This is a genomic window from Planotetraspora phitsanulokensis (genome assembly GCF_016863295.1).
Classification (GTDB): Bacteria; Actinomycetota; Actinomycetes; order Streptosporangiales; family Streptosporangiaceae; genus Planotetraspora; species Planotetraspora phitsanulokensis.
The window spans coordinates 1-55144 of record NZ_BOOP01000013.1 but is presented as its reverse complement, the minus strand read 5'-3'; the positions used below and the strand labels follow the sequence as shown (position 1 = coordinate 55144).

Below are 55144 nucleotides of genomic sequence, written 5' to 3'. Positions count from 1 at the left end.
AGTATCCGAATTCGACATCACGCCCGTAGTCACCCATGCCCGCGAGAACCTCCCGGGGCGGGCGGTTGTTCCCGGAGTCCGACAACTCACCTCCGTGACACATTTTCCGGTCATCCGCCGAAACGGCGCCACAATACCGTTGCCTTTCTCAGTGTCTTTATGCTGCCAATTCCTCCTGTCCGGACACAACGATATTTGTATGACACATCGGACATCTGCCGGCGTGCCCACAAAATACGACAGGAGGGATATTCGACATGCCTCCCTGCGAGATTCCCGTGGCTTCTTCAATGAAATGTCAGCCAAAAGGCAAAAGCCGCCGATCACCGTTTGCGTCACGGATGGCCGGGAAACAAGACAACTCAGTGTTGATCTGCAGCGTTTTTCAGAGATTGCATTCAATGCCGATTCTGAAAAATATCGAATGCAGGGCAGTATTCCTTTCTAGGAGAGAAACCCACATGCCCAAGGCTCATGGCCTCATCGCGGTGCTCGCCACCACCGCCACCCTGACGAGCGGCGCCTTCGTGTTCGGCGCCGTCACCGCCTCTTCGGCCGGCGCCTCCGCCGGCAAGCTCAGCAGCGTCCCTAGCCAGCTTCTCCGCCACGTCGCCGACGACGACGACGACGACGACGATGACGACAACAACCTGGACTCCGTGCACCGCAACCGGAACCGGAACTTCAACCGCAACCGCGACCGGCAGCGGCAGCACGGGCGCCTCAACCAGCGCGAGCGCCAGCACCTGCTGCATGACATCAACGTCGCGCTGACGCCGTCCCAGACGTCGGACACGACCGCGACCACGGACCAGACCTCGGACGCGGGCCCGACCACGTCTTCCGTATCACGCCCGTAGTCACCCATGCCCGACAACTCACCTCCGTAACGCATTTTCCGGTCATCCGCCGAAACGGCGCCACAATACCGCTGCCTTTCTCAGTGTCTTTATGCTGCCAATTCCTCCTGTCCGGACACAACGATATTTGCATGACACATCGGACATCTATCAGCGTGCCCACAAAATACGACAGGAGGGATATTCGACATGCCTCTCTGCGAGATTCCCGTGGCTTCTTCAATGAAATGTCAGCCAAAAGGCAAAAGCCGCTGATCACCGTTTGCGTCACGGATGGCCAGGAAACAAGACAACGCAGTGTCGATCTGCAGTGTTTTCAGAGATTGCATTCAATGCCGATTCTGAAAAATATCGAATGCAGGGCAGTATTCCTTTCTAGGAGAGAAACCCACATGCCCAAGGCTCATGGCCTCATCGCGGTGCTCGCCACCACCGCCACCCTGACGAGCGGCGCCCTCGTGCTCGGCGCCGTCACCGCCTCTTCGGCCGGCGCCTCCGCCGGCAAGCTCAGCAGCGTCCCGAGCCAGCTTCTCCGCCACGTCGCCGACGACGATGACGATGACACCAGCTGGGACTCCGAGCACCGCAACCGCAACCGCAACTTCAACCGCAACCGCGACCGCCAGCGGCAGCGCGGGAGCCTCAACCAGCGCGAGCGCCAGCACCTGCTGCACGACATCAACGTCACACTGACGCCGTCCCAGTCGTCGGACACGACCGCGACCACGGACCAGACCTCGGACGCGGGCCCGGCCACGTCTTCCGTTACGGGGCCGACCGACCCGCCGGTGTTGAACCAGACGAACAACAACACCGCCACGGGGGGCGACAGCTCAAACGCCAGCACAAACAACGCCACCCAAAACGCCGCCCAGCAACAGCAGCAACAGCAACAGCAGCAGCAGAACGACGACCCTGGGAACGGCGGCGGCACCGTCACCCAGACGCAGAGCGTGCCGGCCACGACCACCAGCACGGTGACGACGCTGCCGGCGACGAACAACACCACCACCACGGTGACGACGCTGCCGACCACGACCAACACCACCACCACGGTGCTGTACACGCCTCGCCCGACCACGTCGGTGTTCGTCAGGCCGCGGCCGTTCACGACCTACACGCCGCTGGCGACGGCCGGCGTCAACGCCAACGTCAACGCCCACGCGGCTGTCCACGCCAACGTCAACGCGAACGTGAACTTGGCCCTCGCGCTGCGGCTCCGCCTGGGTCTCGGCCTCGGGCTCGTCCTCTAGGCACGAGGACGGGGGCCGGGCGCACTGCAGCCCGGCGCACTGCAGAAGGTCGAGGAGGGGTCGTCCGCGCGACGAGGTGGCACCACATGCACCTCGTCAGCGGGCGGCCCCTCCCCCTTTTCACGACCGCCCAGGCCGTCGGTGAACGCGAGCATCTCCGGTGTGCGCGTCACTGCCGCCGACCGTGTTCCACAGCGTGGCCCACTGCTCGGCGGTCAGGTCCTTCGGGAGCAGGTGCGGTGACACTTCTTCCCGCTTCATCCAGTCGCGTACGGCCGTGCGGTCGCCACGTGTGACCCTGCCGAGGATCTCGGCGAGCCCTCGGCCACGTCCGGTGAAGACCTGCCGCACGAAATCCTGATACCGCCCGCGCTCTCCGACGAGCGGGACGGCTCGGCGCGTCATCGTCAGCAGCCCGCCGTCGACGGACGGCATCGGGCGGAAGGAACGGGCCGGCACCCGTCGGCACAGCCCGAACTCGTACCACGGCCACCAGGCCGCCGTCAGCATGCTGGCGCCGCCGACTCCCGCCCGTCTGCGGGCGACCTCCCACTGCACCAGCAGCACCGCCTCCCGCCAGTGACCCGCGGGCAGGATCCTCCTCAGGATGGCGGTCGTCAGGTGGAACGGGACGTTTCCGACGATCACGTGCGGGTGCCGGGGGAACCGGTATCGCAGCACGTCCGCGTTGACGACGGTGACGTTCCGGGCGGCCCGGCTCGCGAGCCTCGACGCACGCCGGGGGTCGACTTCGACGGCGGTGATCGGCCTGCCCGAGCCGCTCAGCGGCAGCGTCAGTGCGCCGTCGCCGGGGCCGATCTCGACGATCGGGCCGGTCGTCAGGGCGACCAGTTCTTCGATGGTGGCGATCACCGAGCGGTCGACCAGGAAATTCTGGCCGAGCTCGTGCCGTCCGCCTTGGTAGGGGTGATGCATGGATGCGCTCCGCGTGGACCCGGATGGAGCCGGGCAGCACGAGGAGCCGCACCGGCGAGGACACCGAAGGCGGCGGAGCTGAGAAGGTGAACGCGAAGCAGCCCGCCGCTAGGAGCGACGGATCCTGATGAAGAACGGGCAGTACATGTCCGGCACGCTAGCAATGCCGTCCAGGGACGGCGCAACTCAATTCGCGTCCCGGCGCGTCGTCCGGAGAGCGTGGCCGACTCCGGGGCCAGTCGTGCTCGAAACGGGTCGGGACATCATTCGGCTCTCGGGTGTGTCCGGCGGATCCGTGTTCGTGGTGCACCCGGACAGGGATCCGCCGGACGGCTAGTCGACGCAGCCCTGGATGGTGTTCAACGGACTGCAGTTATCGGGGACGTTGTTATCGACAATCGATTTCCGGATGCTGACATCGGCGTTGCCGGTGGCGATTCCGCCGCCGCCGGATCCCTTGTTCCCCGTGACCACGAGGCCCTCGAGGTCGGTGGTTCCCAGGTTGGACGTGCCTCCACCCAGGCTGCCGGATGTGTTGTTCACCACGATGCTCTGGATGAGGTGCGACACGCCGTTCGGCTGGGTGTTCAGTCCGCCGCCGTTGATCGGTGCAGTGTTCTTGTTCAGAATGCTGTTGGACATCGTCAGCGTTCCGAAGTTGATGATGGCACCGCCTCCGACGCTCCCTGCCGAGTTCTCGTTGAGCACGCTGTGGGAGATCGTCGCGTTGGCGCCCGCATAATTCGCGAACGCGCCACCGTTTGATGCCTGGTTGCCGGCAAGGACGGTATGGTCCAGGACCACGGTGCCCGCGTTGAGGATTCCACCACCGAAGTTCGTCGTGCTTCCACCCACGATGGAGATCCTTCGGACACGGAGTGTCGCCCCGGATGCCACCTCCAGGACACGGAAGGCGTTGGGCGTGGTCGGGTCGCGCCTGATCGTCGTGTTCAGCCCACCCACCAGAGTGATGTCGCCCGTGATGATCGGGAGGGCGTCGCCTGGGGCGGCCGCTGCGACGTAGTTGTAGACACAGATCGGCGAGAGAAGGAGCGTGCCGACTCCCGCCCCGTTGGCTGTTCGGATCGCCGTGACGAGCGCGTCCGGGTCGCACGGGACGGCGGTCACGGCCCTCGCCAGACGGGGCATCGCCTGTGCCGGCGACGGCGCCGCACCCAGGGTGATCCCCGCCAGCACAAACGCCCCTATGCCGCCGATAATTCTAGGAAAAGAGCCCATCGGGCCGCCTCTATATAGAAATGGACATTTGTCCTGCCGGTAACGAATGGCCTGTCGACATCGCCGACAATTAAGGAAACATGCCTGGGCCGAGTGAACGATCAGGGAGCGTCTCTGTTCGGAACAGTTTGACCAAGATTTGCGGGCGCCTTTCATGGCGCCCGCCGCCTTCCGCATGCCCGACGTCGAGGGTCCCGTTACGGCCAGGACGGCATCTCCCTCAGCGAAACCAGGCGGGCCGGCTCTGGGGATTCGGCAAGGCAAATAGGGATTTTTCTTAAATTGCCGTGCCGCAAATGAAGCGGTGGGCTAACGCTTCGGCAACGCCCGGCAACCGGTCAGCGGAAAAAGGCGTCCTCACCTCGCTGGACACTCTCGACTCCTGGAGCACAACGATGACCCAGTACGACGGCCGGCCCACCCATCCCATTGATCAGACTTCTCAGAATTCGCGGTACCAGCAGCCCTACAGCGGGCCGTACGGTCATGCTGGAACGTTCCAGGCACCGCTTGCCCCGCCGAAGAAGAAGCGCCGCGGCCTCACGTGGATTCTCGCCGTCGCCGGGATCCTCGCCGTGTTCGCGGCGTGCGGCGCTCTCGCGTCCAACGGCTCCGGCTCCCCCACCCCCGCGGGCGGCGCCGCGTCGAAGGAAGCCCATCGGGCCGACGCCGCGACCGCGGGGATCGGCGCACAGGTGCGGGACGGAGACTTCGCGTTCAAGGTCACCAAGCTCGGCACCGCGTCTCGGGTCGGCGACCGCTACCTGGGGAAGAAGGCGCAAGGTCAGTTCTTCCTCGTCTACGTCACCGTGAAGAACATCGGGGAGCAGTCGCAGGCGTTCACGGGTGAGGCGCAGAGGCTGTTCGACGCGACGGGCAAGGAGTTCTCCGCCGACTCCGAGGCGGCCGTCTACATGGGCGACGCGTCGAAGTCGCTGTACGAGGAGATCAACCCGGGGAACTCGGTGAAGGGCATCGTCGTGTTCGACGTCCCGAAGGGCACGGACGCCGCGTCGATCGAGTTGCACGACTCGCCGCTCTCAGGCGGCACCATGGTCACCCTGAGCTGACGCGCTCCGGACCGGCCGGGCGGGGGCGAGCGCCCGCATCCCCCGGGAGACGCGATCTCCTGGGGCGACGCGGGCGCTCATCGTCAGGGCGAAGTCCGGTCGAACTCCCGTGACTAGGATCTCTTCGTGAGCGACGACCAGCCCTCTCGAGCCGGGATCGCGGCGGACGGCCCCGCCACTCTCCCGCTCCCCCTGGCCGGCCAGGCTCCACAGGAGCGCGCGGACGCGGCGCGCAATCGGAACCGCCTGCTCGACGCCGCCGCCCGTCTCGTGGCGCGACACGGGGCGGAGCACGTCACCATGGACGCCGTGGCCGCGGCGGCGTCGGTCGGCAAGGGAACCGTCTACCGGCGATTCGGCGATCGCGCGGGCCTGATGCTCGCCCTGCTGGATCACGCGGAGCGGACCTTCCAGGAGGCGTTCCTCGCCGGCCCTCCCCCGCTCGGGCTCGGCGCCCCGCCGAGGGAACGGCTTCACGCCTTCGGGACCGCGGCCATCCGCCACGAGATCCGCTACCGCGACCTGTATCTGGCGGCGGAGCAGAAACCGGCTCGCCGCTATGCCCATCACCCGCCCAGAGACGTCCATGCCCTGCACCTGACGACCCTGCTGCGGGCCGCCGGGGTCACGGGCGACATCGAGTTGCTGGTCGAGGCACTGCTCGGTTACCTCGACGTGGCGCTCGTCAACCACTTGCACACGCAGCGCGGGATGCCGATGGAACGCATCGAGGCGGGCTGGACGGATCTGGTCGACCGTCTCCTGCGCTGACTCCCGGTCCGGACCATGGCATGAAGAGATCTATCGACCTGTCCGATTCACGGTGATACCGTCCGGGCCAAGTGGATCTTTCGGGGATCAACGGGCGGTGTTGACGTGGGGCTGTTCGACTCTGAAGCACGACGTGAACGGCGGTTGCAGAGACTTCAGGACGCCTCCAACGATCATGCCCAGGAAGCCCTGCTCTACTGGCGGGCGGGCCGCGTGGACCAGGCCCTCCAGAGCAACCAGAAGGCGCTCGACATCATCCGCGGCCTCCAACAGGAGGAACCGGAGAACGACCAGCATCTCGCCCAGCTCGCGGGCAAGCTGTACAACCACGCGGGAATGCTCATCCAGGGTCGCCGTTTCAGCGAGGCGGTGATCACAGCCCGCTCCTGCGTGAGCAGCTACCTGGAACTCACTGGCGGCGAGGTGAGCAGAGACGCGATGGTGATGGACGGGCTGCTCAGCCTGGCCCATTCCCTCCGCCCCGTGACGAGCCCCCGCGGCCGGCTCGCCAAACTGGCCGGGATGACCGCCGACGCCAAGGGCAGACTCGCGACCGCTCTGGCCCTGTCGGGCGCGCCGGGCTCCGCCGCCGAGGCGCGCAGGCTCGCCTCCGAGGCCGTCTCCGCGTACGAGACGCTGGTCGAGTTGGACGCCGGCTACGGCGCGGACCTCGCGCGGATCCGCGAGCAGGAGGCCGAGATCCGCCAACTACTCGGCGGGAGGAGCTAGCGCGGCCCGGCCGCCCGACTCACCTGCTGTCGACCAAAGACCGGCTCAGTGTGATGAGCGCGTCCTCGGACCGGCTGCCGGTCTCGGCCTGACCGACCACGAGGATCTGGCCCGGGGCGCTGTTGACGTTGAACCCCTCGAAGCGGATCGCCAGGTCGCCGGCGTCGCGATGGTGCATGTGCACGTACTGCTGCGTCCTGGCGTACACGTCGTGGCGAGCCCACATCCGGCGGAAGGCCTCGCTCGACCGCGTGAGCTCGTCGACCAGCTCGCGCAGGAACGGGTCCTCGTCGTTCCCTCCCGCGAGGGCGCGCACGTGTGCCACGTAGGCGCGCGCCTCCTGTTCCCAGTCCTTCCGGAAGAACTCCTGCGACTCGGGGTTGAGGAAGATCAGCCGCAGGAGGTTGTCGCTGTGCTCCATCCATCCGCACACGGCCACGGACAGCGGGTTTCGCACGAGCACGTCCCACCGGCGGTTCACGATGAACGCGGGCCCGTGGTCCCACGCCTTCACGAGCCGGAGCAGGTCCGGGACGGGATGGTCGACCGGCCGCCGCAGCGGCACCCGTTCGCGGGCGAGCCGGTGGAGATGCTCGGTCGCCTCGGAGCCGAGGAGGAGCGCCCGGGCGAGGGCTTCGATCACCTGGTCCGACGGGTGGCGTTCCCGCCCCTGCTCGAGCCGCATGTAGTAGTCGGTGCTGACGCCGGCCAGCATCGCCACCTCGTCCCGGCGCAACCCCGGCGTCCGGCTGTTGTCGTCGACGCGCTGCAGGCCCACCTGGTCGACGGTCGTGACCTCTCGCCGGGCGCGAAGGAACTCACCAAGAGGGCTCCTCATACCGGACACAATATGAAGAAGCAGGTCAAGCACCCGCAAACTACTGAAGTGTCGCGAGGACCTACGGCAGGCGTTGGAATGTCCCGTCTCTGCCGGTTCTTTCGGCAACGGCGAAGTATGATCATCTTCGCGTTCGAGAGTGCCACCTCCCCCGCGACAGGGTCGCCGCCCCCTTCGGAGCATCGAATGACCGAGCACCCTCCGTCCCGCCGGCCGTACGCCCGCACCTCCGCATACTCTCCGCCGTACCGCTCCCCCGGGCCGGCCGTCGCCGGCCTACTCCTCGGCCTGGCCTGCCTCCTCACCGGCGGGTGCGCCGTGACCGGCGACCATGAGGTCACATTCGAGGTGGTCGGCGTGAACGGGACGAAGACGGCCCAGAACGTCTCGTTCGGCGTCGGATTCGGCACCTCGTACAACTCTCCCGTCTCCCTCCCTTTCATGAAGACCGAGCCGGCGGCGGACGACGTCCACGCGCTGTCGCTGTACGCGGACGCCGCAGGCGCCGATGGCGCCATCACCTGCCGGATCAAGGTCGACGGGAAGACGGTGGCCGAGTCCGGCGACTCGGTCCACTCCTGCCACGTGGAGACCAAGGGCCTCGGCACGTAGCCGCGACGCCGTACCCGGCCGTCCCGCGATCACGCTCGTGTCCGCGTGATCGATCACCGAACGTCCCGCCACCAGGAGTCCGTACGGCGATGTAAAAGATTCTGGACATGAGGTCAAAGATTAGCTACTTTCGAGATGTCAAAGATTCTGTACATCACGGAGAAGGTCATGACCCTCGAAGAGAAACGGGCGTGGATCCGGCTGGTGGTGGCCGTCGCCGCGTACGGCGGGTACGTCGTCGTGGTGCTGTCCCGGGCCGGCGAGCGGCCGCTGGCCGAGGCGCCCTATGCCGCGGCGCTGCTGTGGAGCGTGGGGGCGGCCATCGTCGCCGCGATCGTGGCCGAGGTCGTGGCCGGCGCGGTGAACCCGAAGGCGTCACTTGCCAAGGACGTGCGAGACCGCGAGATCGGGCGGCTGGGCGATCACGTCGGCCAGTCGTTCGTGACGATCGGCGCCGTCGCGGCGATGCTCATGGCGATGGCCGGATGGGACCGGTTCTGGATCGCCAACGTCGTCTACCTGTGCTTCGCGCTGTCGGCGGTCCTGAGCAACGTCACCAAGGTCATCGTGTACCGCGGGAGCCTCCCCCAATGGTGAAACCGACCCGTGTGACCAACCGCATCCGTGCTCTGCGGTTCGCGCACGACGAGATGACCCAGGCCGAGCTGGCCGAGCGCATCGGCGTGACCCGGCAGACCGTCATCGCCATCGAACAGGGCCGGTACTCGCCGTCCCTCGAGATCGCCTTCCAGATCGCCCACGTGTTCAAGGTTCCGCTCGATGAGGTGTTCCAATATCCCGGCTCACAGGAGGAGACGACATGAAAGCGATCGCTCAGGATGTGTACGGCTCGGCCGACGTGCTCCGGTTACGCGAGGTCGACCGGCCGCCGATCCGAAAGGATCAGGTGCTGGTCCAGGTGCACGCCGCCGGGGTGGACCCGGGCGTGTGGGTCTGCATGACCGGCCGGCCGTACGGCGCGCGGGTCGCGTTCGGGCTGACACGGCCCAAGGTCGCGGTGCGAGGCCGCGCGCTGGCCGGGGTGGTGGCGGCGGTCGGCCCCGGCGTGACGCGATTCCAGCCCGGCGACGAGGTGTACGGCACCACCCCGAGCGGCACCTACGCCGAATACGCGGCCGCCTCCTGCGAACGGCTCGCGTCCAAGCCGTCCGGACTGTCGTTCGAGCAGGCCGCCGCGGTGCCCATCTCCGGGGTGACCGCGCTGGAATCCGTCCGCGACGGCGGCCGGGTCCAGCCGGGGCAGAAGGTGATGGTCATCGGCGCGGCCGGCGGCATCGGGTCGTACGCGGTGCAGATCGCCAAGGCGTTCGGCGCGAGGGTGACCGGCGTGTGCGGCACCGGCAAGGTGGAGCTGGTGCGGTCGCTCGGCGCCGAGGAGGTCATCGACTACACCCGTGAGGAGGTCGACCGCGACGGGCCGAGCCACGACGTGATCATCGACACCGCGGGGTGCCGGCCGCTGTCGCTGCTGCGGCGCGCCCTGACCCCGCGCGGGACGCTGGTGCTGGCCGGCGGCGGTCACGACGCCGGCGGACTGCTCGGCGGCTACACCCGCCAGATGCGCGCACCCTTCGTGTCGATGTTCACCAGCCAGCACCTGCGCGGCCTGGCCTCCAAGGAGCGCGCGCAGGAGCTGGAGGAGCTGGGACGGCTGATCGAAGCCGGCGCCGTCACCCCGGTCATCGACCGCACCTACCCCCTCGCCGAAGCCCCCGACGCCATCAGATACCTCGCCGAAGGCCACCCCGCCGGCAAGATCGTCATCACCGTGAACGGCTGATGGTCCGCGAGATACATCGCGACTCCAGCGGGCCCCGTATGGCCTGGACGACCCCGGCTTCCTGGGTGCCGGCACCCAGCTGATCGGGGGCCGGCACCCTGACGATCCAGGTACTGGCACCGATGACGCGATCCCGGATATCGATCACGCTCAGATGCGTCAAGATCCGTCATCGCTGCAGGAGGCCACATCCACATGATCCTCAAGTTGCCCGGTGGACGTACGGTCGGCGTCTTAGCGGTGGGCGCGCTCACCGGATCGCTGCTCACCGTCGGCGGGATGGCGACCGCTTCCGCCGCCCCCGCCCCGGTGATCTACGCCTGCGTCGACAAGGCCACCCGCGCAGCACGCATCGTGTCCGCCAGTACCAAATGCCGCGCCACCGAGACGCGTACGTCATGGAACCAGAAGGGCCTTCAGGGTCCGCGTGGAGCCACCGGGCCGAAGGGCGCCACCGGCGCGAAGGGGACCACCGGACCGAGGGGCGCGACCGGACCGGCAGGCCCGAAGGGAGCCACCGGGCCGGCAGGTCCGCAGGGCGCGACGGGCGCACGGGGTCCCGCCGGCCCGCCCGGAACCGCCGGAGCGCCCGACATCCAGATCATTCAGTCACCGATCACCAACGCAGGTGGACAAGTGAGGTGCGTGCCAGGGAGGATCGCGACCGGCGGAGGGTTCAGGCTCCCTGACGGCGCCGCGGTGCGCTCGAGTGTTCCCCTGACAGAGGGCGACGTCTCGGTGGGTTGGTCGGTGACCGTGACGCCCGGAGCCGGCCAGATCTCCGGAGTCATCTATGTCCTGTGCCTGAACGCCTGACCATCGGGCCGTCGATCGTCTCGCGACATCGAGACCCGCCGGGGATGCGCACCCTGCGGTGCGCCTCCCCTTCGGCGTGGCCGGTCCAGCGCACCGAAGAAAGGCCGAGCCGCGAGCACCCGCCGGACAGGATGTGCGCTGGGCGGCGGCCGCGGTCGTGCATCAGCGGTTCGCGGGCATCCTGAGTACGCATGCGAGTCCCGCCGCGGCTACGGACAGGACCGTGGCGAGGGCGAAGGCGTGCTGGTAGTTGGCGAGGGCGATGGTCGTCGTGGCGCCGCCGGCTCCTGCGGCCAGGATGGCGCCGGCCACCGGGGAACCCGCGGCGGATCCCACCGACCGGATCACCGTGTTCAGTCCACCGGCCGCGGCGACCTCGTCGACGGGCACGACGCGGGCGATGATCTGGTAGATCACCGAGATGCCCGCGCCGATCCCCAGGCTCAGCACGCAGAACGACGCCAGTATCGACCACATCGCAGCCGGCCAGAGCGTGAGACCGAGTGCGCCGAGACCCATGCTCGCCATGGCGACGACCATGCTCGGTCGATGACCCACCCATCCGAGGAGAGCCGGTGCCGCACGGCCGCCGACGAACACACAGACCGCGGACGGGAGAAGAACGAGACCGGTGCGCAGGACGTCGTAGCCGTACCCGTAACCGGTGCCGGGATCGGCTTCGAGGATGCTCGGCATACAGAGATAAATGATGTAGGAGACGAAGCCGTTCACCAGGACGAGCGTGTTGGCGATGGCCAATGAGGGCCTGGTGAGTGATCTCACGTCGACCAGCGGCGTCGTCACACGGCGTTCGACGATGACGAGAAGGACGAGGGCGACGATCGCTCCACCGAACAGGAGCAGGGTCGGCCCGGCGGTCCAGCCCCAGGAGGGGCCCTGGGTGACGCCCAGCAGAAGGGCGGCGAGCGCCACGGTCAGCAGCGCGGCGCCCGCGTAGTCGGTCTGGCTCGCCTGCCCGGTCCGGGGAGTCTGCGGCACCCAGAGGGCCACGAACGTGAGGCTGACGACGATCAGCACTCCTGCGACGATGAATATCCCGTGCCAGCTGGAGACCTTGAGGATGGCACCGCCGATGACGAGCGCGGCGCCCGCACCCAGCCCGAGCACTCCGGAGATCCAGCCGATCGCCGTGCTCATCTCCTTGCCGGTCAAATGGCGGCGAACGATCGCCAACGCGAGGGGAAAGGTCGCGGTGCTGATCCCCTGCACGGCACGGCACGCGATCAGGACCCCGATGGTGGAGGAGAACGCCGCCGCGAACGTGGCGACCGCGAAGACGGCGAGAACCACCGTCAGCACTCGTCTGTGGCCGAGCCGGTCTCCGAAGGATCCTGCTATCGGAGCGAGAACCGAGCCCGTGAGCAGGTAGGACGTGAGCACCCACCCGCTTGTGCCGAGCCCCGCGTGGAGATCCGAGGCGAGGACCGGCAGAGCCGGCACGAGCATCGTCTGCATCAGCGCGTACACGAGCACGACGAAGACCAGGGCTGACACCATGCGGCCGTTCTTCGCCCCGGCGGGGGCGCCGCGGGCGGGTGCGAGGACGGCCGTCTCGGGCGTCGCCGCGGTCGGGTGGGACATCGGTTTCTCCTCCTATCGGAACGGAAGCTCCGTTCCGATTGATTCTGATAGCGTCGCCGCATGGGTGTCAATCCGTCTCCTGCCGCGCGTCAGGCCGAACCCGACCGTCCGGCACCCGGCCGCATCCGCGAAGCCCGGGCCAATGACCTCTGCGTCCTCATCGCCGCAAGAGAGATCTTCGCCGAGCGCGGTTTTTCGGCTCCGATGTCGGCCATCGCCGAACGTGCGGGAGTGGGTGTCGGCAGCCTCTACCGTCGCTATCCGAGCAAAGAGGCTTTGGCGCAGGCGCTGCGGATCGCGGCGATGGACCAGATCTGCGAGATCGCGGAGGAGTGCATCGAGCAGGTCCCGGCGGAGCTCGTGTTCGCGACTTTTCTCAACCGCTATCTGGCCGACTCCTTCGGACCCCTCGTCTCCATCCTCGGCGGCCGCGTCGCCGATCCGCCGGAAGTCCTCGCCGCCGCGGACCGCATGCGCGACACTCTGCAGCGCGTGGTCGACGTGGCCCGAAGCTGCGGGCAACTCCCGGAGGACTACGGGCCCACCGACATACTGCTGATCATCATTCATCTGCGGGGGACGCTTCCGGGCGATCCGGCCACAGTGGCCAGATACACCCCGAGGCTGCTGGAGCCATTGCTTACGGGTCTTCGCGTGATGGCCTCGTCCGGACGATCGCGCGATGCCGCGCCGGCCCCCCAATGGGACGAATGGCTCGCTTTCTGGAGCGGCGGACAGCCATGAATCGCATACCGCCAGCGGCGCGATCACGGCGGTCGCTTCATCACGCGCCACGCCAATGGCACGCGAGCCCCGCGGCATGATCGCCGACGGGGCTCTCTTCACTGTGGGCGGGTTCCACCAGCGCCTCTCGTCCGCGAGGAGCCGAGATCGCTACCTGCGGGTCGGACCTTCCCCGTCAATCAGTAAGGCGGCGGGCGATCTGCTGTTCAGCTGGCCGTGGTGTCACGGTAGGTCCACATCTCCGCGAGCTTGCCATCGTGCATGCGCATGAGCCAGATCAGCCGAGGGGCGGTTGCACTGGCATCCGCTCCGCGAGTGGGGTTCCCGACGACGGCTATCAAATCACCGTCGCCGAGGACGGCATGGATATCGAACCTGAGGTCTGGCTGTGCCATGCGGACCCGCTCGATCGCCTGTTGGACGCCGTGGGGTCCGGTCACCTCCGGATGAGCGTGGTCGATCCAATCCGGGCTCAGGATTTCTGCGGCTTCAGCTGAGTCGCCCGTGTTCCACATTTCGAAGTATTGGAGCGCGATTTGACGGGGCGATTTGACGGCCTCGCTGTGCAACTGCGTTCACTTCCCTTGGGGGTAGGCGGCGACGCGGAACTGGAGACGTATGCAGGAGTACGGGGATCAGAGAACGAGCGACGTCAGAAATCCATCTCGGCAGGCGGGTCACGCCGTTCGGAGAACGAGGGCTCACGACCTCGCCGAGCTGGCCCGCTGAGAAACGATACGATCAAGCTATGGGCAGTAACCCTGTCGGAACATTTCTCCCCCTGATCTTCTTGTGTGCGCTGGTCTGCATCATTCTCGTGGCCGTGAAGGTCGCGAGAGCGCGCAGCGCGGTAGGCGGTTCGAACGGCCCTGCTGATCTTGCGACCAAGGTCCGCGGACTGAAAAACCAGGGACGGTACGAGCAGGCCGTTTTCCTCGTTCGGGGTGAAACCGGCTTCAGCGAAGATGCGGCGCGCTCGTTCGTAGACAGAGTGTGACCGAACAACTGCGACCAGCCTACAAGCCTGGTGCTTCGGCCATTTCCGACGCATGTGCGACACCGCGCCTGGGCTGTGCGCGTAGCCGCTGCGGAGCTACCGGACTCGAACCGGCTCAGACCATCTATGGTCACAATCTCGTAGATTGAAGCGGCTTTCCCAGCATCGCCTTTGCCCGCAGCGACCTGGCCCAGTTTACGGCCCCTCACACGACGAATGAGGGACGATCTGGAAGATGGCTGTCTCAGCTCTGCGAAATCGTGCGTTCTCCCTCGCCGACCGGCTCTTCGAAGCCGGTCATATATCTGTTGAGAAGCTCTTCGGAGACGGTGACGGCATTGGCCCCCTGCATCGTGTTGCGTACGTCGAGTCGCCGGCGCAGCGTCTCTGGACTCGCCTTGAGATAGACCAGTTCCCACCGGCGACCATGGCTCTCAATCAGCGCCTTGTACCGGTCACGCGTGGCACGCCGCCAGAAGCTGTAGTCCAGGACTACGGGCCGGCCGGCCTCCAGCAGATCCTCGAGTTCGTGCCACAACATTTCCTCGGCCGCGGCCTTGTGGTGTTCGTACTCCGCCGGATCGAGTTCTGCGGCGTCGCGCCCGAGCTTCGCCCAGACCACTTCATCGATCGACAGCCGGACGTAACCACGCCGCTCCAGCGACTGCGCATAGGTCGTCTTGCCCGAACCGGCGACCCCGCACATCATCACCACGCTCGGCGCTTCTTTCTCCGACCACCCGGCGGTGGCCTCCACACCTTCAGCAGTGGCAGCAGAATCACTGTGTTCCGGAATCCCCACGGCGCGAAACATACCCGATCCCCAGCCGCGCCTTGATCTTGCGTCGTCGCTCCGACGGCTTTGTACCATCGGCCCATGCATGCCACCAATCTGGTCAGCCCAGAAGGCACCGGTAGGTGGGACTCGTTGGTGCTCGACGTGGATACCCCTGCCCGGCCCTCCATGAGAGTGGAAGTGGCCGCTGGACGGCGAATGTTGTTGCGCCAGGGAGAGCGTCCTCTGCTGTTCGCCCGAGTCGCCGACTACTACCGAGGCGTGAACTTCCTACGAGCCCCCGGGTTCAGATCGCCAGTTGCTCCATGCCGGTCCGATCGCGCACGCGCTCTTGCTACTTATGAACCAGACGAGACGCATGCCCGTTGGGCGCGCGTGTTCGCCGCCGATCTGACCACGGCCCCCGAGGGACCGCTTCATACCGGCCGTTGGATCATCACTCGTCATGATGCGGGCGAACGGTTCAGTCATGTGCATCGGTCCGAGCGCTGGCAGTTACTCATCGACGACCACGGCTACATCAACTGGTTCACTACACCCTGTCCCTGGGACGTGGTGCCGCTACGTAGGCCGTCCCCTGTCGACAGCTCCCGAGTCAAGGCGTACCGGAAGCAGGCCCGGGATGGCACCCTCCCACCGATCCTGCTTTGGTGGATCAGCGGTTTGAGCTGCTACGTCTTGCTCGACGGACACGACCGCTTCGTCGCCGCCTTGACCGAAGACCAGGAACCTCCCGCCCTGGTTCTCGCACTGCGGGAGGATGAGCAGGCGAAGGACGCGAGCCGAAAGTGGGCGCTTCAGTACTACGCCGAGGCCATGGACCATGTGGAAAGCCAGATCGCGGCGGGAACGGCGCATCCGTACAACGCTTTCACTCGGGTCAACCGGCAACTGGGCGAGGCGCTCAAGAGCATCGAGGGGACCTGGGCACCAACGCGTGCCTGGCTGATCCGCGGCGGCATCGACGCCTGGCGGCGGCAAGCTAACAACACGGATCCGCACTGGCTCAGCCAGCACAACGTTTGAACCGGCCGGTCCGTCCGCGCATCACGGCTTTTGCTCCAGAACTCGGACGCGTGGGAAGCGAACCGACCGAGGTGTACACGGATCGTTCAGGGGCCGGCCAGTTTGGTTTCCCACAGCCGGAATGGCGGGTCCACTACGTAGGACGGGTTGCAGTAGTGGCGGATCCATTGGGCTGCCCGTAGCTGAGCGTCACCCTCGTTAATGACGAGGCCGGTCTCATCGACCTCAAGCACGTTAGTGAAGATCGTGAACACCATCTCCAACGTGGAACCGAACTGCATCAGGGCGGGCCTGTAGTCGATGCCGTCCAACAGCTCCATGTCCAAGGTGCCGTTGGCCAGGTAGAACGCGAAGAAACGCAAGCTGGCACGCACATCTTCAGGAAGTTGAGCCATGTTCAAATTGTCTGACGCGCTGGAGAACCGGCGAACTGCCGTACTCCGGCTTCCCGAGTAGTGACTGCTCCCCGCTTCATCGGCCAACGGAACACAGTGGTCACCGAGACCGTCTATCGCAAGCGAATACGCCCAGTGCTCATGCAAGGTGCCTCGACCATGGATGACCTCTTCTCGCGTAATGGCCTGGGATCACATGGGAGGCATCATGTCGCGGTGAACATCTTCCGGCGCCGGCAGCGTGGCGTACGTTTCCATGGCGATTGCCCTGCATGTGGCCATGACTGGCGCGAGCACCCTGAGGGCGCCTTCAATGAGGGCGATGCTTCGACCTGCGGAGAGTGCCTGTACGAGATCGAGCACGGCGAACCGGGTGCACCGTCGCAAGCATGCCGGTTGCCGGCTCCTCCCCCGGCCACCAGCGATCTGTAAGCAATCCTTCATCCCAGACGCTGGTAACCGGGCCACCGCAGTTCAGACCTGTACGGCTCGATGGCTGGGACCGGAGGAACGGATGCCGAGGTCGAACCTGGCACCGTGCACGACCTAACCGCCGCCGACCGAGCTGATTCGGCGACGGTACTCACGCGTCCGCCGGCCGGCTCTCTCAGCCGACCTACAACCACCATGGTCACGGCCGGTCGGCCCAGACGTTGAAATTGTCGCGGAAGACGTTCTCGGGATCCCAGGTGCTTTTGACCTCGCGGAGCCGGGTGAGGGTCTCGGGCGGGAAGGCGTCGTGGAGACGCTGGTCGACCGGGCCGGTCTCGAAGCTGAGGTAGAGGCCGGAGAAGTACGGGCGAAGCTCGTCCCAGGCACGGTCGAGGCCGGGACCGGGCATGCCGAAGCAGGCCACGGCGTAGTTCGCGTCGCGGTGAGCGAACGCGGTCGCGTCTCCCGGGACATCGGAGACCGCGCCGCCGACCGCGCGAAACTGCAGCAGGAACCCCTGCCCGCCGGCCAGGAAGTCACCGACCGCAGTGGCGAACTCGGGTGTGATGGTGGAGAGCATCCCTGACCGGACGTTCGGCTCGCCAGATGAGGTGGACGCCTGCTCACGCGGGGCCGCGGACAGGATCTCGGAGTAGGTGGTGATGACCACCTCATGCCCGAGCAGCGGCCCGGCCTCGAGGAAGGGGGCGAGGCGCTCGAGGATCACATCAGGATCTTCCGAGTCGACGACGATGCGCGCCCGAGCGAGTTGTTGACCTCCATGCGCCTGGCCGAAGTTCAGGAATCCGGTGGTGTCCCGCGGCGCGCCTTCTGATGCCTGTCCCCACGCCACGAGGAACTTCGCGGTCTCGGAGGCGTCGAAGACCAACTGGGCATCCCCGACCCGGCCGAGGCGGTCGGCGCGGAAGTCGAAGGAGGTTACGATGCCGAAGTTGGCCCCCGCTCCACGCACCGCCCAGAACAGGTCCGGGTTCTCCGTCTCGTCGGCGCGGACCAGAGTGCCGTCAGCGGTGACGATGTCCACGCCGGTGAGATGGTCGATGGTCAGCCCGTGGGCACGGGAGAGGTATCCGACGCCCCCGGCGGTGGCCAGACCGCCGACACCCGTGCCGCCGTAGTCACCGGAGCTGATCGCCAGCCCGTACGGTGCCAGGGCCTGGGCGACCTCGATCCAACGAGCCCCGGGCTGGACCCGCACCGTCCCGGCCTTCGGGTCGAGGACCTCGACGCCGCGCATGGCCGAGAGGTCGATGACGATCCCGCCGTCATTGGTCGAACGTCCGCTGATGCCGTGCCCGGCACTGCGCGTGGCCAGTGGCACGGACTGCGTGCGGGCGAAGCCGATCGCCTCAGCCACCTCGGTCGCATTCGTGACCGAGAGCACCAGACCGGGCGAACCGCCACGCAGATAGGTCGAGCGCACCCGCGCGTACTCACGATCCCCAGGCTCGATCGCCCTGGCGGCGAGTGTGGCGGGAACTGCGTCATAGTCGATCCCGGAGTGCCGCTTGGCCAGGACGGCGCCGCCGCGCGAACGTGGCTGCGAGGTGGCCGGGCGCGCCGCGGCGACGGCCTCGCGGACACCGGGCGCGACGTCCTCGGCGAAGCGCTGCAGCTCGCCCGGCTCATCGCTCATCAGCACGAAGGTCGAGAAGCCGTGCTCGATCGCCAGCTCGGTCAGCTGCTCGACCCACAGCTTCGGCGGGCCGTCGAGCTGACCACGCGCGTCAGGAGAGAACCGGCCCCGGATGTTCAGCACTCGGGTGATGTCGCCCGGGTCGCGGCCGGCCTGCCTGGCCGCCGCGTCCACGCTTTCGACGGCGGCTTCGAGCGATCCCGGCTCGGTGAACCCGTACAGGGTGGGCATCCACCCGTCAGCGAGCCGACCGGTCAGGCTCAGCATCCTGGGCTTGTACGCACCGACCCAGATCGGGATGTCGTGGAATGGTGCCGGGCCTCGGCGCACCCCGTCGACCTGATGGAACCGCCCATGCACCCGCAGTGGGCCACGCTCACGGGCGGCCCAGATCCCCCGGATGATCTCGATCGCCTCGCCCAGCGCCTGCATACCTTCACCGGGGGTGCGCTTGGGCGCGCCCATCGCGGCTGCGGCATCGGCGAACCCGCCTGCCCCTACGCCCAGAGTGAGGCGCCCCTCGGAGAGCAGATCCAGACTCGCTGCCGCGCGGGCCAGTACCGCGGGCGGGCGCAGGGTCAGATTGAGCACGTTTCCCGACAGCGCGATGCGCTCGGTCTTGGCGGCCACCCAGCTCATCAGGGTCCAGGTGTCGTGGAAGTCGGACTGGTAAGGATGATCCTGGAAAGTCACCAGGTCATAGCCGAGCTGTTCAGAGACCACGGCCAGCTGAACCGGGTGCGACGCGGGGTCGTTGACAGGGGTGACGAACGTGCCGAAGCGGATCGGCTGGCCATAGTCAGGCATGGATGGATCGTCCTGTTATGTCGCCATCTGGTGCAATGAGCGAGTAACTCGGTTACCTTAGGTAAGTGGATTCACGATGGGAGAACATCGACGACGAGGAGTGCCGTCGCTTCCAGCAGGCCGTCGAGATGGTCGGGCAACGCTGGAGCGCAGCGATCCTGCTCGCCCTGGCGCGTGGCGCGAGCCGCTTCACCGAGATCCTGGCCATGGTCCACGGCCTGTCCGGCCGGCTGCTGACCGCCCGGCTCAAACAGCTCGAACAGGCCGCTCTTGTCGAGCGCACCGTCATCCCCACCACACCCGTTCAAGTGCTCTACGGCCTCACTGACCGTGGCCGTGAACTCCTCGCCTCTCGAAGGCCTCAATCGTTGGCGCATCGACTGGGAGCGGTCGCAGTACGGTGAAAAGCTCCTGGCCGAGCGAGGGCCGCGGTCCAAGCCGGGAAACGGCGAGCCGATCAACGGTTCGACCGGCTGAGCGGTTCAGAGCCGAGGAGGCGGCGGTCTAGTACCCGGCCGGGCGGACCAGGCCCGTCTCGTACGCGTAGACGGCGGCCTGGGTGCGGTCGCGCAGCCCCAGCTTGACCAGTATCCGGCTCACATGGGTCTTCACCGTCTGCTCCGCCACCACCAGGCGTACAGCGATCTCCGCGTTCGACAGGCCCTGCGCGATGAGGCACAGGACCTCGGTCTCGCGTTCGGTCAGGTCGCCGACCCGCTCCTTGAGCGGGGCCCGCGGAACGGCGGTCATCCGGGAGAACTCCACGATGAGGCGCTTGGTGACGGTCGGGGCGAGCAGCGCGTCGCCGGCCGCCACCACCCGCACGGCGTGGGCGAGCTCGGCGGCCGACGCGTCCTTCAGCAGGAATCCGGACGCCCCCGCGCGCAGCGCCTCGTACACGTACTCGTCGAGGTCGAATGTCGTCAGCACCAGGACCTTGACGGCGGCCCCGGCCGCTCCGGTGATGCGGCGGGTCGCTTCGATGCCGCCGAGTTCGGGCATCCGGATGTCCATCAGCACGACATCCGGTTCGAGTTCGGCGGTCTTGGCGACGGCGTCGAGACCGTTGACGGCCTGGCCGACGACCTCGATGCCGGGCTCGGCGTTCAGCAGCACCGTGAAGCCCTGACGCACCATCATCTGGTCGTCGGCGATCAGCACCCGAATGGGCGTCACGTCGTGTCCTCCCCGGGCGGTGCCCCGGCATCGGCGGGCAGGGTCGCGCGCACCTCGTAGCCGCCGTCGGGTGTGGCACCGGCGACCAGCTCGCCTCCCAGCATCACCGTACGCTCGCGCATGCCCAGCAGCCCGTGGCCCGGCTCGGAGGAGGGCGGTGCGGGCCGGTCGGGCGCGGCGTTGACGACGCGGATGGTCACCGCGTCGGGCCGATACCCGAGCTGCACTCGCACCGCCGCGCCGGGGGCGTGCCGCATCGCGTTGGACAGCGCCTCCTGAATGATGCGGAACGCTGACAGCTCGACGCCCGGCAACAACCGGCGTGGCTCGCCGGTGGTCTCGATGGCGAGCATGAGACCCGCGCCTCGCACCGTCTCGGCGAGTTCGCCCAGCCGTTCCAGGGTGGGTTGCGGCGCATGCCGGGCCTCGTCCTCCAGCGCATCCTCCGACCGCAGCACGCCCAGGACCCGTCGCAGTTCCGTCAGGGCTTCGACGGCGCTCTGTCGGATGCCCGCGAGGTTCTCCTTCAGTTCTTCCGGAGGGTCCTTGACCAGGTGGGGCGCGACCTGCGCCTGGATGGAGATCAACGACATGTGGTGGGCGACCACGTCGTGCAGTTCCCGGGCGATCCGGCTGCGCTCCTCGAGCACCGTGCGTCTGGCCCGCTCCTCGGCCGTGCGCTCCTCCTGGGTGAACAGCCGGGTGCGGGCCACGCGTTCGCCACGGAGCACCGCGCCGACTCCCACCAGGACACCGATTGCTGTCACCGATACGAAGAAGGGCGGCGCCAGCACGATCTGACCGGGACCGATGCCCGGGTTGACGAGCATCAGGCAGGCCAGGCCGGTCAGGACGCTGATCGCCAGCGTCTCCCCCACGACCCGGGGACGGACCCGCAACGCCACCAGGAACAGCACCCCCGCCTGCAGCGCCATCAGCTGAACGGACCAGGGGATCGACATCACCCTGTGCGCGGCACCCCCCGGTATGTCCCATGACGCGGCGGGAGGTTCCACGATCTTCGCGGCGACGACCATGACGACCGTCGACGTCCACCAGGCCGGTATCGGGCGGAACATCGCGGCGACGAGGGCCGCCGCCTGCGCCATGGTGAGCAGCGGGACCCGCGGATCCGGCCCCGAGCCGTCGACGGCGCCGGCGGCCGCGAAGATCGCGAACAGCGCCACCAGGACGTGCGGGAGCCGGGCCAGCCAGCGGGGTCCCACCATGGGCGGAAGCGGATCGCGGACCCACGTCAACAGGTCCGAGCGCAGGACACGCGGCAGCGCCGACAGCACCCTCATCAGCTCTCGCCCCACGCGCCGTTTGCCACCTTCGACTCTTTGATCGGCGACGTCCACCCTACGACGGGTATGGGACGTTCCTCCCCGGTGCCGCCGCGCTTCCTCGACGTTCCCCGCTCGTGCGTACGGAACGCGGCCCAGCACACGAACAGCGCGGTCGCGAACACCGGCAGCCAGGCCAGCCGGGCGAGCACCCAACCGGAGCCGTCGGGAACGGTGTGCAGGCCGGGCAGCGGCCGACCCCCCAACAGGCCGATCGCGGAAACCGCCATCATCGCGGTCTGGTGCCAGAGGAAGATCGTCATGGCCGACAGGTTCACCAGGGCGACCACGGCCCATGCGGCCCGGCGGCGCAGCACCCGCCGCAACGGGCCGAGCAGCAGCAGGGCCATCCCGCACTGGGCGAGGCCGAAGGTGACGGCCGCCAGAGTGGGCGGGTCGAGATTCGAGACGGCGGAGCCGGGCACCCCGACCATGGCGGCCGGGTAACCCGCCAACAGGACAAGTCCGGCAGTGGCGGCGCCGCCGCCGACCACAAGCGCCCAGCCGGTCCTGCGGCCCCGCAGCGCGCCCCTGGCCCACGCCGTCCCCACGCAGTACGGCACCAGCCAACCGGCCGCCACGTTGACCCAGCCGAGCCAGGCGGGGCCGCCCAGGCCGTACCGGACGAGGTCGACGAGCGCGACGACGGCGAGCGGCACGAGCGGGTGCAGCCGGGCGACCGCCGGGGTGGCCGCGGCCAGCGCCGCGAAGACCAGCAGGAACCACAGGGGGGACAGGACGAGCTTGACCAGCGCGCGCACAGTCCCCACGTCGGTCCCGAAGGCGAGCATCGCGCCCGCGGCCACGGTCCACACCGCGAGCACGGCGGCGACCGGCCGGAACAACCGGGACATCCGGGTGCCGAGCCACCGGCCGTACGTCACGTCGCGAGCGCGGGCGGCGGCAAGGCTCTTCGCACCCGCGTACCCGCCCACCAGGAAGAAGACCGCCAGCGTCTGGAGCAGCCAGGAGATCGGAGCGAGGTGCGGCATGGCGCGGAGCGGGCTGGCGACGTGCACCGTTCCGCTGTCGACGATCAGCGCGGTCACGAGCCAGTGCCCGAGCACCACGCCGAGGACGGCCAGAGCGCGCAACGCGTCGACGGCGCGATCACGGCCGGGCGGGGTCGCCGCCTCGATCCGCAGGACGAGGTCACGCACGAGGGGCCTCCTCGGACGGCGCCTGCCCCGAGACGATCCTGGCGATGTTCGTCAGGGCCACCCCCGGCCGGAGGTAGTCGCTGTGTCCGCCATCACCTGCCACGAAGACCCTGGCGCCGAACGAGGGCGACACCGGGTCGGCGCCCAGCCCGATCGTGGTGAAGGGCAACCTGAGTCGCGTGTGCGGCACGTCGCCGACCCAGTCGCCGCTGCTTCGGCCGGCCCAGACGGTGGCCCGGGTGCGCAGCGCGCCGACGTCGTCGACACCGATGCCGGCACTGCCGACCAGGACGATGTCGGCCACGTCCAGCCCGGACGCCGCCCGCCCGCAGACCACGGAGCCGTACGAGTGACACAGGAGCGAGATCCGGGCGGCGGGCTTGGCCACGGCCAGCTCCCGCACGAAGGCGCTCAGGTCCGGGGCGGCAGGCTCGGCACGGCCGGTGGTCAGCACCTCGGCGCTCACCGTGCTCGGCGTCTCGTACCCGAGCCAGCCGATCACGGTGGATCGCCCACCGAGCTCCTGCTGCAGCCTCATGGCGCCACCGCGCAGGAGTCCGTACTTGTCGAGGTTCGTGTCGGAGCCCGGGACCAGCACGGCGATCCGCTCGGCGTGAGCGAGATCGCCGAAGACCTCGACAGCACGGCCGCCGTCACGGCCGTCGAAAGACAGGAAACGGCGTGCCGGGTCGGCCATGACGCGCAGCATCGCGGCCCGCCACCGGTCGCCGTGGGCGGCGGCAGTCCGCTCGGCCGCCTGGATCGCGTCGCGGGTGACGGCGTACCGCTCGGCCAGCGCGGCGGGGGTGAACGTTCGCAACGGGGCGAGGGCGGGCGGGACGGGTGCCTGTACGGCCGCGGGGCGGGCCGCGCCCGCCACCGGTCCGGCGACCGAGGCGGTGACGAGTGTGGAGAGCAGGGCACGGCGCAGACGGCTCATACGCAGAGGGGAGGCCACAGGAGAGGCCCTTCCGTACGGTTTCGGGGCTGACAGCAGCGAAGCTACGCATCACACCCCGTGGTCGGCCTCCCGCTGGAGAGTGCATCTCCCGTGTAGCTCCGAAGTACTACGCGAGGGAGCACCGAGCCGTCCGCGGGTGCCGCCGTGCCCTCAGCCCGGGCCTCCGTCACCCACTGGGCAAGGGCGTCTTCAGCGAGGCGGGGTGACCCCGTTGAACCAGTTCTGCGTGGCGACAGCGGTGTCGTGTTCGCGGTCCCCGGTCACGGTGATGCGTTCGAGCGCTGCGATGTGGTCTTCGGTCAGAGCGATGTCGGCGGCGAGGCTGTTCTCCTCGAAGAACGCCGGCCGACGGGTGCCGGGGATCGGGACGACGTCGGGTGCCTTGGCGAGCAACCAGGCGAGTGCGACCTGGCCGGGGGTGGCGCCGAGGTCGGCGGCGATGCCGCGGACGACGTCGACGGTCGACAGGTTGCGGTCGAAGTTCTCCTCGGAGTACCAGGGCATGCCGCTGCGGTGGTCCTCGTCCTTCAGGTCGTCCCGGGAGGTGATGGTGCCGGTGAGGGCACCACGGCCGAGCGGGCTGTAAGGCACGATCCCGATGCCGAGTTCGCGGGTGAGCGGGAGGATCTCGTCCTCGATGCTTCGCTCCCACAGCGACCACTCGGTCTGGAGCGCGGTGATCGGATGCACGGCCGCGGCCCGGCGGATGGTGTCGGGCGCGGCCTCGGACAGGCCGATGTGGCGCACCTTTCCCTCGGCGACGAACTCGGCCATGGCGCCGACAGTGTCCTCGATCGGGACCGTCGGGTCGACACGGTGCTGGTAGTACAGGTCGACATGGTCAGTGCCCAGGCGCCGCAGGGACCGCTCCAGACGCTCGCGCGCGTAGGCGGGGCTGCCGTCGATGCGTGCTTCGCCTCCGCCGAACGGAGCCGAGACGATGCCGAACTTCGTCGCGACGACGAACTCGTCGCGACGGCCGGCGATCGCGCGGCCGATGATCTCCTCGCTGGCCCCGTAGCCGTCGGCGGTGTCGATCATGGTGACGCCGAGCTTGGCGGCACGATCGATGATCTCCCGGGCCATCGTGTCCGGGTTGTACTCGCCGTTCTGCCCGTAGGGGTTGGCGAAGCTCATCGCGCCGTAACCGATCGCGCCGACCTCGAGACGGTCGGGCCCGAGGAATCGGGTGGTGATGCTCATGACTGGGTCCTTCCAGGCAGACATGTCCTCGCTCGGGACTCGTCTGCACGCAGGTATGTCCTCACTTGGGGACAAGGATAGTCCTCAAGTGAGGACAACCGTCAAGGGGGCCTAGGATGAGGGCCATGTCCACTGGTGCGCCTGCTCCCGCGCCCCGGCGTGCACGCGACGCCGAGGCCACACAACGCGCCATCCTCGGCGCGGCGATCGACGCGTTCGCCGGCAGCGGCTATGACGGCGCGAGCACCCGCGACATCGCCCGCGAGGCCGGAGTCGACCCTCGGTTGATCACCCGCTACTTCGGGTCGAAGGAGGCGCTGTTCACGCGAGCGGTGGAGGAGACCTACCGCCACCCCCTCATGATGGTCCCGGGGCGCAACCGTGACGTGGCCGAGGCGCTGCTCGGCGACGCGCCGCTGGAGCAGGCCAAGGGCCTTCTGCTCACCATCCGCTCGGCAGGGAACGAGCGGGCCGTCGAAATCATGCGCGACCACCTCGAACAGCACTACCAGCGTGACCTTTCCAACGCGCTCTCCGGCCCCGATCCGGGGACGCGAGCCGCGCTGTTGATCGCCATCTGCACCGGCGTGCAGATGCAACGCAACGTCCTGCGCAACCAGGCACTGCTGACCGCGGATTCGGCCTCGATCATCGATCTGCTCGCCGCCGCACTCGACCTCATCGGTGCGAGCGACGTGCCCGCTTCCGCGGACAGCCCCCCGAGCGCGTGAGACTGACTTACAGCACACGCATCGGCCGGTGCACGCCGCCCCGCAGGGGCTGAGGCACCGAAGAACTGACAGCGCAATGAGGTGAGGCGGCGCTAGATGACCAGAAGTGGGACGGCGCTGGGCGCCCTGGGCTCGCTGCTGGACAGGTCGCTCGTACAGATCGCGGAGGCGTCAGCAGACGTACAGCTGTACGACCGGCAAGCGATCTACCAGGTCGCGGATGTGTGGGACAACAACACCTTCCCGTTGTTCCATGCTGCGACCGCCTTCACCTCCATCGGACGCGAGCGGCGTGCCCGCGCCGCCCTCGCCTGGATGGCTGATCTCGGGCGAGAGCGGCGGAGGTGGATGGTCGAGCAAGCCGAGGCGGCGGGGCAGCCACTGGAACAGATCTTGCCGCCACCGGTTGCGGAGCCTCTTCACAGAAGGGACTTCCGAGGACGGGTGAGACCGCCGTTCATGCCGCTGACGGCCGAGGCCGCCCTCGAACTCGGCACCGATTACGACCTGGCCGCCGCCCAGGTCCGCACCCTACTGCTGGAACGTGTCGGCACCCGGCTGACCGGGTCTCTCGTCTTGACCGCCCCGCGCCGCTACGACGGTGGCCCACAGACGAGGGAAACGCCCGAGTTGCGCCTATGGTTGAAGGACGTCACCGACGTTGGTTTCGACTCCGACGATCGCATGGGACTCGCCCTGCACTGCGGGACGGAGGGGGTAGTCATCGGCGTCGGGACGGGCGGCAGGCTCCGCGCCACCAGCGGCACCGCGTACCCCGATGACCCGGCCTGGCATCGTTCGACCGCAGGCCGGGACGCCGATCAGCGGACCCCGGCCCATGAGGAAGAGACCCACCGCACACCTGAGCGTCGGCGACCACAACCAGAGGGCGCGGTCCTGGTCGCCGCCACGATCTTGCGCAGTGTGATGCTGGAGATCCGCATGGTCCGCCACGCCCACCTCGTCGATCGGATCCCCGTCCGGTTGCTCGCCGGCGCACTCGCCGGCGCGGGTACCGACATCCTGGCTGCAGGCGCCCGCCGAGGAAGCCGCCGCGAGGCGGCATTCCATAACCTGGTCGAGACCTGGATCAAGGACGGTGGCCCCGCCCTAACACCCTGGTTCACCGATGAGCTGCGTCGCATCGTCAGCTCGGAGCGACTCCCGGACACCACCAAGGCATGGATCGAAGGGATCACCGCACCAGGGACGCCGCGCCCGCACCTCGTCACCGCACCGGATCTCGGCCTGCCTCTGAAGGGTGAGCTCCGGTTTGCCAAGTACACGGCCGCACACACCCGTCACAAGACACCTCAAGAATCCTTCGCCGACGTAGTTCTAGCCCACCCGCCCACTGTGCGGGACTCCCCGAATCGGCCTTGGCGGTTGCGCGCTCTCAAGGTCGACGATGTGAGCCGGTTCCGACTGCGGGCCGATGCCTTCGACGGCACACACGGATTACGGACAGTCGGGGAGACACTCAGAGTGGAGTCCCTGGTCCTCGGCCACGACGCCCTCGATGTCCGCGGAAGGAAAGCCCCACCATGATGCGTCGGCCGCGCGGGCATGACAGGCGAACCCACAGCGAAACGCTCACCGCGTGTTGAACGAGTTTCCAGGTTTCATCTGGCCGCGATCCACGCAATTCCCAAGCTGACAGCGCGGGTTCCGACTCCCCTTTTGCTCGCCCCCAGGTACAAAGGTCAGCTCAGAGAATGCGCCTCCGTAGCGAATTTCGGGCCACTCTCCGCAATTACGCTGATCCACAAGGACGCTCGACATCAAACCGTTAAGTTGAGCCAGGCTCCAAGGCCCGACGAATTGAACGGTTCACCACTAAATCATGGTCAGCTATGGTGACCGCGTGAGCCCATCACCGGATCACGGAAACTCGCGGCGCGAAATTGCCACCGGTCGATTTTCGCGCCTGATCGAGCATGCCCGATCGGGCGCGCTTGTCAGAGGCGTGCGTGGGCGCCCCGCCGTGCTCGTTGAAGTGGTTGTTCTGCTTCTCGGGTTTCTGCTCTTCACGCGCCTTCATGCGGCCGCCGGCAAGGACGTCGCGTCTGCCACCGCCAACGCTCTTACCCTGCAGTCCGTGGAACGCGCCCTCCACGTGGACATCGAGCAGATGGCGAACGAGTGGCTTACCGAACATCCGACCCTGATCCAGCCGGCGGTGTACTACTACCGCTTGTACTACGTCGTGCTCGTCGGTGTGCTGCTGTGGGTCTTCATCTGGCACGCCGATGTCTACATCAAGGTCCGCCGGACCCTTCTCGCGATGATCGCCCTCGTTCTGCCGGTCTTCTGGGCGCTACCCATGTCGCCCCCGCGGTTCGCCCTGCCGGGTGTCGTCGACATCGTCGCTGAATACGACATCCTGAAGAGCCATACCTCACAAGGGATCGGGAACGGCCAGAATCTCTACTCGGCCATGCCCAGTCTGCACGTGGGATGGTCGGCGTGGTGCGCGTATGCCGTGTGGTCCGCGCTCCGGGTCTCTCACCCGCGATTGGCGCTGTTGCCGTGGGTGTTCCCGCTCGTCATGGCCGCAAATGTGCTCGTCACAGGGAATCACTACGTGCTCGACATTGTCGGAAGCGGCGTGTTGCTCGTCGCCGCCATCGCAGCCGCATCAATGTGGGGCCGCCTCGCCGAACGCGGGCGCAGGGCGAGGCCCGGCATTCGGACTCAAGACCGCACGCTCAGTGGTCCTCGGCGCTAACTTGTCGGGGATCAGAACCAAAATGCGGGGTCGTTGAATTAGAGGCGAGGCGCCGTTGGCATTACCAGCCCCGTTCGAGCGTGAGCAGCGGCTCAGAAAACACAGGCGCTGGTGCGCCGGGATCTGCGGCAGCAGCCTGCTCCAGGCGGCGGAAGCCGGCCTCCAGTTCATCGGGACTGAGGTGAGCGAAGAACGAATGGGTGCGCAGGCGCAGCCGTTCGAGCATGTCACCGCGGGTGCCGGAGGACGGCTCGGTAACCGTGCCGAAGCCGGCAACGCGCCAGCCGGCCGACGTGAACATCTCGATGACCTCGTGCAGCGGCTGAAACAGCGAGGAGTCCACCTCAAGGCCGCGGGGAAAGTGCTCCAGCCACCACGGCCTGGGATGGTGGTCGCTGAAATTCGCCCGCAGTAGCAGTCGCCCGGCGGGCCTGAGCACCCTGGCCAACTCCCGGACCGCCCGCGGCTTGTCCTGGACATGGTGCCAAGACAAGAACATGAGTGCGTAGTCGGCGCTGCCGGACGGCACCGGCATGTCCTCGGCGGAGCCTGCCAGATACCGCACGCCGGGATGCAGGGACTGCGCCTGCGCTATCTCGCACATGCGGACCGACGGCTCGACGCCGGTGACCGGCCCGAACGCTCGCGCCAGCGCGGGGGTGAACCTGCCGGTCCCTGAGCCGACGTCCAGCCCCGCCAGCGGACGCCGCTCGGGCAGCACCGCTCCGAAGGCACTGATCCATGCCTGCAACTGCTGCTCGGTAAGCGCACGACCACGCGCGTAGTCCTGGTACTGCTCCGTGTCGTAGTCGATCCGTCTCATCGCAGCTCCCGCGTCAGCCGGGCCACGGCGAGCCGTCGCCCCGATATATCAAGCTGATACATCGGGACGATACGTAGTGTCGCGTCATGCCGCAAGGGCGGACATGGCGGCCAGGCATGCCTGTACCGCGGTGACCAGCCCGGTCTACGCCGCTGACCGCCTGACGCTCGTTCTCATGGAGCGGATGGGACACGACTCCGTACGCGCCGCGTTGACCTATCAGCACGGCACTACTGCCGAGCCTGAAATACCCCTGGCCTCCACCGAAGGATGAGACATGGTGTTCGAGCATGTCCGCGGACTCACTCCGGAGCGCCTGGAACTTCTGACCGCTGTCGTTGAAGAATGCCGGTCGCTCCTGGAACGTGACGGAGGTATGGGGGTCCATTCAGCGACTCGTGAGGGGCACTGCCCCTCACCCCGTTCCTCCCTCCCCCTTCATGGTCAGCGAGGGGTCCCCGTCGATTCGGCTCCATAACGATTGAGTAGGCCACGGCCCACAGCATCGGCCCCGCCAGAGGCTCTATAGACACACCTGGTGCGAGACCGAAACACTCGAATTCCTCGACGGTTCTGGAGCGTGCTGTGTTCGGTATCGGCGTCTTCGAGATCTTTACGATTACCATCGGCCTGGCTGTGCAGTTCGCGGTGGTCTACCTCGCAGTGAGGCTGGCGCTTCACCACGATCGGAAGCGGCGCGAGCAGTAGTGCGCTCTTAGAGGTCCTGACGCAATGAGCCGTCCTGGCCCTCGGCCGTTCATGTCGGCTCCGCGGGCCGCCCTTGACCGTCGGGCGGCAGCCTAGCCCTTCGAGTCCGGCTTCCAGTCCTGGACGAGGAGCCCGAGCAGCACCTCGTCCAGGAACTCGCCCATCACCCAGGCCGAGGAGCGCAGCACGCCCTCGCGAACGAAGCCGTTACGCTCGGCGGAGCGCAACATCGCGGCGTTGTCCGACAGCGTCTCGATCTGCAGCCGCTGCAGGCCGCGCACGACGAAACCGTAGTGGCACAGCACCGCGACCACGTCGGTGCCGTAGCCCTTGCCGCGGGCGGACGGCAGCAGCCCCAGCCCGATGTGCGCGGACCGGTTGTGGTTATCGATGCCCCACAGCACCGCGGTGCCGACCAGCGTGCCGCCGTCCAGCTCCACCACGGAGAACGGAACGTGCCCTTGCTCCTTGTCGTCCACCAGGAGCGGCGAGTCCTTTGAGCCGGGCGTGATCGGCCGCCACGGCCGGCCTTGGGCACGCGAGTGGGTGACCACGTCGTCGTAGAGCTCGGCCTGCAGGATCGGAATGTCGGTTTCGTGCCGGGCCCTGAGCCCGACCTTGCTGCCCCTTAGCATGCACGCTTCCTATCCGACCGGCCTGGCAGGCGGCAAACCGATAAGAACTCCGCTGGCGACGCCTCCCACGCTCATTGCGTCAGGCCCCTCGTAGCGGTCGAGCAGCGGCGGCGCGGCCACCTGCGGCGCGCTCATCGGGTGCGGGCGGATGTGGTGCGGCGTCGGCCTCGCCGGCCCCGCGCGAGAACGGCCCCCAGGCCGCACGCCAAGTTATTGCGTAGCCGCGATGGCATGCGTGGTGGTTCGATGCGGGGACCAACGGCTAGGCACGGTGCCGTCGGCTGGGCTCAGCCGTCGGCGGCATCCCCACCTCTGCCGGCATTCCGGGAGTTGGCGTGGGAAGACGTGGCCGTGGATCAGACGCGTTGAGTGCAGCGGGTCGGCTCCGCGCGGTCACTTGCGGTTGGACTAATCACATAGTGCCGCTACCTGCGGAAAAGCCTGAACCACCGCGATGACCTGCGATGGTCGCCTCGGTGGTTCTCAACGTTTCGTAGCTGATCACAGTGTCATGTGCCCTGTGATTGCGGTCCGCTCCTTCAGGCGCGGAGGTCAAGCACCTCCAGGCACGACCCTCACCACGGTTAGTTGGTCAGGCTGGGGGCCACCCCGAACGCCTTGAGCAGCAACTCGGCACCTTCCCTGTCGAACGTCGGATACTTGAGCAGCAGCCCCTTGTCCTCACCGCTGATGGACAGTGTCACCGACGTCATGACGGAACGCTTGACGTCCTCGATCGACAAGAGCGGCCGGGGAATGTCGCCGAGAACCTTTGCGGTGGGGCGGGAGGTTAGCCAGTGCGGCTCGAGCAGCAACAGCCGCTCGCTGGTCAACAGGACGTAGTAAGCCTTGTTCATGGCATACACGCCGACCGTGCCGCCAGAGAGCAGCATCGAGGCGGCGGCCAGGGCGGCGTTGCGGGCAATCGAGACCTTGCCCACCCGGGCCCTACCGGTCGCGGCCGGCGTCTCGCCAGGGTTGAGCAATGGGGTGGCGATAGTGATCAGCGCATCGTGCAGCTTCTGCTTCATGTGTTCTCCCGTGGCGGCCGGGTCCGCCAGATCGGCGGCGGCAGTGAAATTTCGCATCGGCATGCTACGGGCAACGATCACAGCCAATCACTAACGATTGGGATGACTGGTGTGAAGTATTTAAATTGAGACATTAGGTGCAACAGCCGCTCACCAACGCCGACCAGCTCGCGCAACTCCTGCCTGTCCATCCCGTCCGCGGTCGACCCGCCCGAAAGTGAAGCGGGCCGGGGCCACGGGTCAAGGGTGGAGCGCCCCGCTGGACGAACGACCCTTGACCCGTGGCCCTGGCCTGCTCGTCTTATCCCGGGTCGATGGTGGGCAGGATGATCAGGCTTCCACCTCAGCCGCCTACGGACCTCAACCCCGGCGCAGCGATCATCCCGCAGCCAGAGTGCCCCCGCCGGAGGCTTCTAGGAGGCAAGCCGATCGGTGGTGGAACGGTTGTCGGCAAGGATTCGGACGATGTCAGGACCCCATGTGTACTCGACGACGGGTAGTTCGAATCCTGCCGGGAAGCGTTCCATGAACTCTTTGGTGGACTGGCCGCCGAGGCGCCGGTAGAAGGTGATCGCGGCGAAATTGTCGCACAACACCTCCAGATAGACCGTCTTGTCAGGGTGTTGCTCGGAGGCCCAGCCAAAAGCGTGGTAGACGAGTTGGCGGCCGATGCCGGACTGCTTGCGCTCCGGCTGGACGTGCAGGTTGTCGAGCAAGATGCGCCCGTCGGTTCCGACGGCGAGATAGGCAAACCCCAGGAGGTCGTTGCCATCGACGGCAACGAGCAGGCAGCGGGTGTGATCCTGTTCCGCGGTGACAGTGGCGAGCCGCGTGCTCCACATGGCCTTGCGCTCGTCGAGCAGGGGCCCAGCCAGGTAGCTGGCGGGCATGATCTCGGCATAGGCGGTCAGCCAGCTACGAGTGTGGAGCTCTGCGATGCGTTGCTCTGCGATCCGAGATCGGAGGGTTTCGCTGAATGCAGCGAGGAGGGCCGTGGAGATAGCGACGCAATGAGGACACTCAGCAGTATGAATACAGCCGAGACGGTGACCATGGCCTTTCGGTGGACCGACACCCACTCCCGTAACCACTGCCTCCGATCCGGGTCACCGCCGAACGACAACTCCTCGGCACCCATCGGCCCCACGTCCGCATTCATGCCGCTCACCTTGTCGATCTTCCATGCCGCCGGTCAACCACCGCACCATCACTGTGTGGTGGTCATCTCTTGCTGGGGAGACTCAGCCATGCCGTATCGGCGAGCGCTTGAGCGATCTTCTCGATGCGCGCGTCGCTGAGTTCCGATGGGGCGGGGATGGTTTGCCGGATGACGTTTGCGACTTCGCTCTCTGCTTCAGCCCGCGCGGCTCCGGTTTCTGGGCGCGCTTGCGGGTTGCCGTCTCGATCCCGATTGAACTGGCGTGCTGAATCAGGGCTAAAAGGACTTCGCCGCTGCGGCCACGCGGACAGTCCGGCTCCATGGGCCCATTGTCGCGGCGGCTATGGGCATCGTGGAGCCGTGGGCCAGCCTGCGCTCGTCTCCGCGCGGAGGCCGAGGCGCTCGGGGTCTGAGGTCCCGGTGCGGCCGGTCACGCCACGGAGTGCGTGATGACACCGGTGTAGGTGCCCGTGGTCACCCCCGCGAACGGGATGGACATGGTCAGGGTCGGCCGCCAGTTGCAGTTGTTGACCCCGGCGATCGCGACATGGGAGAACGCTACGCGGGTGGCGCTCAGGCTCACCCGCTGGGCCGCGGTCGGCTGGCCTGGGACGAAGGTGCCGCCACCCTGGGTCGCGGTGGCCGGCCCCGACCAGTACGACATGTTCGCCCTGTCGATGGTCACGACAGGCGTTGTCGTGCGGGTGTAGTTGGTCGACGAGACGGAGGCAGTCCACCGGCCGGCGCCTGGCTCACGGGTGTCCGTTACGGTCATCGTCTGCATCTGCACCGTCATAGTGCCACCGGGCGGCGCGCTGCCAAGGGACATCGCCACGGGCGCGGTGATCGTCAATGCCCCAGCCCTGGGGAGCATGAACGTGGCGGCGCCGGGCGTCGCCTCCGCCGGTGGGCCGGGAAGGGTGACCAACAAGGTGACCAACAGGGCGGGGGTGGCAAGGAACGCTGTTCTTCTGTGCATCTGTGTCTTTCGCTCAAGCCATGGCGGGGTTTGCCTGGCGACGCCTGCGCCGGAGGAGGTAAACGCCCGTCGCGATCACAAGGATCAGCGCAAGCAGCAGGGAGATGAGGAGCAAACGATTCCCGCCGAACAGGACAGATTGGCCCACTCCGGCGTCAGGGAAGACGACCGTGGCCGACACCGTCCGCTTCACCAGGCCGCTCTGGATGACCAGGTCGGCCTTCCAGGGCCCGTTCGGCAGGCGTGGATCCAGCACCACGACCACCTGTCCGACGTCACCGGGCTTCAGCGCGACACCCAGCGTGGCAGGGTACGGCCCGGCACGCAGCCCGCCGGGCCCCTCCGAGAGGGATAGGGCTCCTGACAGTTCCAGTGCCCGGCCACCGGTGTTGCGGACCTCGGCGACCAGGCGTGGCTGACCGGTGGCGTCGCGCTCCGGTGTGAACTTCTCGATGCTCATGTCCGACGGCGGCTCTCCGCCAGGACCGACGTCGAGGTACATCCTGACGCCGACCCGGCTGGCGAGCCCCACGTTGTGTACCTTGTCCGGCATTGTGGCCGTCTGTGCCCACATCACCGCGAACCGCTCTCCGCGCGACGCATCCGGTGGCACATCGAGGGTGAACCACGCGATCCGCTTGTGGCCCGGCGCCAGGTCGATCTCCCTGGGTTCGATACTCGTCCAGGTCGACAACTCGTTCGGCGTACGCTCCGGCGCGAACGTGAATGTGCGGCCTTCGATGGAGGCCGCCGCGGCGTAGAGCGAGACATGCAGCGGCTCGGCGGTGGTGTTGGAGACCTCGAGCCGCCGTCTGATTGTGGTGCCGGGGTTGAGATGGTCGACGACGCCGGTGCGGGCACGGGGGTCCTTGCGACGGACGACGGGGGCGTCCACCAGTCGGACGCCGAGTCCCTTGCCGGGAGCGCCGGGGTCGAAGCGGCTCACCGCGCTGTGAGCTGTCACTGCGGAAGCGAGGGCGGCCGGGGCCGCCCCGCCGTACGGGCCCACAAGGAGCGCGGACAGCAGGACGGCCACGGCGCGGACCCGGCACCGATTAGGCGACGGAATGTGTCACCGTCCCGGTGTAAGTACCCAGTCCCACCGACAGCGGGACGGCGATCAACAGTGTCGGATCCCACGTCGCGTCGCTGTTCCCGGTGCCGCCGGTGTAGGTCATGGCGACGCGCTGCGCGCCCAAACTTCCCGGCGTGCCCGATGTCAGCGTGCCGTTGCCGACGAGCAGCGTGCCGGCACCGGGTGTGTATACAGCGGCGGAGGCCGCGATCGTGTCACTCGGCCCGACGAAGCTCGTGGACGAGACCCTGGCGATCCAGTCCGAGGTCGGCGTGCCGCCACGGGCGTCGGTCACTCTGACGGTCCCGAGGGGACCGCTGACCGAGTTACCTGCCGTGGTGCTGCCCAGGCTGACCGGCCCGGCCGGCGCGGTGATCGTCAAAGCGCCGGAGGTGACCGTGAAGGTCACCGTGGTGTCGGCGGCTTCTGCGCTCTGACCGGTGAGCGTGGCCAGAGCGAGGGTGCTTCCTGCTATCAGTGCGAGCTGCTTGAGTCGCATATTCATCCCCGTAACTGTGGACGAGTGGTTGTTCCGCTCGTCGCTGATCATGAGATCGATCCGACAACTTAAGACGGACGAGTTATCTGGGCCGCGGGGACGCACGTCTTGTTGACGAGCTTCATACGATCTTTTGCTCGAACCGATGTGGGAGCGAACACACCGCCGAGCCGCTTCGTCTCTTCGACCTGGCCATGCACACCCGGCGAGACCTACGCACTCTGGGATGCGTCGCCTTGCGCCGCCTTCTGCAGGGCTTTGCCGTGTTGACGCCTTCGGTGCCGCCGTTGTGGAACGGGAGGGTGAGTGTGTTGTTCACAGCGTCGCGATCCCGTTCCAGGCCGCGGATGTAGGCGTGGAGGTGGGGCAGGCCGTCCTCGCGGACTTGGGAGATCCACTCCTCAAGGTGGGGGACGTTGTCAGTGCGCGGGGGGTGCGATCACGTGGGACCTGAGCGTTGGCACCCGGCCCGTCCACGTCGGGACTGCCGCCGGGGCGAGGGAGCTGAGACTGCGGCGGGACCAGCGCCGCCGCGTCATCGTGAATCTCGCCTATGCGTCGGTGAGCCTCACGATGACGTTGCCGCGGTGTACGCCGGCGAGGAGCTCGTCCTGCGCGGTGATGACGCGCTGGAGGGTGCCTTCGAGGAGGGTGTGCGCGAACCTGATCCGGCCTTCGTCGTACCACTGGGCATAGTGGGTGTTCCAGGCCTGGACCTGGTCGGGGGTGTGCCTGGTGGTGAAGGGGCGGATCTGCACCTCGTGGACCAGCGCGGTCATGATGTCGAAGCGGGGGTGCCCGCCGTCGCCGCCGCTGACCTGCCCGGCGAGGGTGCCGCACAGCGCGAAGCGGGCGCCGAACGCCGTGTGCCGGAGTGCTGCTTCGAACTGGGAGCCGCCGATGGTGTCGAAGAAGGCGGTGATCCCGTCGGGGGCGAGCTCCGTGAGCCGGTCGTCGAGGTCGTCGTTGCGATAGTCGATGGCGGCATCGAGGCCGAGCTCTTCGACGAGGTAGCGGGTCTTCTCGGGCCCGCCGGCAATGCCGATGACGTACGCGGCGCCACGTGCCTTGGCGATCTGCGCGGCCATCGACCCGACGCCGCCGGCGGCTCCGCTGACGAGGACGACGTCACCGTCGCCGACGGCGGCGATGTCGACAATGCCGTGGTAGGCGGGCACGCCCTGGTTGAGCAGGTACTCGGGACCGGGGAAGACGCTGTCGGGCACGGGGAACGCCTCGCCCGGCCCCAGGATGCTCTCCTCGCGCCAGCCCGACATGTGCAGCACGACGGTTCCCACCGGCAGGCCGTCGGCGCGTGACTCGACGACCGTGCCGATCGCGGTGCCGTAGACCGGCTCGCCGACCCGGAAGGCGGGCACCGGAATTTGAGTGGTCTCGAACATCAGGTCGCCGCTCGCCGCGATCACCTGCTGGTACAGGTTCCGCACCCGGACCTGGCCGGCGGCCAGCTCCTGCGGAGGGAGCGTGACCACCTCGAGCAGTGAGCTGGGCGGCTGAGCCAGATCCCTGCGATGCTCACGCAGGACGACGGCGTATGGTCCCTGGACAGTCATGATGGAAGTCTCTCGGTCGGTCATGGCCGGGCCTGAGCCCATGGCAGAGCGGCAGGGCGAGTTCAGAGCTGGGTTTCGCCGCCGTCCACGGCCAGCTCGATACCGGTGGTGTACGTGGCGTCGAAGGCGAGGAATGCAGCCGCCTCGGCGAACTCCTCGACGGTGCCGTAACGCTCCATGGGGTTACTCGCGATCCGCTCCGCCCTGAACGGGTCGGCGGCCTCTTTGGACATCATCGTTTCCAGAATCCCCGAGTCGATGGGACCCGGGCTGATCGCATTGACACGAATTCCTCGCGGAAGCAGCTCGCCGGAGAAGGTGCGGGCCATCGAGCGCAGCGCCGCTTTGCCGGCCGCATAGACGCTGGTGTCCACCATGCCGATGACGTTCGCGATCGAGGTGGTGAGGACGACGCCGGCGTTCGTGCTCAGCAGCGGGGCGAGCTTCTGCACAGTGAAGAAGGCGCCCTTGACGTTGATCGCGAACAGTTCGTCGTACACCTCCTCGGTCGTCGACTCAAGGGGCGTGAGGGGTGCGATGCCGGCGTTGAGAACGGCCGGTAATCACCACGCGGGCTTCGCCTTGCACCAGCAGCTCCGCTACCGCGAGCCCCATGCCGCTGCTGCCACCCGTGATCACCACATTCTTGTCGCTGTACTTACCCATGCCGAGGTTGCTCCGTTCCATCTTCAAAAACGTGGTGATATGTCTGGATGTTGCCGTTAGTGATGTGAATCAGCTGCGGGTTTCGATCTTCATGTCGCCTGTGGTGACCATGCGGATGTGGTCGCTGGCGAGCAGGCCGTGCGGAATGCCGAGGTCGATGGCGCTGACCTCGCCGAGGCGGGCCAGTTGGGAAGGAGTGAGGTCGACCTGCAGGGCGCCCAGGTTGTCTTCCAGCTGCGCGATAGTGCGGGCGCCGATGATGGGTGCCGTCACGCCCGGGGCGTTCAGGGTCCAGGCCAGTGCGACCTGGGCGGGTGTGTGGCCCAGCTCCGAGGCCACCTCCTTCACCACATCAGCGATGGCAAGGGTACGTTCGGTGACCATTCCCAGGGCGGCGTTGAGGCTCTTGCGGCTGCTGGCGGTTTCGCCGGCAACGGGGCCCGTCGGGTTCAGGTCCTCCCGGCTGTACTTGCCGGTGAGTACCCCGCCGCCCAGCGGGGAGAAGGGGACTACGCCCAGTCCCATCTCGCGTGCCATGGGGATCAGATCACGCTCCCCGGTACGCTCGATCAGGCTGTACTCGATCTCCAGTGCGACCAGCGGCGACCAGCCGCGCAGGTCGGCGATCGTCTGCATGCGCGACACCTGCCAGGCCGGGGCGCTGGAGATCGCCACGTACAGGACCTTGCCCTGCCTCACCAGGTCGTCCAGGCCGCGCAGGATCTCCTCCACCGGCGTCCTGAAGTCCCATACGTTCAGATAGAGCAGATCGATGTAGTCCGTGTTCAGCTGCCGCAGACTGGATTCCACCGACGCCAGCATGCTCTTGCGGTGCGTACCCCCGGAATTGGGGTCACCGGGCTGGCGCAGCGTCGAGTACTTCGTCGCCAGCACCAGTCCGTCGCGGTTGGTGCGGGTGAACTCGCCCAGCAGCCGCTCGGAACTGCCGTTGGTGTAGGTGCTGGCGGTGTCGAAGAAGTTGCCGCCGAGCTCGATGTAACGGTCGAACAGCTTGCGCGCCTCCTCGCGCTCGGCCCCCCAGCCCCACTCGGTGCCGAAGGTCGCCGCGCCCAGCGCCAGCGGTGAGACCCGCAGCCCGGAGCGGCCCAGCAGCCGGTAGGTGTCGAGGGTCAGCGACATCGTGTTCTCCTGTGCTCGTGATCCAACGTCGGCCACCAGCCTGCGACCGCCAGCAGCCAGGGGTAAGGGAAGACGCTTCCTGGGAACACCACTCCTACCCAGCCTGTTGGACAGCGCATGACGACCCGCACTGTGGACGCCGCCCAGGAACTGGCTGCGTTCCTGCGCACCCGACGCGAACGCCTCGACCCGCGTGACGTCGGCCTGCCCGTGCGCCGGCAGGCCCGGCGCACCCCCGGACTGCGCCGCGAAGAGGTCGCCGAACTGGCCGGGATCAGCATCGACTACCTTGTGCGGCTGGAACAGGCCCGCCCGCTGCGGCCCTCAGCCGACGTGGTCGAAGCGCTGGCCCGCGCCCTGCGCCTGGCCCCCGACGAACGCACCTACCTCTACGACCTCACCCGGCAACGCCCCCGCACCACCGCCAAGCCCGCCAACACAGCGGCACCGCCGCTGGCCCGGCTGGTCACCGACCTGTCCCCGCTGCCGGCCATGGTGCTGAACCACCGCTACGACATCCTGGCCTGGAATCCCGAAATGGGGAGGCTGCTCATCGATTTCGACACCCTGCCGCCCCAGCAGCGCAACTCGATGTGGCTGTGTCTGATCCATCCGGAAACACGCGAGTACTACGTCGACCGCGAACGCGTCGTGCGGGAGGGAATCGCCTACCTGCGCGCCGCGTGGGCCGCATATCCGGAGGACCAGGTTCTGAACGAACTCATCTCCCGGTGCATCACTCACAACGAGCAGTTCGCACGCTTGTGGGCCCAGCGCGACGTCAAAATCAACGGCCGCGGACACAAGGTGATACGGCATCCCGACGCCGGAGAAATCGCAGTCCACTTCGAAGTACTCATGCCACTTCAAGACCCCGACCAGCGGCTGTTAATCTGCCGCGCCGCGGACGACGACAGCCGAGCAGCAATGGACCGGCTGCACACACGGTGATAATGCTGACACGCCTCCGGCGTGGGCCTGACGCCCGATTCGGAGGCGCTGGTTTCCCGGGACCGAGGAGCCCGGCGTACGCCCACTGCTGGACCGCCTTGGGTGCGTTTCAAAGTGCGTATTACGACGCCTGGCCCAGTTCGATTCGGCGGGCCGGGGGGCGGAGGCGGTATTCGCTCGGAGAAATGCCGTAAACGCGTTTGAAAGCGACACTGAAGGCGCTTTCGGTGCCGTAGCCCACGCTCGCCGCGATGACCGCGACCGTGTGGTCGGTCTCGCGCAGCGCGCGGGCCGCCGCGTGCATCCGTACGCGAAGGAGGTAGTCCACCGGGGGCAGACCGACGGTAGTCCGAAACTTGAGCGAGAACGTGGAGCGGGACAGGCCGGCGATCCCAGCCAGGTCGGCGACCGACCACGGCTGCGTGATGTCAGTGTGCAGGGCCCGCAGCGCGGCACCGAGCTGCGGGTGCAACGACGCCGCCAGCAATCCCCCGGACCCCTCGGCAGTCCCGGTGTGCTCGCGCAGCGCTTGCAGGAGCAGCATGTGGGCGAGCCGGTTCATCATCGCCGGTTGACCCAGCCACTCGCCCTGTGACTCGTGCGCCAGCAGGCAGAGAGTGGTGCGCAGAACCGGGGCCCGCTCGAGGGCGGCGGACACGTGGATGAGTGGCGGCAGCACATCGAACAGCAGCGGCGCGGGGTCCGGGTCGAAGATGAAACCGGCTCCGGTGATGGTGGTGTCCCAGCCCTCGCCGACCTGCGCCACCTTTCGCGGCGCGCCGTCCGGGGTCCGGTAGACCGGATACGCGGGAACGGGATCGGTGTCAAGGTCGCTTGCCAGCCGGTAGCGTCGCCGGCCGACCACCACGTAGCAGTCCCCCTGCTCGACGCGCAGGGGCTCGTCCCGGCCCTCTACGACGACCCAGCACCCGCCGGTGACGACCTTTTCGATCCGCAGGTCAAGTCGGCCGTCGAACGCGAGCGCCCACTGTCCGCCGGCCTGCAGCGGTGTGGTGCACAACCAACCCACTTTCAGTAGCGAAAGAACATGTTCAAGCGGCTCCACAGCTCCCCCGGACGCTGACGAAAGGACGACGGACGTTGACGGATGGACCCGCGCCGACGCCATTCATAGCCTAACGACCTGCAGCGACTGTCCGGTCGCGGCGGCAAATGACCTAGCAGGGGGAAGCGTGATGACTGATGTCGGGCAACGCGGTGCGCTGGTGCTCGTGCACGGCGGCTGGCATGGGTCGTGGTGCTGGGAGCACCTGATTCCGGAGTTGGACGGGGGCTGGACGGTCTCGACGGTCGACCTGCCGAGCGTGGACGGGGATCCCAACGTCAGCATGTACGACGACGCGCAGGCGATCCGTGACCACCTGGACGGCATCGACGGCCCGATCACCGTGCTCGCCCACTCGTACGCCGGCATACCTGTGAGCGAAATCGCCGGCACCGTCCCCAACGTCACGCGGCTCATCTACCTCGCGGCACACATGCTGGAGGTGGGCGAGTCGGCGGCCTCGGCGCTGCCGGGCGAGCCGTCGGACCCGCCCGAGCCGCCGGACCTCTGGCCGGTCTTCGGAAACGCACGGGAGGTCTTCTACTTTGATGTGCAGGCAGACTGGGCCGACGCGGCGGTGACCCGGCTGCGGCCGCAGAGCCGCCGGGTGCTCTACGACAAGCAGACGCGCGCAGCGTGGCAGATGATTCCCTCTGCCCTGGTTCTGTGTGACGAGGACCACGTCATCCCCGAGTTCTTCCAGAAGCGGGGGGAGACCTTCGCCAAGCTGGTCCGACGCTTGCCGGGCGGGCACTCTCCCTTCTTGTCCCGGCCGTATGAGCTCGCCAAACTCATTAACGAGATCGCGGAGGATCTCCCCGGCTGCACTGGCTGAGCGCATCCAGACAGGCCACAACAGTCGACGCTGCTCACTGGCGACGATGGTGCCCAGGCCGGCCCGTGGAAGTTCGCGGCAACCCTGCAGGGCGTCACGCGGGTACCGATCACACGTCGTAGTTCTGATCAGCTCTTGATCGTGACCTGGGGCGACTCCGGAACCACCGGGATGACCTGCCGTTGGTCGTCTCGGTGGTTTCAGCCTTTCGTAGCTGATCACGGTGTCGTGTGCCCTGGTTGTGCCCTCTGGTTTGCGAGCGGCCAGCTAAGGCCTGTTGCGAAAATCGTCATCGATAGTCTGGGATGTAACCCCTCCTCCTATCTCTGTTCGAGGCCTCAAGGCCTGTGACGAGGTGGTCCGTCCCGAGACGGACCGGATGGGGGGGAAACATGTCGACGTCATGCCTTTTCCGTCGTCCGGATCGACGGTGGTCTGTGGCGCTGACGGCCGGGGCGGGGGTGATCATGCTCGCTGCATGCGGGAGCCCCGGATCGGCGGGTCCGGCGTCAGCGGGGGGAGCGCTCGCCCGGGGCGATGCCGGGTATGCACATGCCGAAGGCCACCGCTCAGCCGGGGAAGGCGGTCGCCGCGAAAACGGTGGCGATCAAGAATTTCGCGTTCGCGCCCGCGGCCGTCAAGGTGCCGGTGGGGACCACTGTGACCTGGACGAACACCGACGAGGAGCCCCACACGGTCTCGGCGACGAGCGGGCCGTTCCGCTCCGGCACCCTGATGACCGGGGCAACGTACCGGTACACCTTCACTAAGCCCGGGAAGTACCGGTACCTGTGCACCATCCACCCGTTCATGCTCGGCACCGTGGTGGTGACCCAATGACCGCCACGGGCGACGGCGTACCCGAGCCGAGAGGGATGACGCGTCGCCAGCTGATGCGCCACAGCGCCTGGTTCGGTGCGGCGGTCGTCCTCGTGGTCTCGGACGGGGAGCTTCTCAGCCACATCGTGGGCTCGGCCGACCCGATTCCCGCGAACGCCGCACTACGGTTCGTACAGGTCAGCGACAGCCATATCGGTTTTCGCGGCCCCGCGAACACCGACGTGAGCGGGTCGTTCTCCGACGCGATCGAGCAGGTGAACGGTCTGGCCCACCGGCCGGACTTCGTGATGCACACCGGGGACCTGACGCACCTGGCCACTCCGGCGCAGTTCGACCAGGTGAAGCAGATGATGACCGGACTGAAGACGGGCCAGGTGTTCACCGTGCCCGGTGAGCACGACTCCATCGATGACGCCGGGCAGAAGTATCGCCGGGCGCTCGGGGCGGGATCGCGGGGCGATGGCTGGTACAGCTTCGACCTCCAGGGAGTGCACTTCATCGCGCTCGTCAACACGCTTAACATGCGCAAGCTCGGGCATCTCGGTGAGGATCAGATCGACTTCGTCCGGAAGGATGTGGCGGGGCTCTCCGCCGACACTCCGATCGTGGTGTTCAGCCACATCCCGCTGTTCGCGCTGTATCCGAACTGGGGCTGGCACGGACGACGCGACGCGGGTACTGGCGCTGCTTCGCCGGTTCTCATCGGTCACGTGCCTCAACGGGCACATCCACCAGCTGTTCACCAAGATCGAAGGGAACGTCACTTTCCACAGCGCGACGACCACCGCGTATCCGCTGCCGAGGCCCGGCCAAGGGCCCGCTCCGGTACCGGTGACGCTGCCGGCCGGGAAACTCCGGCACGCGCTCGGCATTCGGGAGGTCGGCTATGTGAAGGGACGGCACGCTCTTGCCGTACGTGACCAGAGCCTCGGGTGACGCTTCCGTGCCCTGGCCGTACGGACGCAGGGGAAGGGGGGTCAGGAACCTTCATGCGCGCCGCCCGCCCCGGCTCCGGCACGCCGAACGAGGAGTTCGTCGTCGATCTTTACCAGCGCCTTGCCCGGGAGCGCCGCGAGGAGGCCGAGCGGCGGCCCGTGGCGACCCGGCGGCAGACGGTCCTCGGCGGGGCGCTCGCCGCGACGGGTGTCGCGGTGGGGGTGGCGATCGACCGGACGCTGGCCGGCCCTGGCGCGCCGGTGGGAGGTGGCACGCTAATTCCCGACGCCGGTGTGTGGCATCCGGTCGTGGCAGCCGCCGAGCTGCCCGAGGGCGCGGTGCGTGCGTTCGACGCCGGCTCGGTCAACGGTTTCGTGTACCGCAGTGGCGGCCGGTTGCGGGCGATCTCGGGAACCTGCACCCATCAAGGGTGCCGGCTCGGCCTGGAGGCTGGGACGCGGCTTCGCTGCCCGTGTCACCGCGCCCTGTTCGCACTCGACGGCCGGGTTCTGCACCACCGTTTACCCGGGCCGCTGCCGGCGCTGCCGCGGATGGCGGTTCGCCAGTCCGACGGTGTCGTCCAGGTCTACATCTCGGCCTGACGCTCCTGCGGCTGACATCGACGAGCCCGCGGCCTCTCGGCATCGTCTGTCTCATGAAAAGCGGCCCCGGATTCCGGCCCTGTCGGTGAGCGCGGCCGGCTGCTACGGCTGGGCCAGCTGCCAGAGCGCCCCTGAGGACCACAGGAGCGCGATGAGGGTGAACAGGGTGCCGCCGGCAAGTGGCAACGCCCAGCCGGGTAGGTGCCGGCTGCGGACGATCAGTACCTTCGCGGCGAATGCGCCGTAGAAGAAGCAGCCGGAGAGGGCGTGCAGGGCGACCCGGGCGCTGTACGTCTGCACTCCGTAGGCGGTGATGCAGTGGTAGGCGATCGGGAGCGAGAGCACGAACAGCACGGCTCCGCCGATGCGGTGGGCGAGGTGTACCGGGCGGGGGGCGGCGCCGGCCCCGGGTAGCCGTTGGTAGATCCAGAGCGCCAATATGAGCTGGTAGACGGCCAGGCCCAGCAGGGCGGTGCCGACTTGCGCCTTCAGAAGGTTCGCGTCGTCGCCGCGGCGTCCGAACAAGCTGCTGGCGTAGTCCAGGGTGTGTATCCGGCCGAACGCGTACAAGGCCACCGTCACGGCCACGGCGAGCCCGGCGGCTGTCGCCAGCCGCAGCCAGGCCGGGCGGGGTGACATCCTCGGCGGGGCTCCCACGTCTGTCTGCTCCCTCCCGTGATCCGGCCGCCGGGGCCGCCGCAACAGCCCGCTCGACGTCGTGCGTATGGCGGCTGCCGTAGCCGACAGCACTCAGCCCTTTTCGATCTTGTTGCCCTTCGGGTCGAGCACGTACCACTTGCCACCGAAGGAGTCGACATCCTGCCCGGTGATGTCGCCGGGCTTGACGTCGGTGACGAAGTAGTACAGCGGGTGGCCGTTGTAGGTGACCTGGGTGGTGTGGTCGGTCCTCGTGGTGGTGCCGAGCAAGGCGGGTGATGCGCCGCTGCCGGCCTGCGGCTTGCCCGTGGTGGTCAGTGGCGGCCAGGCGGTTGCACACGCGTTGTAGCAGGTCGAGCTGGTGCCTTTGTCCGCCTCGAACAGGTACAGGGTGCGTCCTCGGCCGTCGACGAGGATCTTGCCGAGCCTCGAGTCTCGGACCGCGACGGTGGCGTTCGCGACGGTGGCGCCAGCGGGGCTGGCGCTGCCGGCCGGGGTCTTCCCGGTCGGCGAACTCGGGACGGCTGGGGCGAGCTTCGACTGGCCCAGCGCGTAGCGGGCGATGGCGGCGCCGAGTTCGGCGCCGGGCTTATGGTCGAGCCGGGTGTGTACGCCCCCCCAGATGCGGCTGAGCCCGGCTTCGGTCGCGGTGGCGCTCAAGCTGGTATAGGGCTTGGTGTAGGGCCGGGGGCTTCCGGCGGTGGCCGGTGAGGTGAGGGTGAAGGTGTTGCGGTCGCCGTAGAAGCCGGCGAGTACCGTGGCGGCGGCCGTGCTGATGTCGCTGTGCGTGCCTGGGTAGGACGGGTCCGGAGGGGTGGTGACAAGCGGGACCCATGTCGGGTCTCGTTTGACCCGCGGGTTGCCGGCGGCGAGGCGGATGGCGGTGATCGGTCGCCAGAACCGGTAGGTGTACTTGGCGTCGTAGATGCCGATGGTCGCATCGGCGAGGGTGAGGTTGAGCAGAGCGAACAGGTCCGCCGACTGGTCGATGTCACTGTGGCGCGCGAGGGCGACCTGCTGCGCGATGTCGTACCAGTAGTTCTGGGCAGGGCCGGCCCAGAGCTTGGCGAGCGTGGTCTGTTCCGCCGTCCGAGTGGTGTTGCGGGCGGCGCCGATGGCTTCGACCTCGTTGATGGCGCCCGCGTAAGCAGCGCTGGCCAGCGGCGGAGGCGCGGGGGGACGGAACTGGTGGCCGGTACGGAGGAGGAACGGGGTGACGTTGCCCCAGTGGGTGAACTCCGGCGCCTTGAAGGCGGGTGGGGTCGACCGGTAGTCGCCGGGTTTGCCGGTGGTGGCGTAGGGCGGAGGGGTGGCGTCGGCGCCGTCGTGCGCGCGCAGGGTGATGATGGCGTGGGCCGCTTGGGCGCCGACCTTGATGCCCTCCTGTTTGGCACGGCCGTCGGGAATGCCGGCGAGATCGTCGGACAACTGGCGGTCCAGGCCGGCCTTGTGCGCGGGGTACAGGGCGGTGAGGGTGTCGTGCGCGGCCGCCGCGGCCGCCGCGGGGCGTGACGCGTCCCGCGGCGCGGTGAGCTTGGAGCCGTAGAGAGGATGAGCGCGGCTGATCGCGTTGACCGCGTCATAGACGGCCGCGCTCATGATGGCGAAGTTACGGGTGGGGTGGATGGTGGTCGGCTCTGCCTGCGGACTGCGCACGATGTCGAGCAGCGTCCGGTTCCACTCGATCACCACGTTGCCCCGGGCCGGCTGTGCGACGACGTTCGCGGTCGGGAGGGGGGTGGCATGGGCGGCGGGTGCTGCGGAGTGCTGGGCGCCGAGTGTCAAGACGGCCACCGCGAGCGCGAGCAGAGGCCGCCGCCGGGTTCTTACCGGTTCTGGAAGCGCGAAGATCCTCACGATCCTCCTCCTGCCAGGTAGCGGAGGTTGAGGAAGGATGACAGGCCATTTCAGCGTCTCTACGTCAACCAGCGCCCACCGTGCCAGGGGCCGCGACCCGGTCGGGGTTCGGCCCGGCTCGTAGGGCTTGCGTCGTCAGGACTTTCCCGGCGCCCCGCTGGTTCGGCCGCGGAAGCCGCTCCAAATAATGGCGAAAGCATCGGAACGACAGGACGAAACTGAAAAGCTATAATCTCGTTGTTCTCTTCATGGAGAACAGTGCCCCTTCGTCAATATTGCTCGCTGGTTCGAATATCGAACGCAGAAGAATCGCTCTCTTGAGTGAAGACACTTCCCGATATGGTGGCCGGCGGCGAGAATGTTTTGTTCATCGGCGGCTACAGGGGCACCTACGGTTCTGGGTTAATCAAAACCACCATAACCGACAGCAAGCGCGCGTAAACATTGCCGAGGCAAAGCCCTATGCAAGCTGGGTCATCCACTCCGCGGCGCCGGTAATCCTAACCCCGACGCTGAGTGTCAAGAAAATGGCTCAGCAGGAAAATCCCTGGTGACGCTGCGTCATGTGCTGCGGATGATTCCGATCCGCGAAGACGCTGTTCCTCGGTTGGCGAACTTCTCGTGGGGCTATGGCCGTAACCACGGGGAATCGGTCGCGCTTCGGATCGAGGTCGCCGTCCACGGCTGGGGAGATCCGCAATGGCCACGGCGTCGATCCGTCTCCCGGCCGGACGTCCGCCACCTGGCACGACTTCTTGCGTGGTCAGGCGGACGCGTTGCCGGCATGCGACTTCTTCGAGGTCCGTACGCCGCCTCTTTGAGCCGTTCAGCCCCCAACACCAAGCGCCGGCGCTTGTCCATCCCGTCGCGATTGACCTCCTTCTGCGCGCGGGACAGTCGTGGCCGGTGCCGGTGGCGCTTGAACGGGATGGGGATCGTGCCGCCCGCGTCCTGGTATCCCTTGTCCGCGAAGGTTTTCACGTTGCCGCCGGTGAGTGCGTCGATCAGGCCGACGGTTCGGGCGGCGGTCAGGTCATGGTTCTCCCGGTCAGAGCGGGCGATGCGCAGACGAGCCGGCCGGCAGGGACGGCCACGACCTGGACGCTCATGCCGTGGCGTTTGTGCTTGCCGGAGTAATACGGCTTCTGGTCGGCGACGCGGTCGATCGGGGGCCTCCTCTCATCGCATCTCTGGCCCGCCCCCACCCATCGTGACCAGCACCATCACGAGGGAATGGCTCAATGACGAGAAGAAGAGTTGCTTTCGATCACGAGCGCGCGACATCACGGGCGCGGTCCGATTTGATGTCCGAGTTGATCAAGACCGCATGATCCACGATCATCTGTCGGGTGTCCACCACCCCCGCGTCGCCGCCGTCGTATGACGAGCTTGGGTTGGTCAGCCTCGGCGTGATCACGCAAAGCATCAGGCGAAGTCCCCGCGTCAAGCATCAGCCGCGGAAGGACAGCCACGCGCCCGGACTCCAGGTCGCCATCGCTTCCCTTTTCGGCTGCGACAAACCTCAAACGGCGTAGTCGGCAATTGGTGGTTGACGCACATCTATTACGGCGCGGAACTCGCGCACGATACATGGAGGAAAAATGCGCAAAATCGCACGAAAATTGGCAATTATGGGTGTCTCGGCAACAGCCGTGGTGGCGATGCTCGGCTCACCGGCCCATGCGGCAGCGAACCCCTTTACGGCGGCGCAAGCCTGCAACAACGACTTCGGCGGCAACTGGGCCAACACGACCGACGGGCACCGGACAATCACCGACGGGAGCGGCGCCAAGCTGGGTGATGTCTACCTGATGTACAACGGTGCAACCGGCGACAACTGTGTTGCCACCCTCAAGTCGATATACGTCGGCGATCCGACGTCAGTTGTCGCGGGCCTGTGGGTGCAAGGCAGCAAAGACTGGGTGAGCCAGGTCGGACAATACAAGTACTACGCCGCGGTGCACGCCGACGCGACCAATAAGTGCGTCCAGTACGCCGGCACAATCCAAGTAGGTGGCTTTGGAGGGGCAGGCGGAACCCTTTACAAGAACGGCCGGTGGTCGTGGGGCAACTGCGGCTGAATCCGGCCCAGGCGGATTGGTACTGCCACGGCACAGTCGATCGCGACGTGTTCATGCTGATGAGATGCCAGTAGCCTGATGAGACGTGGTCTTAAGGACGTTGTGGTGGAACACGGCTGCAGTGCTGGTGACGTCGCGGAGACGGCGCAGCCGCAACGTCCGACGATCACGACGGAGCCGATGACAGTGAGGGCGCGGCTGCAGTGCCGCGCCCCCACTCAATCCACACCTGCGGAATCCGATCTCGTCTTCCGGACCAGGAACGGAACCGCGCTCACCGCGCTACAACGTACGGCGCGACTTCCGGAAGATCCCCCGACACCGCCGGCCTTCCCGGCAAAGACTGGTCCCCCCACGAAATGCGGCACAGCTTCGTCTCGCCGCTGTCAGACTCCGGCGTCCCGATCGAGGACATCTCCCGCCTCGTCCGCCACCGGTCACCGAGACCGACTGACACCCCCCTCAAACACCCACTGAGGGCGGGGGTCATCCGGTCCCTAGCTAGTGGACCGGGACCCCAGGGCCGCCAGACCCGATCGCAGGTTCCGTCTTCCGGGGCCACGCCCGGTCTAGTCGGGGATCGGGCCGAGCCCGAGAACGGCGCGCAGAGCGTTCTCCAGGTCAGCGGCGCGATCGAAATCGCCGACATGGCCGGTGAGGAAGGCGAAAGTGTAGCCGTCGGCGGCGCCGGCATAGTTGCCGCCCAGGCCGCCCATACCGTAGTCGTCACCGTAGATGCCGAAGCCCAGCCCCCAGGTCGCCTGTGCCCCGAAGACCGCGTCCATCCCCGAGCATTGGGCGGTGGTGGCCTCGGCGAGCAGGTCGGCTGACAGCAGCCGCGGCAATGCGGCGTAGAACCCGGCGGCTGCCCGGGCGGTGCCGTGGCCGTTGACAGCGGGGATCTCGGCGACCCGCCAGGCGGCGGAGTTGACCACAGCCGGGTCCTGGGCACCGGGCGGATTGCCGATCGCCCGCTGGTAGAGGTCGGGTTTGCCGTCCAGCGCGGCAGCACGGTAGGCCGAGGTCAAGCCCGTCAGCTCGATCGCCCGTGCCTGTTCAGCTGAGCCGAGGCCGATGTGAAAGTCCAGCTCGTGCGGGGCGCAGACCTCCTCGGCGAGAAAGCGGCCGAGCGTCCGCCCGTCGGTGCGCCGGACCAGTTCGCCGACCAGATGCCCGTAAAACAACGCCGACTCGCCGTGCGCGGTGCCCGGTTCCCACGACGGCTCCTGCGCGGCTAGAAGCGCGCACATCCGGTCCCAGTCGTAGAAGGTATCGGTGGGTACCAACTGGTCCAGTGCCACCACGCCCGCCTGGTGCGACAGGACATGTCGTACGGTCGCCGGCACAGTGAACTCGGGCCAGTAGCGCCGCATCGGGGCGTCCAACTCCAGCACGCCCCGATCCACGAGGAGCAACACACAGACCGCTGCGAACGGTTTGGTTACGGAGTACGGCATGACGATGCTGTCGCGTGACCAGCCGGGCCCGCCCCACAGGTCGACGATCCATCGGCCGTCCAACTGGGCGGCAACCGCCGCCCCCGCTCCTCCAGCCTGCCGCTTCAGGACATCGGCGAAAACGTCTCTTACCTGCTCGAAACCCGGTTCCACCGTTCCGTTGACCATGGTCACTCACCCTAGGGTCAATGGGCACCGATGATGGTCCCTGAGCAATGATCAGAACCTGTGGATGGTCCTCGGCGGGGTGACATGAAGGTCACCCGCCGGCCGTTGGCGTGCTGCTCACCCATCGCCCTCCCTGCCCGCCGCCGTCGCGCGTGCCGTCTCCGGGATACGCGTTTCCGCAGCCGCTGACAAGGGCCACGATCGTCATCTGACAAGACCCGCCTTATTCCTCCAGCTTGACGCATGCCGATATCGGCATATGATGGCGCCCATGGCACGAGCAGCGACGACATCGGACGTCTTCAACGCGATCGCCGAGCCGCAGCGCCGGGAGATCCTGCTGCTGCTGCGGGCGGGTGAGCGGCCGGTGACCGAGTTGGCCCAGGAGCTGGGGATGACCCAGCCGGGGGCGTCCAAACACCTGCGGGTGCTCCGGGAGGTCGGGCTGGTGCGGGACCGCAAGGCAGGCAAGCAGCGCCTTTACGGCCTTGACGCCCGCGGGCTGCGACCGGTCCACGAGTGGACCGGCGGGTTCGAGCGGTTCTGGAACGAGAGCTTCGACCGGCTGGACGCGTACGTGCAGGACATCAAGCAGGCAAGACAGGAAGGAAGGAACTGATGAGCGAGACGGGACAAGGAGCGCCGGCGCAGTCAGCGACGGCCGACCGCGAGATTGTGATCTCCCGGGTCATCGACGCCTCACGGGAGCTGGTGTTCGAGGCGTTCACCGAGGTGCGGCACCTGTCGCGGTGGTGGGGGCCGGAGGGGTTCACCACCACCACGCGGTCCTTCGAGTTCCGCGTCGGCGGGGAGTGGGACTTCGTGATGCACGGGCCGGACAGGACGGACTACCAGGAGTGGATCACCTGGACCGAGATCGTCCCGCCGTCGCAGATCGCGCTGCTGCACGGCGAATACCGCGGCGACCCGAACGCCTTCGAGTCGGTCCTCGCGTTCGCGCCCGACGGGGCGGCGACCCGGATCGAGATGCGCACGGTGTTCCCCACCAAGGAGCTGCGCGACGAAGCGGTCGAGAAATACCACGCGATCGAGGGCGGCCAGCAGACCCTGAGCAACCTGGCTGCCTACGTCACCGAAATCGTTCGGAAGGGAGCTGAGGGCTGATGGCCGGGAAGGTGTTCTTCAGCGTGTCGATGTCGCTGGACGGTTTCATCGCACCCGAGTCCCTTGGGGATTTGATGGGGCGGCAGTGGATGGAACTGCAGCGGTGGATCTTCCCACAGCGGTTCTTCCGGGAGAACCTGAAGCTCGGCGAGGGCGGCGAGGAAGGGCGCGACAACGACATCGTGCGGGAGACGTTCGAGCGCACCGGCGCGAGCGTGATGGGCAAGCGCATGTTCGACGCCGGCGAGCAGATGTGGCCGGAGGAGGCGCCGTTCCACACGCCGGTGTTCGTCGTGACGCACGAGAAGCGTGACCCCTGGGAGCGGCCGGGTGGGACCACCTTCCACTTCGTCAACGACGGCATCGAGACCGCGCTCGACCAGGCCCGCGAGGCCGCCGGCGACCGAGACGTCCGCATCGCGGGCGGCGGCGCAACGATCCTGGAGTACGTGAACGCCGGCCTGATCGACGAGTTCTCGATCGCGCTCTCACCCGTGCTGTTCGGCTCCGGAATCCGCCTGTTCGAGGGCGTGGACGCGAGCCGCGTGGCCCTGGAGCCGGTCCGCGCGGAGCCGACGCAGCGGGTGACCCACCTGACCTACGCAGTCCGGGAGCGGTAACTGTCTCGACCTCAGCGCTCCCCCGCCGAGGTCAGCAGCGTGGTGAGATCCTCGACGCTCTGAGCGTCGGAAAGGGCGAGCGTTCGGGCCGGCGATCCCGGCCGGCGTCCGCTGCTCGTAGGTCAGATCTTCTTCAGGCGCCGCAGGTGAGCCGTCTTGTCCGCGAACTCCTGCCGGATCCTTGCCATCGGCCAGGTGCTTGAGCCACTCCAGATCGCCAGAAATGCCAGCTCGCCCAACTGTGCGAGGGTGTAATTGAGATCATGGGTGGCACGATTGCGTTCCTGCCACTCGACCTGCCATCCGCCCAGCCGGTTGGCCATGGCGGACCGCGTCCTATCCGACCAATCCTCACGGCGCCCGTACGCTCCGACGATATGTGCCCGGCAGGTGTCGGCAAGCTCGGCGTCGCTGTGCTCGGCGAGCCACGCCGTAAGCGCCAGGACGCCCTCCACTGGTCCATACTGCGTGTAGTCGCCCTGGAATGGAAACACCAGCAGAGCCCGCCCGACCGCTTGCGCCTCATCATCGCGGTCGTAGACGTGCAACCAGGAAGCCAACTCGTCGAGCCGCTGCAACGACTCCCGGCGGGTCAGAGAGAGTTTCTTCAGCGTAGAAACTTTGGTCCGCTTCAGGAACGGGACAATCTCGTGGTCTGGCGCAAGCGCCAAGCTCAGCTGACGACGCATGTCCTCGGACAGAGCAAGCAGCTCAGCACGGGTGACGGAGGTTTGCATGGCGGCAGTTTAGGCGCGTGGTACGACGTCGGGTCGCGCGCGAACTCGGTCGAGCCTTGCGCCGCCCCTCCCACCACCTCAACGCCTCCAGCACACCCGCGAGATCGCGCTTGGCGACGCAGAGGAAGGGCCTGGGGTCATCCGCCGGTCAGACATTGGGTCGACAGAGAACCAGTGACCTCTTGCTCCGCAAGCATTGGTCGTGACCCTGGGACCTGGCGTTTGTCCTGGTGAAGCCGCATGTGCAGTGCAGGGCCCGCAGGGTCGTGCCCTCAGCCGCATCCACACCCCCGGTCTTCGGCTGTCATCGTTGCTTTGCTCGGTCTTTGTCGGACTGTCCTGGCATCATGCACGCATGCTTCCCCACAACGGCGAAGAGACTGTTGATGCCGACGATCGGCTCGCCGCCCTCCGTGCCCAGACCGACGGAATCATCGGTGTGGGTGGCGCGGCGCTCGAGCAGGGCGTCACGCTGCACCGTTACGCGATCCGCAATGAGCTCGAGGCCGGCCAATGCTGAGGCAGGTCGCACAGGGTGTGTGGGTCCATGAGAGCGAGTTCTGTCAGAGCAACGCCGTTGTCGTGCTGGGCCGGGATGGCGTGTTGCTCATCGACGCCGGGATCCACGGCGATGAGATGACGTGCCTCGCGAACGACCTGTCCGATGTGGGTCAGGCCGTGGTGGCTGGCTTCTCGACTCATCCGCATTGGGATCACCTGCTCTGGCACGCGAGCCTCGGCGGAGCGCCGCGTTACGGCACCGCGCTTTGCGCGACTACTGCCCGAGACCGGCTGGCGGGCGGGATCGATCCGGTCCGGCTCGGCATCCCCGAGGACGTGCCGCTGGAACTGCTCGGGAACATTACCGGCCTGCCCGAGGCAACTGCACGAATTCCGTGGGATGGCCCGGTGGTGCGGATCCTCGAGCATCAGGCCCATGCACCCGGCCATGCGGCGCTGCTGATTGAGGAACACCGGGTTCTCGTCGCCGGCGACATGCTGTCCGATGTGTTGATTCCGATGCTCGACGTGAACGGCACCGTTGACCCGGTCGAGGACTATCTCGCCGCGCTGCGGTTGCTCGAGAGCGTGGCGGGCGGCGTTGACATTGTCGTCCCCGGCCACGGGTCCGTCGGCGGATCCGACCAGGTACAGGCACGGATCGACCAGGATCGGGCGTACGTACTCGCGTTGCGGAACGGCCAAGTCCCCGCCGACCCACGGGTCGGCCCATCGGCCAAGCCTGGCTGGGAGTGGGTGAGCGACGTGCACGAAGGGCAACTCCAACGCCTCGCCCAATGAAGCGAGCGCGACGGGACGCCCCGCTAGCGATCGGTGCGCGACACGACGCCAAGATGGAGGACTTCGCATCAGTCGCGCAGGTCGCGATCGCAAGCGTGATTGGGGCGCGCTCCAGCCACTGCTGCATCCGTATTTGCGGAGACTCCGCGTACCGGGCGGCCCATAATCGGCCACGCCACTTCCCGTCCATCCCGTCCGCCGTCGACCCACCGCGGAGCGGCAGCGGGCTGGCGACAGAGATGACTGCTGTCTAGCGGGGTCCAGGCTCGTCCATGGCGATTGTCGCTCGGATAGTCACTCAGTCGGCTCCTCGTCCACCGGCTCAGTGATGGCGGTCGGCTTCCGGCATTTTGCGGCCTGCCGCCGCCCATCCTGACGTGCATGATCCTCAGCTATCTCGTGAAAGGTCCATCGGAGGATCCGCACGCTCGACCATGTGGGTCATCGGGTATCCGTCCAAGACTCCAAAAACGACCTTGTAGGAACCGTCTTGGCTGTCCCTGGCCTGGATCCTGTGTGGGCGGGTCGGTCTCCCGGTAGCGCGGGAGGCGCAAGACGAAGCGGGCGCCGCAGTCGCTGTCTTCGATCCGCAGCGTGCCTCCGCACGCCTCGGCGATCTGGCGGGCGATCGGCAGGCCGAGCCCAGTGCCCCCGGCGTCTTTGTTGCGGGCGGCGTCCAGGCGGGCGAACCGCTGGAACACCAGCTCGCGCTTGTCCGGCTCGATGCCCGGCCCGTCATCGATCACCTCCAGCACCGCGACGCCGTACGGGAAGCCCCGGGCGCTGGACTCGGCGTGCTGCACGCTGACCGTGATCGTGCTTTCGGCGTGCCGGTCGGCGTTGTCGATGAGGTTGGTGAGCAGGCGGCCCAGGCGCAGCCGGTCCCCCAGTACGACCACGTCGGGTTCGAGGCGGCCGACGATCGTCTTGCTCCC

At 67.3% G+C, this 55144-nt stretch carries 60 protein-coding genes and 3 pseudogenes (1 of these 63 cut by a window edge); 30 read left to right on the top strand and 33 right to left on the bottom strand.

What is annotated here, in order from left to right:
- A protein-coding gene (locus tag Pph01_RS15960; RefSeq protein ID WP_204073871.1) for an LLM class flavin-dependent oxidoreductase crosses the window boundary here: on the bottom strand, positions 1 to 37 show its 5' portion. The gene continues 854 nt to the left of window position 1, outside the view; only the first 37 of its 891 coding nucleotides appear in the window; its start codon is at positions 35 to 37; its stop codon lies off the left edge, out of view.
- Between the two features lie 162 nt (positions 38 to 199).
- Between Pph01_RS15960 and Pph01_RS15955 the strand changes: the two genes are divergently transcribed.
- The 3 genes from Pph01_RS15955 (at position 200) to Pph01_RS15945 (ending at position 2113) form a co-directional block, all read left to right on the top strand.
- Positions 200 to 448, top strand: coding sequence for a hypothetical protein (locus tag Pph01_RS15955; protein ID WP_204073870.1), 249 nt, complete (start codon positions 200 to 202; stop codon positions 446 to 448).
- 13 nt (positions 449 to 461) lie between these two features.
- Entirely contained in the window at positions 462 to 860 is a 399-nt protein-coding gene (locus Pph01_RS15950) for a hypothetical protein (RefSeq protein WP_204073869.1), read from the top strand.
- A gap of 392 nt (positions 861 to 1252) precedes the next feature.
- Positions 1253 to 2113 carry a hypothetical protein gene (locus Pph01_RS15945; protein WP_204073868.1) on the top strand — a complete coding sequence of 287 codons (861 nt, stop codon included), beginning with the start codon at positions 1253 to 1255 and terminating at the stop codon, positions 2111 to 2113.
- Between the two features lie 120 nt (positions 2114 to 2233).
- On the opposite strand, the gene erm is transcribed toward Pph01_RS15945, so the two are convergent.
- Both erm and Pph01_RS15935 read right to left on the bottom strand, forming a co-directional pair.
- A complete protein-coding gene (gene erm, locus Pph01_RS15940; protein WP_204073867.1) occupies positions 2234 to 3049 on the bottom strand; it encodes a 23S ribosomal RNA methyltransferase Erm in 816 nt (271 codons plus the stop codon).
- Between the two features lie 333 nt (positions 3050 to 3382).
- The gene (locus Pph01_RS15935) at positions 3383 to 4465 is read right to left on the bottom strand and encodes a hypothetical protein (protein ID WP_204073866.1); all 1083 of its coding nucleotides are present in this window, start codon (positions 4463 to 4465) and stop codon (positions 3383 to 3385) included.
- Positions 4466 to 4683: 218 nt separating this feature from the next.
- Between Pph01_RS15935 and Pph01_RS15930 the strand changes: the two genes are divergently transcribed.
- From Pph01_RS15930 to Pph01_RS15920, 3 genes are all read left to right on the top strand, one after another.
- On the top strand, positions 4684 to 5358 hold the full coding sequence (locus Pph01_RS15930; protein ID WP_204073865.1) for a DUF4352 domain-containing protein: 675 nt from the start codon (positions 4684 to 4686) through the stop codon (positions 5356 to 5358).
- A 126-nt stretch (positions 5359 to 5484) separates the two neighbouring features.
- Positions 5485 to 6129: a TetR/AcrR family transcriptional regulator gene (locus Pph01_RS15925; protein WP_308441899.1), complete on the top strand. Its 645-nt coding sequence runs from the start codon at positions 5485 to 5487 to the stop codon at positions 6127 to 6129.
- Positions 6130 to 6273: 144 nt separating this feature from the next.
- Positions 6274 to 6858, top strand: coding sequence for a hypothetical protein (locus Pph01_RS15920; protein WP_204073864.1), 585 nt, complete (start codon positions 6274 to 6276; stop codon positions 6856 to 6858).
- A gap of 19 nt (positions 6859 to 6877) precedes the next feature.
- On the opposite strand, the gene Pph01_RS15915 is transcribed toward Pph01_RS15920, so the two are convergent.
- Positions 6878 to 7696, bottom strand: coding sequence for a helix-turn-helix transcriptional regulator (locus tag Pph01_RS15915; RefSeq protein ID WP_204073863.1), 819 nt, complete (start codon positions 7694 to 7696; stop codon positions 6878 to 6880).
- 186 nt (positions 7697 to 7882) lie between these two features.
- On the opposite strand from Pph01_RS15915, the gene Pph01_RS15910 reads away from it, so the two are divergent.
- The 5 genes from Pph01_RS15910 (at position 7883) to Pph01_RS43335 (ending at position 10925) form a co-directional block, all read left to right on the top strand.
- Positions 7883 to 8308 (top strand): hypothetical protein, encoded by a 426-nt coding sequence (locus Pph01_RS15910; protein WP_204073862.1) that lies wholly within the window; start codon positions 7883 to 7885, stop codon positions 8306 to 8308.
- Positions 8309 to 8443: 135 nt separating this feature from the next.
- The gene (locus Pph01_RS15905; protein WP_239116734.1) at positions 8444 to 8905 is read left to right on the top strand and encodes a hypothetical protein; all 462 of its coding nucleotides are present in this window, start codon (positions 8444 to 8446) and stop codon (positions 8903 to 8905) included.
- Entirely contained in the window at positions 8899 to 9132 is a 234-nt protein-coding gene (locus Pph01_RS15900) for a helix-turn-helix transcriptional regulator (protein WP_204073861.1), read from the top strand. Before Pph01_RS15905 ends, Pph01_RS15900 begins: the two co-directional genes overlap by 7 nt.
- Entirely contained in the window at positions 9129 to 10109 is a 981-nt protein-coding gene (locus tag Pph01_RS15895) for an NAD(P)-dependent alcohol dehydrogenase (protein WP_204073860.1), read from the top strand. The genes Pph01_RS15900 and Pph01_RS15895 overlap by 4 nt, the downstream gene beginning before the upstream one ends.
- A gap of 195 nt (positions 10110 to 10304) precedes the next feature.
- Positions 10305 to 10925, top strand: a complete 621-nt coding sequence (locus tag Pph01_RS43335) for a collagen-like domain-containing protein (RefSeq protein ID WP_275412835.1) — start codon at positions 10305 to 10307, stop codon at positions 10923 to 10925.
- 162 nt (positions 10926 to 11087) lie between these two features.
- Here Pph01_RS43335 and Pph01_RS15885 read toward each other — a convergent pair whose 3' ends face one another.
- Complete coding sequence (locus tag Pph01_RS15885) at positions 11088 to 12527, bottom strand: MFS transporter (RefSeq protein ID WP_204073859.1); 1440 nt, start codon at positions 12525 to 12527, stop codon at positions 11088 to 11090.
- Between the two features lie 60 nt (positions 12528 to 12587).
- Here Pph01_RS15885 and Pph01_RS15880 point away from each other — a divergent pair, with 60 nt between their 5' ends.
- Positions 12588 to 13271 (top strand): TetR/AcrR family transcriptional regulator, encoded by a 684-nt coding sequence (locus Pph01_RS15880; protein WP_204073858.1) that lies wholly within the window; start codon positions 12588 to 12590, stop codon positions 13269 to 13271.
- Between the two features lie 206 nt (positions 13272 to 13477).
- Here Pph01_RS15880 and Pph01_RS15875 read toward each other — a convergent pair whose 3' ends face one another.
- On the bottom strand, positions 13478 to 13840 hold the full coding sequence (locus Pph01_RS15875) for an ester cyclase (RefSeq protein ID WP_204073857.1): 363 nt from the start codon (positions 13838 to 13840) through the stop codon (positions 13478 to 13480).
- Between the two features lie 179 nt (positions 13841 to 14019).
- Between Pph01_RS15875 and Pph01_RS15870 the strand changes: the two genes are divergently transcribed.
- A complete protein-coding gene (locus Pph01_RS15870; RefSeq protein WP_204073856.1) occupies positions 14020 to 14268 on the top strand; it encodes a hypothetical protein in 249 nt (82 codons plus the stop codon).
- Between the two features lie 244 nt (positions 14269 to 14512).
- Here Pph01_RS15870 and Pph01_RS15865 read toward each other — a convergent pair whose 3' ends face one another.
- On the bottom strand, positions 14513 to 15070 hold the full coding sequence (locus Pph01_RS15865) for a P-loop nucleotide/nucleoside kinase family protein (protein WP_204073855.1): 558 nt from the start codon (positions 15068 to 15070) through the stop codon (positions 14513 to 14515).
- Positions 15071 to 15145: 75 nt separating this feature from the next.
- On the opposite strand from Pph01_RS15865, the gene Pph01_RS15860 reads away from it, so the two are divergent.
- A complete protein-coding gene (locus tag Pph01_RS15860) occupies positions 15146 to 16090 on the top strand; it encodes a hypothetical protein (protein ID WP_204073854.1) in 945 nt (314 codons plus the stop codon).
- Positions 16091 to 16176: 86 nt separating this feature from the next.
- Here the strand turns inward: Pph01_RS15860 and Pph01_RS15855 are convergent, their stop codons facing one another.
- Together Pph01_RS15855 and Pph01_RS15850 are read right to left on the bottom strand one after the other, a co-directional pair.
- Complete coding sequence (locus tag Pph01_RS15855) at positions 16177 to 16485, bottom strand: DUF7677 family protein (protein WP_204073853.1); 309 nt, start codon at positions 16483 to 16485, stop codon at positions 16177 to 16179.
- Positions 16486 to 17116: 631 nt separating this feature from the next.
- On the bottom strand, positions 17117 to 19381 hold the full coding sequence (locus Pph01_RS15850) for an LLM class flavin-dependent oxidoreductase (protein WP_204073852.1): 2265 nt from the start codon (positions 19379 to 19381) through the stop codon (positions 17117 to 17119).
- 65 nt (positions 19382 to 19446) lie between these two features.
- Here Pph01_RS15850 and Pph01_RS15845 point away from each other — a divergent pair, with 65 nt between their 5' ends.
- Positions 19447 to 19785: a winged helix-turn-helix transcriptional regulator gene (locus Pph01_RS15845; protein ID WP_204073851.1), complete on the top strand. Its 339-nt coding sequence runs from the start codon at positions 19447 to 19449 to the stop codon at positions 19783 to 19785.
- 100 nt (positions 19786 to 19885) lie between these two features.
- On the opposite strand, the gene Pph01_RS15840 is transcribed toward Pph01_RS15845, so the two are convergent.
- The 5 genes from Pph01_RS15840 to Pph01_RS15820 form a co-directional block, all read right to left on the bottom strand.
- Positions 19886 to 20557 (bottom strand): response regulator, encoded by a 672-nt coding sequence (locus tag Pph01_RS15840; RefSeq protein ID WP_204073850.1) that lies wholly within the window; start codon positions 20555 to 20557, stop codon positions 19886 to 19888.
- Positions 20554 to 21876 (bottom strand): sensor histidine kinase, encoded by a 1323-nt coding sequence (locus Pph01_RS15835; RefSeq protein WP_239116733.1) that lies wholly within the window; start codon positions 21874 to 21876, stop codon positions 20554 to 20556. Before Pph01_RS15835 ends, Pph01_RS15840 begins: the two co-directional genes overlap by 4 nt.
- The gene (locus tag Pph01_RS15830; protein ID WP_204073849.1) at positions 21861 to 23063 is read right to left on the bottom strand and encodes an acyltransferase family protein; all 1203 of its coding nucleotides are present in this window, start codon (positions 23061 to 23063) and stop codon (positions 21861 to 21863) included. Before Pph01_RS15830 ends, Pph01_RS15835 begins: the two co-directional genes overlap by 16 nt.
- Entirely contained in the window at positions 23056 to 24003 is a 948-nt protein-coding gene (locus tag Pph01_RS15825; protein ID WP_204073848.1) for an alpha/beta hydrolase, read from the bottom strand. Before Pph01_RS15825 ends, Pph01_RS15830 begins: the two co-directional genes overlap by 8 nt.
- A 210-nt stretch (positions 24004 to 24213) precedes the next feature.
- Positions 24214 to 25227 (bottom strand): aldo/keto reductase, encoded by a 1014-nt coding sequence (locus tag Pph01_RS15820; RefSeq protein WP_239116732.1) that lies wholly within the window; start codon positions 25225 to 25227, stop codon positions 24214 to 24216.
- Positions 25228 to 25352: 125 nt separating this feature from the next.
- Between Pph01_RS15820 and Pph01_RS15815 the strand changes: the two genes are divergently transcribed.
- From Pph01_RS15815 to Pph01_RS15805, 3 genes are all read left to right on the top strand, one after another.
- Complete coding sequence (locus Pph01_RS15815; RefSeq protein ID WP_204073847.1) at positions 25353 to 25958, top strand: TetR/AcrR family transcriptional regulator; 606 nt, start codon at positions 25353 to 25355, stop codon at positions 25956 to 25958.
- A 96-nt stretch (positions 25959 to 26054) separates the two neighbouring features.
- Positions 26055 to 27506, top strand: a complete 1452-nt coding sequence (locus Pph01_RS15810; RefSeq protein WP_204073846.1) for a hypothetical protein — start codon at positions 26055 to 26057, stop codon at positions 27504 to 27506.
- Positions 27507 to 27822: 316 nt separating this feature from the next.
- Positions 27823 to 28686: a phosphatase PAP2 family protein gene (locus Pph01_RS15805; protein WP_204073845.1), complete on the top strand. Its 864-nt coding sequence runs from the start codon at positions 27823 to 27825 to the stop codon at positions 28684 to 28686.
- 61 nt (positions 28687 to 28747) lie between these two features.
- Here Pph01_RS15805 and Pph01_RS15800 read toward each other — a convergent pair whose 3' ends face one another.
- Entirely contained in the window at positions 28748 to 29509 is a 762-nt protein-coding gene (locus Pph01_RS15800; RefSeq protein ID WP_204073844.1) for a class I SAM-dependent methyltransferase, read from the bottom strand.
- A gap of 585 nt (positions 29510 to 30094) precedes the next feature.
- Here Pph01_RS15800 and Pph01_RS43330 point away from each other — a divergent pair.
- Positions 30095 to 30217 (top strand): hypothetical protein, encoded by a 123-nt coding sequence (locus Pph01_RS43330; RefSeq protein ID WP_275412834.1) that lies wholly within the window; start codon positions 30095 to 30097, stop codon positions 30215 to 30217.
- A gap of 92 nt (positions 30218 to 30309) precedes the next feature.
- Here the strand turns inward: Pph01_RS43330 and Pph01_RS15795 are convergent, their stop codons facing one another.
- The 10 genes and pseudogenes from Pph01_RS15795 to Pph01_RS15750 form a co-directional block, all read right to left on the bottom strand.
- Positions 30310 to 30852: a GNAT family N-acetyltransferase gene (locus Pph01_RS15795; protein ID WP_204073843.1), complete on the bottom strand. Its 543-nt coding sequence runs from the start codon at positions 30850 to 30852 to the stop codon at positions 30310 to 30312.
- Positions 30853 to 31436: 584 nt separating this feature from the next.
- On the bottom strand, positions 31437 to 31970 hold the full coding sequence (locus tag Pph01_RS15790; RefSeq protein ID WP_204073842.1) for a hypothetical protein: 534 nt from the start codon (positions 31968 to 31970) through the stop codon (positions 31437 to 31439).
- Between the two features lie 326 nt (positions 31971 to 32296).
- The gene (locus Pph01_RS15785; protein ID WP_204073841.1) at positions 32297 to 32773 is read right to left on the bottom strand and encodes a GNAT family N-acetyltransferase; all 477 of its coding nucleotides are present in this window, start codon (positions 32771 to 32773) and stop codon (positions 32297 to 32299) included.
- 699 nt (positions 32774 to 33472) lie between these two features.
- Positions 33473 to 33727: a hypothetical protein gene (locus tag Pph01_RS15780; RefSeq protein WP_204073840.1), complete on the bottom strand. Its 255-nt coding sequence runs from the start codon at positions 33725 to 33727 to the stop codon at positions 33473 to 33475.
- 307 nt (positions 33728 to 34034) lie between these two features.
- Positions 34035 to 35057: a hypothetical protein gene (locus Pph01_RS15775; protein WP_239116731.1), complete on the bottom strand. Its 1023-nt coding sequence runs from the start codon at positions 35055 to 35057 to the stop codon at positions 34035 to 34037.
- A gap of 19 nt (positions 35058 to 35076) precedes the next feature.
- A complete protein-coding gene (locus Pph01_RS15770) occupies positions 35077 to 35601 on the bottom strand; it encodes a hypothetical protein (RefSeq protein WP_204073839.1) in 525 nt (174 codons plus the stop codon).
- A 256-nt stretch (positions 35602 to 35857) separates the two neighbouring features.
- A pseudogene (locus Pph01_RS42780) lies at positions 35858 to 36025 on the bottom strand (transposase); the annotation flags it as partial.
- Between the two features lie 121 nt (positions 36026 to 36146).
- Positions 36147 to 37169, bottom strand: coding sequence for an MDR family NADP-dependent oxidoreductase (locus tag Pph01_RS15760; RefSeq protein ID WP_204073838.1), 1023 nt, complete (start codon positions 37167 to 37169; stop codon positions 36147 to 36149).
- Positions 37170 to 37231: 62 nt separating this feature from the next.
- Positions 37232 to 37784: pseudogene (locus Pph01_RS15755) on the bottom strand (SDR family oxidoreductase).
- A gap of 120 nt (positions 37785 to 37904) precedes the next feature.
- Positions 37905 to 38975, bottom strand: a complete 1071-nt coding sequence (locus tag Pph01_RS15750) for an aldo/keto reductase (RefSeq protein WP_204073837.1) — start codon at positions 38973 to 38975, stop codon at positions 37905 to 37907.
- A gap of 132 nt (positions 38976 to 39107) precedes the next feature.
- On the opposite strand from Pph01_RS15750, the gene Pph01_RS15745 reads away from it, so the two are divergent.
- Positions 39108 to 39926, top strand: coding sequence for a helix-turn-helix transcriptional regulator (locus Pph01_RS15745; protein ID WP_239116730.1), 819 nt, complete (start codon positions 39108 to 39110; stop codon positions 39924 to 39926).
- 121 nt (positions 39927 to 40047) lie between these two features.
- On the opposite strand, the gene Pph01_RS15740 is transcribed toward Pph01_RS15745, so the two are convergent.
- Positions 40048 to 40992 (bottom strand): AraC family transcriptional regulator, encoded by a 945-nt coding sequence (locus Pph01_RS15740; protein WP_204073835.1) that lies wholly within the window; start codon positions 40990 to 40992, stop codon positions 40048 to 40050.
- 130 nt (positions 40993 to 41122) lie between these two features.
- Here Pph01_RS15740 and Pph01_RS15735 point away from each other — a divergent pair, with 130 nt between their 5' ends.
- The 4 genes from Pph01_RS15735 to Pph01_RS15720 all read left to right on the top strand — a co-directional run bounded on the left by Pph01_RS15735 (position 41123) and on the right by Pph01_RS15720 (position 44205).
- Complete coding sequence (locus Pph01_RS15735) at positions 41123 to 41827, top strand: alpha/beta hydrolase (protein WP_204073834.1); 705 nt, start codon at positions 41123 to 41125, stop codon at positions 41825 to 41827.
- 552 nt (positions 41828 to 42379) lie between these two features.
- Positions 42380 to 42667, top strand: a complete 288-nt coding sequence (locus Pph01_RS15730; RefSeq protein ID WP_204073833.1) for a cupredoxin domain-containing protein — start codon at positions 42380 to 42382, stop codon at positions 42665 to 42667.
- Positions 42664 to 43587, top strand: a complete 924-nt coding sequence (locus tag Pph01_RS15725; RefSeq protein ID WP_204073832.1) for a metallophosphoesterase family protein — start codon at positions 42664 to 42666, stop codon at positions 43585 to 43587. Before Pph01_RS15730 ends, Pph01_RS15725 begins: the two co-directional genes overlap by 4 nt.
- A 69-nt stretch (positions 43588 to 43656) precedes the next feature.
- A complete protein-coding gene (locus Pph01_RS15720; protein WP_204073831.1) occupies positions 43657 to 44205 on the top strand; it encodes a Rieske (2Fe-2S) protein in 549 nt (182 codons plus the stop codon).
- Between the two features lie 102 nt (positions 44206 to 44307).
- Here the strand turns inward: Pph01_RS15720 and Pph01_RS15715 are convergent, their stop codons facing one another.
- From Pph01_RS15715 to Pph01_RS15700, 4 genes and pseudogenes are all read right to left on the bottom strand, one after another.
- Positions 44308 to 44844, bottom strand: coding sequence for a DUF6529 family protein (locus tag Pph01_RS15715; RefSeq protein WP_204073830.1), 537 nt, complete (start codon positions 44842 to 44844; stop codon positions 44308 to 44310).
- 111 nt (positions 44845 to 44955) lie between these two features.
- On the bottom strand, positions 44956 to 46719 hold the full coding sequence (locus tag Pph01_RS15710; protein WP_204073829.1) for a phosphatase PAP2 family protein: 1764 nt from the start codon (positions 46717 to 46719) through the stop codon (positions 44956 to 44958).
- Between the two features lie 867 nt (positions 46720 to 47586).
- A pseudogene (locus tag Pph01_RS15705) lies at positions 47587 to 47888 on the bottom strand (transposase family protein); the annotation flags it as partial.
- A 98-nt stretch (positions 47889 to 47986) separates the two neighbouring features.
- Entirely contained in the window at positions 47987 to 48145 is a 159-nt protein-coding gene (locus tag Pph01_RS15700; RefSeq protein ID WP_204073828.1) for a hypothetical protein, read from the bottom strand.
- A gap of 175 nt (positions 48146 to 48320) precedes the next feature.
- On the opposite strand from Pph01_RS15700, the gene Pph01_RS15695 reads away from it, so the two are divergent.
- Positions 48321 to 48800, top strand: coding sequence for a hypothetical protein (locus Pph01_RS15695; protein ID WP_204073827.1), 480 nt, complete (start codon positions 48321 to 48323; stop codon positions 48798 to 48800).
- Positions 48801 to 49369: 569 nt separating this feature from the next.
- Here Pph01_RS15695 and Pph01_RS15690 read toward each other — a convergent pair.
- A complete protein-coding gene (locus tag Pph01_RS15690) occupies positions 49370 to 50425 on the bottom strand; it encodes a serine hydrolase domain-containing protein (RefSeq protein ID WP_239116767.1) in 1056 nt (351 codons plus the stop codon).
- 271 nt (positions 50426 to 50696) lie between these two features.
- Here Pph01_RS15690 and Pph01_RS15685 point away from each other — a divergent pair, with 271 nt between their 5' ends.
- The 3 genes from Pph01_RS15685 to Pph01_RS15675 are packed head-to-tail and all read left to right on the top strand — an operon-like array spanning position 50697 to position 52170.
- Entirely contained in the window at positions 50697 to 51044 is a 348-nt protein-coding gene (locus tag Pph01_RS15685; RefSeq protein WP_204073825.1) for an ArsR/SmtB family transcription factor, read from the top strand.
- Complete coding sequence (locus Pph01_RS15680) at positions 51044 to 51550, top strand: SRPBCC family protein (RefSeq protein WP_204073824.1); 507 nt, start codon at positions 51044 to 51046, stop codon at positions 51548 to 51550. Before Pph01_RS15685 ends, Pph01_RS15680 begins: the two co-directional genes overlap by 1 nt.
- Positions 51550 to 52170: a dihydrofolate reductase family protein gene (locus Pph01_RS15675; RefSeq protein WP_204073823.1), complete on the top strand. Its 621-nt coding sequence runs from the start codon at positions 51550 to 51552 to the stop codon at positions 52168 to 52170. Before Pph01_RS15680 ends, Pph01_RS15675 begins: the two co-directional genes overlap by 1 nt.
- 122 nt (positions 52171 to 52292) lie before the next feature.
- Here the strand turns inward: Pph01_RS15675 and Pph01_RS15670 are convergent, their stop codons facing one another.
- The gene (locus tag Pph01_RS15670; RefSeq protein WP_204073822.1) at positions 52293 to 52907 is read right to left on the bottom strand and encodes a DUF6707 family protein; all 615 of its coding nucleotides are present in this window, start codon (positions 52905 to 52907) and stop codon (positions 52293 to 52295) included.
- Between the two features lie 355 nt (positions 52908 to 53262).
- Between Pph01_RS15670 and Pph01_RS15665 the strand changes: the two genes are divergently transcribed.
- Both Pph01_RS15665 and Pph01_RS15660 read left to right on the top strand, forming a co-directional pair.
- On the top strand, positions 53263 to 53427 hold the full coding sequence (locus Pph01_RS15665; protein ID WP_204073821.1) for a hypothetical protein: 165 nt from the start codon (positions 53263 to 53265) through the stop codon (positions 53425 to 53427).
- A complete protein-coding gene (locus tag Pph01_RS15660; protein ID WP_204073820.1) occupies positions 53421 to 54209 on the top strand; it encodes an MBL fold metallo-hydrolase in 789 nt (262 codons plus the stop codon). Before Pph01_RS15665 ends, Pph01_RS15660 begins: the two co-directional genes overlap by 7 nt.
- Positions 54210 to 54601: 392 nt before the next feature.
- Here the strand turns inward: Pph01_RS15660 and Pph01_RS15655 are convergent.
- Positions 54602 to 55144, bottom strand: a 543-nt coding sequence (locus tag Pph01_RS15655) for a sensor histidine kinase (RefSeq protein ID WP_204073819.1), incomplete at its 5' end; no start/stop codon positions are given.

Coding starts and splice junctions, on each gene's coding strand:
- Pph01_RS43335 (WP_275412835.1), top strand. CDS start 10,305: ATGATCCTCAAGTTGCCCGGTGGACGTACGGTCGGCGTCTTAGCGGTG.
- Pph01_RS15675 (WP_204073823.1), top strand. CDS start 51,550: ATGGCCGGGAAGGTGTTCTTCAGCGTGTCGATGTCGCTGGACGGTTTC.
- Pph01_RS15690 (WP_239116767.1), bottom strand. CDS start 50,425: ATGGTCAACGGAACGGTGGAACCGGGTTTCGAGCAGGTAAGAGACGTT.
- Pph01_RS15945 (WP_204073868.1), top strand. CDS start 1,253: ATGCCCAAGGCTCATGGCCTCATCGCGGTGCTCGCCACCACCGCCACC.
- Pph01_RS15715 (WP_204073830.1), bottom strand. CDS start 44,844: ATGTCACCCCGCCCGGCCTGGCTGCGGCTGGCGACAGCCGCCGGGCTC.
- Pph01_RS15950 (WP_204073869.1), top strand. CDS start 462: ATGCCCAAGGCTCATGGCCTCATCGCGGTGCTCGCCACCACCGCCACC.
- Pph01_RS15700 (WP_204073828.1), bottom strand. CDS start 48,145: ATGCTTTGCGTGATCACGCCGAGGCTGACCAACCCAAGCTCGTCATAC.
- Pph01_RS15730 (WP_204073833.1), top strand. CDS start 42,380: ATGCCGAAGGCCACCGCTCAGCCGGGGAAGGCGGTCGCCGCGAAAACG.
- Pph01_RS15680 (WP_204073824.1), top strand. CDS start 51,044: ATGAGCGAGACGGGACAAGGAGCGCCGGCGCAGTCAGCGACGGCCGAC.
- Pph01_RS15810 (WP_204073846.1), top strand. CDS start 26,055: ATGACCAGAAGTGGGACGGCGCTGGGCGCCCTGGGCTCGCTGCTGGAC.
- Pph01_RS15915 (WP_204073863.1), bottom strand. CDS start 7,696: ATGAGGAGCCCTCTTGGTGAGTTCCTTCGCGCCCGGCGAGAGGTCACG.
- Pph01_RS15665 (WP_204073821.1), top strand. CDS start 53,263: ATGCTTCCCCACAACGGCGAAGAGACTGTTGATGCCGACGATCGGCTC.
- Pph01_RS15800 (WP_204073844.1), bottom strand. CDS start 29,509: ATGAGACGGATCGACTACGACACGGAGCAGTACCAGGACTACGCGCGT.
- Pph01_RS15905 (WP_239116734.1), top strand. CDS start 8,444: ATGTCAAAGATTCTGTACATCACGGAGAAGGTCATGACCCTCGAAGAG.
- Pph01_RS15695 (WP_204073827.1), top strand. CDS start 48,321: ATGCGCAAAATCGCACGAAAATTGGCAATTATGGGTGTCTCGGCAACA.
- Pph01_RS15795 (WP_204073843.1), bottom strand. CDS start 30,852: ATGCTAAGGGGCAGCAAGGTCGGGCTCAGGGCCCGGCACGAAACCGAC.
- Pph01_RS15820 (WP_239116732.1), bottom strand. CDS start 25,227: ATGAGCATCACCACCCGATTCCTCGGGCCCGACCGTCTCGAGGTCGGC.
- Pph01_RS15725 (WP_204073832.1), top strand. CDS start 42,664: ATGACCGCCACGGGCGACGGCGTACCCGAGCCGAGAGGGATGACGCGT.
- Pph01_RS15770 (WP_204073839.1), bottom strand. CDS start 35,601: ATGAATATGCGACTCAAGCAGCTCGCACTGATAGCAGGAAGCACCCTC.
- Pph01_RS15850 (WP_204073852.1), bottom strand. CDS start 19,381: ATGCCTGACTATGGCCAGCCGATCCGCTTCGGCACGTTCGTCACCCCT.
- Pph01_RS15870 (WP_204073856.1), top strand. CDS start 14,020: ATGGGCAGTAACCCTGTCGGAACATTTCTCCCCCTGATCTTCTTGTGT.
- erm (WP_204073867.1), bottom strand. CDS start 3,049: ATGCATCACCCCTACCAAGGCGGACGGCACGAGCTCGGCCAGAATTTC.
- Pph01_RS15720 (WP_204073831.1), top strand. CDS start 43,657: ATGCGCGCCGCCCGCCCCGGCTCCGGCACGCCGAACGAGGAGTTCGTC.
- Pph01_RS15825 (WP_204073848.1), bottom strand. CDS start 24,003: ATGAGCCGTCTGCGCCGTGCCCTGCTCTCCACACTCGTCACCGCCTCG.
- Pph01_RS15955 (WP_204073870.1), top strand. CDS start 200: ATGACACATCGGACATCTGCCGGCGTGCCCACAAAATACGACAGGAGG.
- Pph01_RS15885 (WP_204073859.1), bottom strand. CDS start 12,527: ATGTCCCACCCGACCGCGGCGACGCCCGAGACGGCCGTCCTCGCACCC.
- Pph01_RS15900 (WP_204073861.1), top strand. CDS start 8,899: ATGGTGAAACCGACCCGTGTGACCAACCGCATCCGTGCTCTGCGGTTC.
- Pph01_RS15760 (WP_204073838.1), bottom strand. CDS start 37,169: ATGACTGTCCAGGGACCATACGCCGTCGTCCTGCGTGAGCATCGCAGG.
- Pph01_RS15910 (WP_204073862.1), top strand. CDS start 7,883: ATGACCGAGCACCCTCCGTCCCGCCGGCCGTACGCCCGCACCTCCGCA.
- Pph01_RS15685 (WP_204073825.1), top strand. CDS start 50,697: ATGGCACGAGCAGCGACGACATCGGACGTCTTCAACGCGATCGCCGAG.
- Pph01_RS15855 (WP_204073853.1), bottom strand. CDS start 16,485: ATGGCTCAACTTCCTGAAGATGTGCGTGCCAGCTTGCGTTTCTTCGCG.
- Pph01_RS15880 (WP_204073858.1), top strand. CDS start 12,588: ATGGGTGTCAATCCGTCTCCTGCCGCGCGTCAGGCCGAACCCGACCGT.
- Pph01_RS15930 (WP_204073865.1), top strand. CDS start 4,684: ATGACCCAGTACGACGGCCGGCCCACCCATCCCATTGATCAGACTTCT.
- Pph01_RS15660 (WP_204073820.1), top strand. CDS start 53,421: ATGCTGAGGCAGGTCGCACAGGGTGTGTGGGTCCATGAGAGCGAGTTC.
- Pph01_RS15735 (WP_204073834.1), top strand. CDS start 41,123: ATGACTGATGTCGGGCAACGCGGTGCGCTGGTGCTCGTGCACGGCGGC.
- Pph01_RS15670 (WP_204073822.1), bottom strand. CDS start 52,907: ATGCAAACCTCCGTCACCCGTGCTGAGCTGCTTGCTCTGTCCGAGGAC.
- Pph01_RS15785 (WP_204073841.1), bottom strand. CDS start 32,773: ATGCCCGCCAGCTACCTGGCTGGGCCCCTGCTCGACGAGCGCAAGGCC.
- Pph01_RS15860 (WP_204073854.1), top strand. CDS start 15,146: ATGCATGCCACCAATCTGGTCAGCCCAGAAGGCACCGGTAGGTGGGAC.
- Pph01_RS15935 (WP_204073866.1), bottom strand. CDS start 4,465: ATGCGGAAGGCGGCGGGCGCCATGAAAGGCGCCCGCAAATCTTGGTCA.
- Pph01_RS15895 (WP_204073860.1), top strand. CDS start 9,129: ATGAAAGCGATCGCTCAGGATGTGTACGGCTCGGCCGACGTGCTCCGG.
- Pph01_RS15750 (WP_204073837.1), bottom strand. CDS start 38,975: ATGTCGCTGACCCTCGACACCTACCGGCTGCTGGGCCGCTCCGGGCTG.
- Pph01_RS15815 (WP_204073847.1), top strand. CDS start 25,353: ATGTCCACTGGTGCGCCTGCTCCCGCGCCCCGGCGTGCACGCGACGCC.